General features: G+C 63.1%; 50 protein-coding genes, 4 tRNA genes and 1 pseudogene (2 of these 55 only partly in view). 27 read left to right on the forward strand and 28 right to left on the reverse strand.

Features of this window, described 5'->3' with window-relative positions; genetic code table 11:
* A protein-coding gene (locus ACERI1_RS05260) for a helix-turn-helix domain-containing protein (RefSeq protein ID WP_373617025.1) crosses the window boundary here: on the reverse strand, positions 1–261 show its beginning. It extends 384 nt beyond the left edge of the window; only the first 261 of its 645 coding nucleotides appear in the window; its start codon is at positions 259–261; the stop codon falls past the left edge of the window.
* A 191-nt stretch (positions 262–452) separates the two neighbouring features.
* Here ACERI1_RS05260 and ACERI1_RS05265 point away from each other — a divergent pair, with 191 nt between their 5' ends.
* Positions 453–1118, forward strand: coding sequence for a helix-turn-helix domain-containing protein (locus ACERI1_RS05265; protein WP_373617026.1), 666 nt, complete (start codon positions 453–455; stop codon positions 1116–1118).
* Positions 1119–1176: 58 nt separating this feature from the next.
* Complete coding sequence (locus tag ACERI1_RS05270) at positions 1177–1584, forward strand: hypothetical protein (RefSeq protein WP_373617027.1); 408 nt, start codon at positions 1177–1179, stop codon at positions 1582–1584.
* A gap of 80 nt (positions 1585–1664) precedes the next feature.
* Here ACERI1_RS05270 and ACERI1_RS05275 read toward each other — a convergent pair whose 3' ends face one another.
* On the reverse strand, positions 1665–3305 hold the full coding sequence (locus ACERI1_RS05275; RefSeq protein ID WP_373617028.1) for a DUF255 domain-containing protein: 1641 nt from the start codon (positions 3303–3305) through the stop codon (positions 1665–1667).
* Between the two features lie 155 nt (positions 3306–3460).
* Between ACERI1_RS05275 and ACERI1_RS05280 the strand changes: the two genes are divergently transcribed.
* Complete coding sequence (locus ACERI1_RS05280; protein WP_373617029.1) at positions 3461–4048, forward strand: FxsA family protein; 588 nt, start codon at positions 3461–3463, stop codon at positions 4046–4048.
* A gap of 76 nt (positions 4049–4124) precedes the next feature.
* A tRNA-Ile gene (locus ACERI1_RS05285) sits at positions 4125–4198 on the forward strand.
* Positions 4199–4216: 18 nt separating this feature from the next.
* Here the strand turns inward: ACERI1_RS05285 and ACERI1_RS05290 are convergent.
* Positions 4217–4576, reverse strand: a complete 360-nt coding sequence (locus tag ACERI1_RS05290) for a hypothetical protein (RefSeq protein ID WP_373617030.1) — start codon at positions 4574–4576, stop codon at positions 4217–4219.
* A gap of 87 nt (positions 4577–4663) precedes the next feature.
* Positions 4664–4804 (reverse strand): annotated as a pseudogene (locus ACERI1_RS05295) (acyl-CoA dehydrogenase); the annotation flags it as partial.
* A 417-nt stretch (positions 4805–5221) separates the two neighbouring features.
* Between ACERI1_RS05295 and ACERI1_RS05300 the strand changes: the two are divergent.
* Positions 5222–8305 carry an FAD-binding and (Fe-S)-binding domain-containing protein gene (locus ACERI1_RS05300; protein WP_373617031.1) on the forward strand — a complete coding sequence of 1028 codons (3084 nt, stop codon included), beginning with the start codon at positions 5222–5224 and terminating at the stop codon, positions 8303–8305.
* A gap of 527 nt (positions 8306–8832) precedes the next feature.
* On the opposite strand, the gene ACERI1_RS05305 is transcribed toward ACERI1_RS05300, so the two are convergent.
* Positions 8833–9873, reverse strand: coding sequence for an Lrp/AsnC family transcriptional regulator (locus ACERI1_RS05305; RefSeq protein WP_373617032.1), 1041 nt, complete (start codon positions 9871–9873; stop codon positions 8833–8835).
* Between the two features lie 202 nt (positions 9874–10075).
* On the opposite strand from ACERI1_RS05305, the gene ACERI1_RS05310 reads away from it, so the two are divergent.
* From ACERI1_RS05310 to ACERI1_RS05320, 3 genes are all read left to right on the forward strand, one after another.
* A complete protein-coding gene (locus tag ACERI1_RS05310) occupies positions 10076–11158 on the forward strand; it encodes an anthranilate phosphoribosyltransferase (RefSeq protein ID WP_373617033.1) in 1083 nt (360 codons plus the stop codon).
* Positions 11159–11328: 170 nt separating this feature from the next.
* On the forward strand, positions 11329–12492 hold the full coding sequence (locus ACERI1_RS05315) for a CaiB/BaiF CoA transferase family protein (RefSeq protein WP_373617034.1): 1164 nt from the start codon (positions 11329–11331) through the stop codon (positions 12490–12492).
* A 178-nt stretch (positions 12493–12670) separates the two neighbouring features.
* Positions 12671–13672, forward strand: coding sequence for a MaoC family dehydratase N-terminal domain-containing protein (locus ACERI1_RS05320; RefSeq protein ID WP_373617035.1), 1002 nt, complete (start codon positions 12671–12673; stop codon positions 13670–13672).
* A 92-nt stretch (positions 13673–13764) separates the two neighbouring features.
* Here ACERI1_RS05320 and ACERI1_RS05325 read toward each other — a convergent pair whose 3' ends face one another.
* Positions 13765–14745: a succinylglutamate desuccinylase/aspartoacylase family protein gene (locus ACERI1_RS05325; RefSeq protein WP_373617036.1), complete on the reverse strand. Its 981-nt coding sequence runs from the start codon at positions 14743–14745 to the stop codon at positions 13765–13767.
* 126 nt (positions 14746–14871) lie between these two features.
* On the opposite strand from ACERI1_RS05325, the gene ACERI1_RS05330 reads away from it, so the two are divergent.
* From ACERI1_RS05330 to ACERI1_RS05345, 4 genes are all read left to right on the forward strand, one after another.
* Positions 14872–15390, forward strand: coding sequence for a peptidylprolyl isomerase (locus ACERI1_RS05330; protein WP_373617037.1), 519 nt, complete (start codon positions 14872–14874; stop codon positions 15388–15390).
* Positions 15391–15513: 123 nt separating this feature from the next.
* Entirely contained in the window at positions 15514–16464 is a 951-nt protein-coding gene (locus tag ACERI1_RS05335) for an oxidoreductase (protein ID WP_373617038.1), read from the forward strand.
* Positions 16465–16528: 64 nt separating this feature from the next.
* The gene (locus ACERI1_RS05340) at positions 16529–16867 is read left to right on the forward strand and encodes a ferredoxin (RefSeq protein ID WP_373617039.1); all 339 of its coding nucleotides are present in this window, start codon (positions 16529–16531) and stop codon (positions 16865–16867) included.
* 66 nt (positions 16868–16933) lie between these two features.
* A tRNA-Leu gene (locus ACERI1_RS05345) sits at positions 16934–17017 on the forward strand.
* 305 nt (positions 17018–17322) lie between these two features.
* On the opposite strand, the gene ACERI1_RS05350 is transcribed toward ACERI1_RS05345, so the two are convergent.
* The 3 genes from ACERI1_RS05350 to ACERI1_RS05360 all read right to left on the reverse strand — a co-directional run bounded on the left by ACERI1_RS05350 (position 17323) and on the right by ACERI1_RS05360 (position 19453).
* Positions 17323–18480, reverse strand: a complete 1158-nt coding sequence (locus tag ACERI1_RS05350) for an MFS transporter (RefSeq protein WP_373617040.1) — start codon at positions 18478–18480, stop codon at positions 17323–17325.
* Positions 18481–18612: 132 nt separating this feature from the next.
* Entirely contained in the window at positions 18613–19266 is a 654-nt protein-coding gene (locus tag ACERI1_RS05355) for a DUF5806 family protein (RefSeq protein ID WP_373617041.1), read from the reverse strand.
* A gap of 52 nt (positions 19267–19318) precedes the next feature.
* On the reverse strand, positions 19319–19453 hold the full coding sequence (locus tag ACERI1_RS05360; RefSeq protein WP_373617042.1) for a hypothetical protein: 135 nt from the start codon (positions 19451–19453) through the stop codon (positions 19319–19321).
* On the opposite strand from ACERI1_RS05360, the gene ACERI1_RS05365 reads away from it, so the two are divergent.
* On the forward strand, positions 19452–20588 hold the full coding sequence (locus tag ACERI1_RS05365) for an acetyl-CoA C-acyltransferase (protein WP_373617043.1): 1137 nt from the start codon (positions 19452–19454) through the stop codon (positions 20586–20588). The genes ACERI1_RS05360 and ACERI1_RS05365 overlap by 2 nt on opposite strands.
* Positions 20589–20825: 237 nt before the next feature.
* Positions 20826–21161 carry a hypothetical protein gene (locus tag ACERI1_RS05370; protein WP_373617044.1) on the forward strand — a complete coding sequence of 112 codons (336 nt, stop codon included), beginning with the start codon at positions 20826–20828 and terminating at the stop codon, positions 21159–21161.
* A 33-nt stretch (positions 21162–21194) separates the two neighbouring features.
* Here ACERI1_RS05370 and ACERI1_RS05375 read toward each other — a convergent pair whose 3' ends face one another.
* From ACERI1_RS05375 to ACERI1_RS05395, 5 genes are all read right to left on the reverse strand, one after another.
* On the reverse strand, positions 21195–22880 hold the full coding sequence (locus ACERI1_RS05375) for an aldehyde ferredoxin oxidoreductase family protein (RefSeq protein ID WP_373617045.1): 1686 nt from the start codon (positions 22878–22880) through the stop codon (positions 21195–21197).
* Between the two features lie 79 nt (positions 22881–22959).
* A complete protein-coding gene (locus ACERI1_RS05380) occupies positions 22960–24843 on the reverse strand; it encodes a cation:proton antiporter (RefSeq protein ID WP_373617046.1) in 1884 nt (627 codons plus the stop codon).
* A gap of 171 nt (positions 24844–25014) precedes the next feature.
* The gene (locus tag ACERI1_RS05385; RefSeq protein WP_373617047.1) at positions 25015–26988 is read right to left on the reverse strand and encodes a long-chain fatty acid--CoA ligase; all 1974 of its coding nucleotides are present in this window, start codon (positions 26986–26988) and stop codon (positions 25015–25017) included.
* A 227-nt stretch (positions 26989–27215) separates the two neighbouring features.
* Positions 27216–28136, reverse strand: coding sequence for an MBL fold metallo-hydrolase (locus ACERI1_RS05390; protein WP_373617048.1), 921 nt, complete (start codon positions 28134–28136; stop codon positions 27216–27218).
* 99 nt (positions 28137–28235) lie between these two features.
* Entirely contained in the window at positions 28236–29150 is a 915-nt protein-coding gene (locus ACERI1_RS05395; RefSeq protein WP_373617049.1) for a cation diffusion facilitator family transporter, read from the reverse strand.
* A 223-nt stretch (positions 29151–29373) separates the two neighbouring features.
* Here ACERI1_RS05395 and ACERI1_RS05400 point away from each other — a divergent pair, with 223 nt between their 5' ends.
* The 4 genes from ACERI1_RS05400 to ACERI1_RS05415 all read left to right on the forward strand — a co-directional run bounded on the left by ACERI1_RS05400 (position 29374) and on the right by ACERI1_RS05415 (position 31508).
* Complete coding sequence (locus tag ACERI1_RS05400; protein WP_373617050.1) at positions 29374–29781, forward strand: CrcB family protein; 408 nt, start codon at positions 29374–29376, stop codon at positions 29779–29781.
* Positions 29778–30206, forward strand: a complete 429-nt coding sequence (crcB, locus tag ACERI1_RS05405; protein ID WP_373617051.1) for a fluoride efflux transporter CrcB — start codon at positions 29778–29780, stop codon at positions 30204–30206. Before ACERI1_RS05400 ends, crcB begins: the two co-directional genes overlap by 4 nt.
* A 145-nt stretch (positions 30207–30351) precedes the next feature.
* The gene (locus tag ACERI1_RS05410) at positions 30352–30927 is read left to right on the forward strand and encodes a magnesium transporter (protein WP_373617052.1); all 576 of its coding nucleotides are present in this window, start codon (positions 30352–30354) and stop codon (positions 30925–30927) included.
* Positions 30927–31508 carry a magnesium transporter gene (locus ACERI1_RS05415; protein ID WP_373617054.1) on the forward strand — a complete coding sequence of 194 codons (582 nt, stop codon included), beginning with the start codon at positions 30927–30929 and terminating at the stop codon, positions 31506–31508. The genes ACERI1_RS05410 and ACERI1_RS05415 overlap by 1 nt, the downstream gene beginning before the upstream one ends.
* A gap of 163 nt (positions 31509–31671) precedes the next feature.
* Here ACERI1_RS05415 and ACERI1_RS05420 read toward each other — a convergent pair whose 3' ends face one another.
* Positions 31672–32886, reverse strand: coding sequence for a potassium channel family protein (locus ACERI1_RS05420; protein ID WP_373617055.1), 1215 nt, complete (start codon positions 32884–32886; stop codon positions 31672–31674).
* A 118-nt stretch (positions 32887–33004) separates the two neighbouring features.
* On the opposite strand from ACERI1_RS05420, the gene serS reads away from it, so the two are divergent.
* Positions 33005–34384, forward strand: a complete 1380-nt coding sequence (gene serS / locus ACERI1_RS05425; RefSeq protein ID WP_373617056.1) for a serine--tRNA ligase — start codon at positions 33005–33007, stop codon at positions 34382–34384.
* A 302-nt stretch (positions 34385–34686) separates the two neighbouring features.
* On the opposite strand, the gene ACERI1_RS05430 is transcribed toward serS, so the two are convergent.
* Entirely contained in the window at positions 34687–36873 is a 2187-nt protein-coding gene (locus tag ACERI1_RS05430; protein ID WP_373617057.1) for an elongation factor EF-2, read from the reverse strand.
* A gap of 437 nt (positions 36874–37310) precedes the next feature.
* On the opposite strand from ACERI1_RS05430, the gene ACERI1_RS05435 reads away from it, so the two are divergent.
* Positions 37311–38066 carry a DUF5781 family protein gene (locus ACERI1_RS05435; RefSeq protein ID WP_373617058.1) on the forward strand — a complete coding sequence of 252 codons (756 nt, stop codon included), beginning with the start codon at positions 37311–37313 and terminating at the stop codon, positions 38064–38066.
* A gap of 117 nt (positions 38067–38183) precedes the next feature.
* Complete coding sequence (locus tag ACERI1_RS05440; protein ID WP_373617059.1) at positions 38184–38882, forward strand: hypothetical protein; 699 nt, start codon at positions 38184–38186, stop codon at positions 38880–38882.
* Positions 38883–39057: 175 nt separating this feature from the next.
* On the opposite strand, the gene ACERI1_RS05445 is transcribed toward ACERI1_RS05440, so the two are convergent.
* Together ACERI1_RS05445 and ACERI1_RS05450 are read right to left on the reverse strand one after the other, a co-directional pair.
* The gene (locus tag ACERI1_RS05445) at positions 39058–39666 is read right to left on the reverse strand and encodes a 30S ribosomal protein S7 (protein WP_373617060.1); all 609 of its coding nucleotides are present in this window, start codon (positions 39664–39666) and stop codon (positions 39058–39060) included.
* Positions 39667–39668: 2 nt separating this feature from the next.
* Entirely contained in the window at positions 39669–40097 is a 429-nt protein-coding gene (locus ACERI1_RS05450; RefSeq protein WP_004267302.1) for a 30S ribosomal protein S12, read from the reverse strand.
* 368 nt (positions 40098–40465) lie between these two features.
* On the opposite strand from ACERI1_RS05450, the gene ACERI1_RS05455 reads away from it, so the two are divergent.
* Entirely contained in the window at positions 40466–41089 is a 624-nt protein-coding gene (locus tag ACERI1_RS05455) for a DUF4255 domain-containing protein (protein ID WP_373617061.1), read from the forward strand.
* A 61-nt stretch (positions 41090–41150) separates the two neighbouring features.
* Here ACERI1_RS05455 and ACERI1_RS05460 read toward each other — a convergent pair whose 3' ends face one another.
* The 6 genes from ACERI1_RS05460 to ACERI1_RS05485 are packed head-to-tail and all read right to left on the reverse strand — an operon-like array spanning position 41151 to position 49338.
* Positions 41151–41576, reverse strand: coding sequence for a NusA-like transcription termination signal-binding factor (locus ACERI1_RS05460; protein WP_373617062.1), 426 nt, complete (start codon positions 41574–41576; stop codon positions 41151–41153).
* A 3-nt stretch (positions 41577–41579) separates the two neighbouring features.
* Positions 41580–42773 carry a DNA-directed RNA polymerase subunit A'' gene (gene rpoA2, locus ACERI1_RS05465; protein ID WP_373617063.1) on the reverse strand — a complete coding sequence of 398 codons (1194 nt, stop codon included), beginning with the start codon at positions 42771–42773 and terminating at the stop codon, positions 41580–41582.
* Positions 42766–45693 carry a DNA-directed RNA polymerase subunit A' gene (locus ACERI1_RS05470; RefSeq protein WP_373617064.1) on the reverse strand — a complete coding sequence of 976 codons (2928 nt, stop codon included), beginning with the start codon at positions 45691–45693 and terminating at the stop codon, positions 42766–42768. The genes rpoA2 and ACERI1_RS05470 overlap by 8 nt, the downstream gene beginning before the upstream one ends.
* A 3-nt stretch (positions 45694–45696) precedes the next feature.
* Complete coding sequence (rpoB, locus tag ACERI1_RS05475; protein ID WP_373617065.1) at positions 45697–47526, reverse strand: DNA-directed RNA polymerase subunit B; 1830 nt, start codon at positions 47524–47526, stop codon at positions 45697–45699.
* Between the two features lie 3 nt (positions 47527–47529).
* The gene (locus ACERI1_RS05480) at positions 47530–49110 is read right to left on the reverse strand and encodes a DNA-directed RNA polymerase subunit B'' (RefSeq protein ID WP_092933228.1); all 1581 of its coding nucleotides are present in this window, start codon (positions 49108–49110) and stop codon (positions 47530–47532) included.
* The gene (locus ACERI1_RS05485; protein ID WP_373617066.1) at positions 49111–49338 is read right to left on the reverse strand and encodes a DNA-directed RNA polymerase subunit H; all 228 of its coding nucleotides are present in this window, start codon (positions 49336–49338) and stop codon (positions 49111–49113) included. It lies immediately after the preceding gene.
* Between the two features lie 315 nt (positions 49339–49653).
* On the opposite strand from ACERI1_RS05485, the gene ACERI1_RS05490 reads away from it, so the two are divergent.
* The 4 genes from ACERI1_RS05490 to ACERI1_RS05505 all read left to right on the forward strand — a co-directional run bounded on the left by ACERI1_RS05490 (position 49654) and on the right by ACERI1_RS05505 (position 52973).
* Positions 49654–49726: transfer RNA gene (locus ACERI1_RS05490), tRNA-Asp, on the forward strand.
* 314 nt (positions 49727–50040) lie between these two features.
* Positions 50041–50113 (forward strand) — tRNA-Asp (locus ACERI1_RS05495).
* Between the two features lie 210 nt (positions 50114–50323).
* Positions 50324–50737 (forward strand): group I intron-associated PD-(D/E)XK endonuclease, encoded by a 414-nt coding sequence (locus tag ACERI1_RS05500; protein WP_373617067.1) that lies wholly within the window; start codon positions 50324–50326, stop codon positions 50735–50737.
* 115 nt (positions 50738–50852) lie between these two features.
* Positions 50853–52973: a bacterio-opsin activator domain-containing protein gene (locus ACERI1_RS05505; protein WP_373617068.1), complete on the forward strand. Its 2121-nt coding sequence runs from the start codon at positions 50853–50855 to the stop codon at positions 52971–52973.
* A gap of 715 nt (positions 52974–53688) precedes the next feature.
* On the opposite strand, the gene ACERI1_RS05510 is transcribed toward ACERI1_RS05505, so the two are convergent.
* From ACERI1_RS05510 to ACERI1_RS05525, 4 genes are all read right to left on the reverse strand, one after another.
* Positions 53689–54459 (reverse strand): protein-L-isoaspartate O-methyltransferase, encoded by a 771-nt coding sequence (locus tag ACERI1_RS05510; protein ID WP_373617069.1) that lies wholly within the window; start codon positions 54457–54459, stop codon positions 53689–53691.
* A gap of 138 nt (positions 54460–54597) precedes the next feature.
* A complete protein-coding gene (locus ACERI1_RS05515; protein ID WP_373617070.1) occupies positions 54598–55251 on the reverse strand; it encodes an HVO_0476 family zinc finger protein in 654 nt (217 codons plus the stop codon).
* A gap of 60 nt (positions 55252–55311) precedes the next feature.
* Positions 55312–55536, reverse strand: coding sequence for a hypothetical protein (locus ACERI1_RS05520; protein ID WP_373617071.1), 225 nt, complete (start codon positions 55534–55536; stop codon positions 55312–55314).
* Complete coding sequence (locus tag ACERI1_RS05525) at positions 55526–56482, reverse strand: aminopeptidase (protein WP_373617073.1); 957 nt, start codon at positions 56480–56482, stop codon at positions 55526–55528. The genes ACERI1_RS05520 and ACERI1_RS05525 overlap by 11 nt, the downstream gene beginning before the upstream one ends.
* A 214-nt stretch (positions 56483–56696) precedes the next feature.
* Here ACERI1_RS05525 and ACERI1_RS05530 point away from each other — a divergent pair, with 214 nt between their 5' ends.
* Positions 56697–57019: the 5' portion of a type II glyceraldehyde-3-phosphate dehydrogenase gene (locus tag ACERI1_RS05530; RefSeq protein ID WP_373617074.1), read on the forward strand. It continues 691 nt past the right edge of the window; the window shows 323 of its 1014 coding nt (coding positions 1–323); it begins with the start codon at positions 56697–56699; its stop codon lies beyond the right edge, outside the window.

The following is a 57019-nucleotide window of genomic DNA, read 5'->3' on the forward strand; positions in this document are numbered from 1 at the left end:
GTACTCTTGTTCCCACTCGGCACGCATGAGATGCTCGTCTTCGACGCGATCGACCAGTCGGATGTTGCTCACGCCGGCGTGTTGTTCGAACGCAGCTTCGATGTCCTCCGTTTCTGCACCACGCACCCAGAAATACGGGATAATCAGCGTCTCGTGTGGGATCAGTCGTTCCAGTTCGACGGTCACACCCGGCAAATTCTCGAATACACTCCCCAGTGGAAACTCCGCTACCGGACTCGTAAACTCCATCACAGTCGCCATGCGGGAGCCTTCGTCTAGCAGACGAATAACCGGCATGGGTGGTGTATCATGGCTTCGAGAAGGGGCAACACACAGATGTTGGCCAGTATAGTGTGCGCTGAGAGCGGGGAGTCCGTTTGGCATCCGGGCAGCCATGGTGTACCATGTCATCTCCTTTTGTACGACCGAGCAATCTAGTCTCACAAGCGAGCATGAGTGTGATAACGGAGATTCGCATCCCGTCCGATGATTTTGAACTCGGACAAATCCTCAGTCTAGAGCAAGCATCGGCAATCGAACTCGAAACGCTCGTCCCGAGTGGAGACGCGACCGTACCGCTCTTCTGGGTCTACGAACCGGTCGAAAACGGCTTTCTCGATACCGTCGAACGCTATCCAACTGTCAACAGCGTCACGGAGGTGGACGCGTTCGACGACCGGACGCTGTTCAGGATCAACTGGGATGCGAGCCAAGACCACCTTTTTCAATGTATCTTGGAACACGACGGGCAAATACTGGGTGCTACTGGATCACCGGAAGGGTGGAATCTCGAGATACGATTCTCGAACCGCGAGGCACTGAGTCAGTGCCAGGACTGTTGTGAGGACGCGCACATCTCCCTGAAGATAATCCGTATATACAATCCAACGGACCCCGAGTCTGGTCCGTGGTACGGCTTGAGTGAGCCCCAACGAGAAGCGCTTACGCTTGCCGTTCGAATGGGATACTACGACATACCACGAGGCTGTACGACCGCGGAGTTAGCTGACGAGTTGGGGATTTCCGATCAGGCAGTGACGGAGCGACTGCGTCGTGCCATCGGCACGTTCGGGAGGTACGCACTTCTCACTCCCGAGTCAGCGGCGCAAGTGGACTGACTGTTCCCATTATACACCATGGGACAGGACCAGGCAGTTGGGCCTCCGCTATGTGGGTATGGATGAGAGTCGAGAGCTGGGGACGCGTGATATCCAGTCAATTGATGCGGTTTCCGGTTCTTCGGGGCGTGAGAGACCGATCTCTCCCGATACGGTTCTGTCGGCAGTAGCGAACGAACATCGACGTGCCACCCTCGAGGCGTTGGACAACGCCTCCGAGAAGACACTGGAATACGATGTGCTCGTCGATCGCGTTGCAGACCGGGTTCGGGACGAAGACGCGAAACGGGAGTCAGACGAACACCGACAACGCGTCCGGATCGCACTTCACCATACCCATCTTCCAAAACTGGACGAGGCTCGGATAATCGACTATGAGGCTGAAACGGGGCACGTTCAGTTTGTTGGCGGTGAACTGGAACGAGATCTCCTGACGCTGGTCGAGCCGTACGACGTCCACGAGTGAGACGGTCGGCTGTAACGATGTACCGGTACAACCGCAGGACGGGTCGCGGGCCCGCCGGCACTGACTGACAGGAGTCCTTCTCAGTCGAGAACGGTCTGGACGCGCTCGCTCAACTCTTCGGGCGTTTCGGCAGGATCTGACACACGGTCGCCACGTTCGACCCGCGCTGTTCCCGCCTCGAGGGCATCGGCATCGGGAACGACCACCTTCTCGTGATCCGCGAGCCGAAGTGCCGCTCGGTGCAGGTCCGAGCTGGGTTCGGCAGCGACGCGGAGCACGAGCGGCCCCTCGAGCAGCCGGGAGACTGCGGTCGCGTAGCGGGCAACCTGGACGCCGAAGCGGTCGCTGGCCCCGGCGAAGGCTTCGAGTGTTTCGCGGGCGCGCTCGCGGTAGCGGCCCTCGCCGCTGAGGACGGCCAGCTCGAGCAACCCGTCGGCGAGCGCGACGTTCGCATCGAGCGGGCGCAGGGGGCGCTCGAGCAGGCCGACGCCGTCTGCGGGGCCATCGAGGAACGAATCCCCGTCGTGCAGGCGGTCGATCGTCGCGTCGGCGATCTCTGTCGCGTCCGCGAGGACGGACGAATTGATCGTGCTCGCGGCTGTCGTCAGCGCTGCCAGCGCGCGGGCCTGATTCGTGAGCAGGCAGACGGGGTCGTCGTCGCTCGCCGCGTCCTCGAGCGTGTGTGCGACGACGCCGTCGACGAGCAGGTCCTCGCGGAGGGTCGCGAGTGCGCGTTCGGCGTACCGGCGAGCGCGCTCGTCGTCGGTGTACGCATAATAGGTCAGCAGCCCCTCGATCGCGAGCGCGTTCGAGCCGGCGAAGACGCCGTCGTCGACCGGCGGCTCGTCGGCGGTCGCCCGGTCGGTCGCATCGAGGCTGTGGGCGGCGTCCTCGCCGGGGGCCTGACTGTTCGCGAAGGCGTCGGCGTCGCCGTTCCACAGCGTCGCGGTCAGATAGTCGATCGTACGCTCGGCGGGCTCGCGGTACTCGTCTTTGCCCGTGAGGAGGTAGGCGTTGGCGAAGGCTCGGACGAGTGCGCCGTTCGAATCGAGGAGTTTCTCGTGTTGCAGGCCCGACCAGTCGCGGTCGGTCGCGAAGCGATAGAAGCCGCCCTCGTACTCGTCTAACAGGTTCGCGCTGACGGCGTCGTACGACCGCAGCGCCATCTTGCGATCGCGTTTGAGCGCGAACTCGAGGGCGTCTGGCAGTGGGAACTTCGGCTCCTGGCCCCAGCCGCCGGCAGTCTCGTCGTACGTTTCCGAGAGCTGACCCAGCATGGCCTGTTCGATCGCCGGCGTCAGGTCGCCTGCCGGCGGGTTGTCCTCTCGAAGCTGGCGGGGAACGCGTGCCGCACCGCTGCCTTTCGTCTGCCACATCGTTCGGACACTATCTAAGACCTGGCGCATCCCGTCGGGGCCCAGATAGCCCGCCCCGGTCAGGACCTCGCCGTTGGGTGCGAGAAAGACCGTCGAGGGGAACCCACCCATGTTGTATCGATCGCGGACGCGCGGGTACCGGTCGACATCGACTCGCACGGGCACAAAACTGTCGTTGACGTTGGCCGCGATGCGAGGCTCCGCGTAGGTTTCGGCGTCCATCTCGTGGCAGTGATCGCACCACGTCGCAGTCAGCGAGAGCAACACGGGGATGTCGGCGTCCGTCGCCTCGTCGAAGGCCGCCTGGCCCCACTCGCGCCACTCGACGCGCGTTGGATCGTCCATATCGGAGCGACGTGAGTCGCCGGGGTAAGCCCTTCGTTCGCTTTTACTCCGGCGTATGCTTGAGCCAGGGAATCAGATCGGGGCCTCGAGTCGCGGTGGCACCGCTACTGTGACGAGAGTAAAGGACTTTCACCCTTCGGCGGCTAGGGAGTGGTATGCTTCGGTGGATCTTCGCGCTGTTGCTCATCCCGTTTCTCGACGCCGTGTTACTCGCGGTCGTCGTCAGCCAGACGAGCTACATCGGCTGGGTCGGGATGGTGCTGCTGGTCGTCCTGACTGGACTGGTGGGGATGCTCCTCGTGCGGGCCGAAGGGCGACGAACGCTTCGGAAGATGCAACGGTCGATGGTACGTGGCGAGCCGCCGACCAACGAACTGCTCGACGGTGGCTTGCTGATCGCCGCCGGTGCGTTCTTGCTGACGCCCGGGCTGGTGACTGACGCCATCGGCTTCCTGCTCGCCGTGCCCGTGACGCGGGTCCCGATCCGCGCAGTGCTCAAACGCTACGTGATCGTCCCCTACGCGGACAAAAAGACCGGCGGATTCGCTAGCGGCAACGTCTGGACGTTCGGCTTTCCCAACCAAGAGACGGCTCAAGGCGGGGCCGAGTCGACCGACACCGGAACCTACGACCTCGGTGACGACGACTACACCGTCGACGGCGACGGCAGCGAAGACTCGTATACGATCGACTTCGGCGACGAGAACACCGACGACCGAGACGACGACCCCTTTGCCCGGTAGCGGTTCGCACGGGTCTTCCAGAAAGAAACGTTTAAACGTCCCACCGAGCAACTACCGAGTGCGAAGAAGGCGACGCGGGCCAATAGCTCAATTAGGTTGAGCGCCACTCTGATAAGGTGGAGGCTCTCGGTTCAAATCCGAGTTGGCCCACTACTTTTCCGAGGTCACTTACGGAACGAGCAGCGTCAGTAACGGCTCGCGAGACACGAGCAGGACGACGTTGTGACTCGCGAAAAGGGCATAGAGTCCCACGACAAGGGATACGAACCCGGTATCGAGCGGCGACGAGAGGGCGTGACCGAGCCCGACCACGAGCACAGCGTAGCTGACGGCAGCGATGACGACGCCGACGAGCCCGAAGACATCGTGCAGAAAGACCGTAACGGGGTTCAACTCGTGTGCGTACGGAACAGTGAAAAAGAGGATCGTCGCGACGAGGTCGACGGACCAGACGCCGACGAACGCAGCCCGGAGTCCGGGGGTCCCCGGCGGATCCAGTCGGCTCTCGAGTTCGGTGACGCCGATCATACTGATTCACAGGTGCCGGCAGGAATAGCCGTGCTCCTTGCGGATTATGGCAGTGCCAACTGTTCCCAGGATAGTCGTTGACGGAGGCTACTGGTAAGCTTGCAGCCCAGTTAGATCTTCGCCGAGGATCAGCGTGTGGATATCGTGGGTTCCCTCGTAGGTGTAGACCGTCTCGAGGTTTGCGAGGTGGCGCATCGGCGAGTAGTCGGTCGTGATGCCGTTGCCGCCGAATGTCAACACCCATACATAGACAGGTACCGAACGACGGTGGCGGCGAGCGTGAGCGCCAACAAGCAGTCGAACGCGAAGAGACCCGCACTCAGGTGACGCCGCCGACGTATGGTCCATACTAGTTAGGCATTTTATTTGTTAGACAGGATCGAGTACACGCAACTGCCGTCCGAGCCGTGGACGGCGGCCCCAGGGGGCACACGTGGTAAAACAACGGGGCCACTTTTCGGCTCGAATTCGGTCATCCCCCAGTAACCGAACGAACGTGTGCCAGACGGGCGGTCAGAGATCCACCGCCCGGTTACCCTTCCGTCCCACAGTATCGGCGGTCAGGACGACCGAACAGTCTCCCAGTACCGGTCGTACGATGGGGTAATGCGGGTGCTTTTTGTGACCCCTGCGCAAGGGTGACGTATGTCTTTGGAGCCGAGCGCCGACCCGGCTGCCGACCGGCGAGCGAAGTACGACTATCGGAGCGACGACGTCGACCGCCCGGCACTGGTCGCAGACATCGAACAGCTCGTCGACTGTGAGGTCCGGGCCGACTCCTACTCTCGCGAATTGTATGCAACCGACGCGAGCGCCTACGAAGTGACCCCGATCGCGGTCGCCTTCCCCGAATCGACCGCCGACGTGGCAGGAATCCTCGAGTACTGTGCCGAGCGCGAGATCCCAGTGCTTCCGCGGGGTGGTGGGACGAGTCTCGCCGGCCAGACGGTCAACCGGGCCGTGGTGCTGGATTTTACCCGGCACATGAACGAGATTCTCGCGATCGACCCTGACGGCCACACGGCGACGGTCCAATCCGGGACGATCGTGGGGACGTTGAACGAAGCACTGGCTCCCCACGATCTCAAGTTCGCACCAGATCCCGCGTGGCGCGACAAAAGCGCCGTCGGTGGTGCGATCGGCAACAACTCGACGGGCGCACACTCCCTGAAGTACGGCAAGACCGACGCCTATATCGAGGAAGTCGAGGCCGTCCTCGCCGACGGCACCGTCACCCGCTTCGGCGAAGTGACCAGAGAGGAAATCAGCGATCAGGCTGACCCCGACGGCGACCTCGAGGGACGGATCTACGCCGAAGTCGAGCGGATTCTCGAAGAAGACGCGGACCTGATCGACGAGACGTATCCCGGTCTCAAGCGCAACGTCTCGGGCTACAATCTCGATCGGCTCGTCGCCGAGGCCCGCGGTGATGAGCTGCCCGGTGGTGAGGCGACTGGCGAGTCCGGCACCGTCAACCTCGCGCGCCTGCTGGCCGGCAGTGAAGGGACGCTGGCGATCGTCACCGAGGCGACGGTCTCGCTCGAGCCAATTCCCGAGACGAAGGCCGTTTCCTTGCTGTGTTATCCCGATCTCCACACGGCGATGCGCGATGTCGAGCCGATCCTCGCACACGACCCCGCGGCGGTCGAAGTCCTCGACGACGTATTGATCGACCTCGCGCGTGACACCGCGGAGTTCGGCCCCGTCACGGAGATCCTGCCCGAGGGAACGAACGCCGTCCTCCTCGTCGAGTTCTACGCCGAGGACGACGACCACGGCAGGGAGCAGGTCGCCGGTCTGTTCGCCGACCGCGTCCCCTCGGCGACGCCTGCCGGTGAGCCAGCAGCGGACTCCCCACACAGCGACGCCGAGACGATCGCGATCGAGGGGCTCGAGGCCTACGACGAAGCCGAACGCGCGAAGCTGTGGAAGCTCCGCAAGTCCGGGCTCCCGATCTTGCTCTCGCGGACGACCGACGCGAAGCACATCTCCTTCATCGAGGACACCGCGATCCCGCCGGCGCGGCTGCCCGAGTTCGTCGAGGGGTTCGAAGAGATCCTCGAAAAACACGACACCTACGCTAGCTTCTACGCTCACGCGGGCCCCGGCGTGCTCCACGTGCGACCGCTCGTGAACACGAAGACGGAGGTTGGGCTCGAGCAACTCCACGGGATCGCCGACGACGTGACGGACCTCGTCGTCGAGTTGGGCGGGTCGGTCTCAGGCGAACACGGAGACGGTCGCGCACGCACGCAGTGGAATCACAAACTCTACGGCGACGAACTCTGGGCGACCTTCCAGGACCTCAAGACCGCGTTCGACCCCGACTGGCTGCTCAATCCCGGACAGGTCGTCTTCCGCGAGGACGATCCCACCGATCTGCGCGAACACCTGCGATTCGATCCCGACTACGACTTCGAGACGGGCTTCGAGCCAGCCCTCGAGTGGGACAACGACAACGGCATGCAGGGGATGGTCGAACTCTGTCACGGCTGTGGGGGCTGTCGCGGCGAACAGTCGACCACCGGCGGCGTGATGTGTCCGACCTACCGGGCGAGCCGCGAGGAGATCACGGCGACCCGGGGCCGGGCGAACGCGCTTCGGTCGGCGATGAGCGGCGACGTCGACCAGGACGAGGCGTTTTCCGACGAGTTCGTCGAGGAGGTGATGGACCTCTGTATCGGCTGCAAAGGGTGTTCGATCGACTGCCCGAGCGAGGTCGACATGGCCAAACTCAAAGCCGAGGTCACTCACGAGTACCACCAGCGCAACGGCGCGAGCCTGCGCGATCGGCTCTTCGCCAACGTCGCGACGCTCTCGAAGTGGGGGAGTCGACTCGCGCCCGTCTCCAACACCGCGGCGAAGCTGCCGGGTGCCCGCAAGGTACTCGAGGCCGTCGTCGGAATCGACGCGAGCCGGTCGCTGCCGACGTTCCACGCCGAGACGTTCCGCGACTGGTTCGACGAGCGCGGCGGCGCTCGCGTGAGCGAGGCCGAGGCCACCCGTACGGTCGTCCTCTATCCAGACACCTACACCAACTACAGCCACCCTGAGGCCGGGAAGGCAGCCGTCCGCGTCCTCGAGGCCGCGGGCGTCCACGTCACCGTCCCCGACGACCTGGGCGATACTGGCCGACCGGCGTTCTCGAAAGGCTTTCTCGAGAAAGCGCGGACGGCGGCCCGCGAGAACGTGACCGCACTCGCACCACAGGTCAACGCCGGCTGGGACGTGGTCGTGATCGAACCCTCCGATGCAGTCATGTTCCAGTCCGATTACCTCGATCTGCTCGCCTCCGACGCAGCCGAACGGCTCGCCGACGCAACCTACGGCGTCTGTGAGTACATCGACACGTTCCGGCTGGACGAGGCCATCGATTTCGACCCTGCGGTGGTCCAGCAACACCTCACCTACCACGGCCACTGCCACCAGAAATCGGTCGCGAAGGACCACCACGCCGTCGGCGTGCTTCGACGGGCGGGCTACGCCGTCGATCCCCTCGATTCGGGCTGCTGTGGGATGGCCGGCTCCTTCGGCTACGAGGCCGAACACGCCTCGATGAGCGACGCTATTGCCACGATTCTCTACGAGCAGGTCGCAGACAGCGACGGCGACCGCGTCGTCGCGCCGGGTGCCTCCTGTCGGACCCAACTCGAGAACCGCCCCGGCGCACCCGCGGAGCCGCCGACACCGATCGAGGTCGTCGCGGAGGCACTCGAGCGGCCACAGTAGTCCCGTCGCTGTGACAGCAATCGGAGACTCAGCGCGACGGTGCCCGCATCGCTGACGGGACACGACTCATACGGTCTGCTGTCACGATGTCCTGGTGGGACCGCAGTGCGGGTCGCGGTCCCATCGGCAGTGACTGACAGGGGTCCGTATCAGCTGGGGCAAAACCATTTATTATGGTCGTCAGCTTATGGGGAGACGCTTCCAGAATCGGAAGCCGCTGTGTGGGGGCTCGAATGGTAAGCGGTGGTGGACCCCACACATGGCGCACCTTGCGGTGCAACCCGTCTCTTGGAGCGCGGATTTAAAGAGACTATTCCAAGAATATTTGGTATGTGTCGGAGATAGACATTTTCCAGTCGCTCAACCGGGCGAGCGGCTGTCTGATCACAGACGCCGAGACTATAGTAGCAACTGGACCGAGTGACACACCGATCGCACCGTCCGCGGGTCTCGCTCACGTCGTCGCTCCGACCCGCGCGACCCTCGTGCGATCGGGTGTGCAGTGACGGTCAGTGGCTACGATAGCGTTAGTTGCCGATCAGTTCCTCGTAGCGTGCTCCCGTCTGTTTCAGCGTCTCGGTCGAATAGAGTCGCTCGTGGTCGACGGGGAGATAGTCGGCTGCAAGTTCGTCGATCTTCGCGTCGACGGCCTCGGGCTCGCGACCGTGGACCATCGTAAACAGGTTGTACGGCCACTCCTGGTCGGGTCTTCGAGGACGATGATAACACAGCGTCACAAAGGGCAAGCCGCCAGCGCGCTCGCCCCACTCGTCTAAGTTCTCGTCGGGGACGTCCCAGACGACCATACAGTTGGCGTCGAAGCCCGTCACGACGTGGTTGATGATACAACCGACCCGCTTGATACAGCCGTTTGCGAGCAGCCGGGAAACGGCCTCGAGCACGTCCGCGACATCATGGCCGATGGTGTCGGCGATATCTCGATACGGCGTCGCCGACAGCGGAAAGCCGTCCTGAATCTCGAGCAAGAGATCGGCCTCGAGCGCGGAGAGATCGCCCGTCGCTGACTCACTGATCCGGGTCGCCGACGAGTCGGTGCGATCTTCGAGTGACTCGCGTGCGAACCGATCGCTGTTGACGACGGGGAACTCGAGATCGATGTAGTAGTCGGTCAACATCGGCAGGTTGAGGACCTCACAGCCGGTCTCGGCCTCGATCTCGGCGAGAATGTCGTCGCGTCGCTCCCGTGACCCGGCGGTGACGACGAACCACATGTTCCACTCGTGATCGCGGGCGTAGTTGTGGTTGACCTGCCGGTAGTCGTTGATCGTCGCCGCGATCTCGTCGAAGCGGTCTTCGGGTGCCTGGACGGCAGCGAGCGTCGACGAGCCGATCACCGGCGGATTGAGGACGGCACCGAACCGGCGGACGATCCCCGCCTCTTTGAGCGCCCGAACGCGCTCGACCGCCTCCGATTCGTCGATCTCGAGGTCGGCAGCGAGCCGGCGGAACGGCCGTTGTTCGATCGGGAAGCCGCTCTGGTAGCCGTCGATCAGCGCTGCGTCCACGTCGTCGATGGCCTCACGCCAGTTCCCCGACAGGGTACTCATTGGCCGTCCTAGGGAGACGGCCCCCGTATCGCTTTCGGGACTCCTCGGTCGTCGACATCGCCGGTGGATTCGGGGTGCTATCTCGATGCTGGCCGGTTTAGACACCGCGCACACTCGAGACGTGAGCGGGCGTTCACGGACTGTTTCCCGGCAGGATACAGGAAACGGGGGGTTTTTGCGCCGTCCGTGCCAACGCCCGCACATGGCGAAGGCATCCCAGACGTTCGGCGAATGGCCGTTGAAACGCCTGCTGACGGAGGTTATCGGGTCGGGCCCCAAGTCGGCCGACGACATGAGCCACGACCAGGCTCGCGAGGCGTTCCAGCGGATTCTGGCGGGCGAGCCCGAGGACACAACCCTCGGTGCGTTCTGGCTGGCCAACCGCTGGAAGCGCAACAACCCCGAGGAGCTGTCGGCCTACACCGACGTCATGCGCGAGGAGTCGGTCGTCACCGCAGAGCCCGAATGTGATCCGGTCGACTGCGGTGCGAACTACGACGGGAAGGACACGTCCGCCATCCTTGGCGTCGGTGCCGGCGTCGTCGCCGCCGCCGCGGGCACGCCGGTCGTCGTCCACTCTGGCGACTACGTCCCCTCCCAGAAGGCGACGGCGTACAAACACGTCCTCGACGAACTCGGCGTCCGAACCGAACTCGAGCCCGACGAAAGCGCCGATATGGTCGACGAGACCGGCTTCGGCTTCTACTACCAGCCCGCGTTCAACCCCGGCATCGACGACCTCTTCGAGCGTCGCGACGAGATGGGCGTCCGAACCTTCGTCAACACGATCGAGACCGTCGCCAACCCCGCGAACGCCGACGTCCACCTGGGCTCGTTCTACCACCTCGCGTTCGCGAAGAAGCTGACCGACCTCATCAAGGAGAGCGACCAACTGGACTACTCCCGAGCGATCTTTTTCCAGGGGATGGAAGGCTACGACGACATCCGCCCCGGCTACACGAAGGTGGCCGAGTGGGACGAGAAGGGAGCCGACGGCGACGAATCCTTCGACGACTACGAGATCGAGACCGCCGAGTACGGTATGGAGATGGAACGCGAGGACCTCGCTGTCGACGATATCGCAGCCGACTCCGCGGCGATCACCGAAGCCGTCCTTGCCGGCGAACGCGACGACCACTTCGCCGACGCAATCGCGCTCAACGGCGCGTTCCGGATGTACGCCCGGCAGGACGTCGACAGCCTCGACGAAGGACTCGAGCAGGCCCGCGAGGTCATCGCCGACGGGAGCGCCCAGGCCGTCCTCGAGGAGCTACAGGCGTACTGAGCGGCAGACGGCATCGGTCGGCCACGGATCGGGAGCCATCGAACCAACATAACGATGGCTGTGAGTCATTATTGCCGCAACCGCACGGCGGTCAGCGGTTGCGGCAGTACAGTCACAGCCACCATTATCACTGGCAGTAGGCTTTTGCAATCTGACGGTCACGTGAGACCATGCACCTCGATTCGGTTCAGGTTCTTGATCTGACTCGCCTCCTCCCGGGACCGTACGCGACGCAACTGCTCGCTGACGCAGGTGCCGACGTGGTGAAAGTCGAAGACACCGAGACGGGCGATTACGCCCGACAAATGCCGCCGATGACCGACCGCGACGTCGGCGCGCTGTTCGATAGCGTCAACCGCGGCAAGCGAAGCGTCGCACTCGATCTCAAATCCGAAGCGGGCCGGACCGCGTTCTACCGGCTGGTCGAGACGGCAGACGTCGTCTTCGAGGGGTTCCGACCGGGTGTCGCCGACCGCCTCGAGATCGACTACGAGACGCTCCTCGAGTACAACGAGGACCTGATCTACTGTTCGCTGTCGGGCTACGGCCAGACTGGCCCCTACGCCGACCGCGCGGGCCACGATCTCAACTACGTCGGCGTTGCCGGGTTGCTCGATATGACCCGCGAGGACGAGTCGGCACCGCCACAGATTCCGGGCTATCAGATCAGCGACTTCGGCGGCGGTCTGTTCGCGGCGTTCAGCATCGTCGGTGGCCTGCTCTCGCGCGAACTCGGCAACGGTGGGGAGTACATCGACATCGCCATGACCGACGTGGTCGCCTCCTTCTCGCAGGCGACCGCCTACGAGGCACTCACCGGTGACGAGCCGCGACCGGGCGAAACGGCGTACACTGGACAGTACCCTTGGTACGATATCTATGAAACTGCCGACGGTCGCTACGTGACCTTTGCGGCACTCGAGGAGAAGTTCTGGACTGCCTTCTGCGAGGAGGCCGACCGCGAGGACCTGCTCGAAGTCCACGGCAGCGACGATCCAGCCGAACTGAAAGCCATCCGTGCGGAACTCACCGAGCTGTTCGCGAGCCGCTCGCGAGACGAGTGGCTCGAGACGCTGGGCGACGAGACGGTCGTCGGCCCGGTGTATACGCCGGCGGAAGCCCTCGAGCACCCGCAGTTCGAGGCTCGCGGACTGGTCGAACGACCGGACGATGCACCGCCACGAGTCGGGTTTCCGGCTGCGGGACCGGACGCACCCGAAAGCGACGACGAGTCGCTTCCGGCCCACGGCGAGCACACTGATGAACTGCTCGCGTCGGTGGGCTATGACGAGACACAGCGCGCCGACCTGCGCGATGCGGACATCATTCGCTGAGCCTCTCGAGCGGCCTCAAGTATCGCCGTCAGCCGAGCAACAGCCCTGGAATACTGTTATGTCAGTCGTCCGCAAATCGTGGTGGTGATGAGACGCGGACAGGACGGGCTCGACACGTACTGCGCCACGGCGGCACGACTGCTGGCGACGACCGGGCGAACGGTTGAGGGACGCCACAATGCCGACTAAGCCACTCGCGGAACTCGAGGCGATGGTCGGAGACTCACGGGTCACCACCGAGGAGTTCCGTCTCGAGGCCGGCAAGGTCGCGGAGTTCGCACGCGCGATCACGGCCGACGATCCGGTCTTTCGCGACGCGGCAGTCGCTGCAACGCGAGGCTACGACCGCGTGCCCGCGCCGCTGACCTACAGCCAGGTCAGCCGGTTTCCGCGGCATACACCCGATGGCGTCGATGGCACCGGCTTCGACCTCGGCTTCCGGCCAGCATACGTCCTCCATGGCGAACAGCACTACGAGTACGAGCGTCCGCTGTTCGTCGGCGACGTGCTCGAGGGGACGACCACCCTCACAGATGTCTTCCAGCGCGAGGGAGGGCGCGCGGGGACGATGACCGTCGCTCACCTCGAGACCGCGTACAAAGACCAGCACGACGACCGCGTGCTCACCGAGCGGACCACCATGCTCGAGACCGAGGAGGCAGTCGACGATGAGCGCACAGCGACCGACACGGCTGCGCCAAACGGTGGGACCGTCACGAGCGAGAGAGACGTTCCATCCCCGATCGGCGACGAGTTCGAGCGAGTCCGCGAACTCGACGACGTCGCGGTTGGCGATAGCGGCCCGACAGTCGTCGTCGACGACCTCGAGCGTCGGCACTTCGTCAGGTATGCGGGCGCGAGCGGCGATTTCAATCCGATTCATTACGACGAGCCGTACGCGACGGCTGCGGGCAACGAGCGCGTCTTCGGCCAGGGGATGTTGACCGCCGGCATCGCCTCCCGAGTCGTCACCCGCTGGTTCGACCTGCGGGATATCTCCCGCTTCGGCGTCCGATTTCGATCGCGGGCCTTCCCCGGCGATACCGTCGTCGTGACGGGCGAGGTCATCGGGGTCGATCCCGACGACGGAGCGGTCGAGGCGACACTCGAGGCGCAGACGGCTGCGGGCACGACGCTACTGACCGGTTCGGCGACGATCCAGCTCTCGAGGAGTGACTGAGACGGCCCGCTGTCGGGGTATCTCGGCTCGACTGCAGGGCGGTCGGGGCCCACCGACACCCACTGACAGGCGTCCGTATGATATCACCGCCGTCACGCGGGCAACTGCTCGTCGGTCAGCGCCGCGCTCGCGAGTCGGTCGCCAGCGGTCACCGTCGCTTCTCGAGTGAGCGCATAGAGCAGGCCGTCGCGGTCGACACATGGCTCGGAGAGCGGTTCGTACGTCGTCGGATGGTAGACCGTCCCGATCGACGTTCCCGCCTCGATCACATCGCCCACCTCGAGCGTCGGATTCGGTCGAAACAGTCCGGAGTCGGCAGCAGAGACATGTCCGGCGTGATTCCGGGCGACGGTCTGGTCGCGTGTGGGAACGACGCCGGGAAGGAGATCGAGATGGCGACAGACATCGAGTAAGCCATCGACGCCGTCGGCGACGACTTCCTCGAGGATCTGCTTGTTGTGGGCGAGTTCGGGCGTGATCGCGGGAATCCCCTCGTCAGCGGCGGTGACCCGGAGCTTGCCGGCGTAATCACGCCGGTTCCATTCGTCTGGGTCGTCCTCGTCGGCCCGCTCGGCCAACAGGAGGTCGGTCCCGAAGACTTCGGCGAGGGACCGCGAGCGGTCGTCGTCCGCACAGTAAACCACGTGCGGGAGCATATCGGGGCTCCCCGTATGAAGGTCGACGACGGCATCGGCTGCCGTGACGAACTCCCAGAGGCGGGCAGCCATGCGCTGGTGGAGGCTCCCGTCGGCGTTGCCCGGCCAGACACGGTTCATATTCGGATTGACGCTGTCGAACGACTCCGGCGTCGTGTAGGAGACCCGATCGAACGTCAGCGGGTTCGCGACGGGGACGGCGATTACGGTCCCCGACAGGGACTCGAGTGGCAGTCGCTCGTGAAACCGGCGGAGCAGTTCCGTCCCGTTGATTTCGCGACCATGCTGGGCTGCCTGCACGTACAACGTCGGCCCCGGATCGGCACCCCGATACGTGTGGACCGTCGTCGTCAGTTCCACGCCCGACGGCAGTCGAGCGAGCGTGACCTGGGCTGCCGTGTGCGTGCCGTCACTCATGGCCCGTCGTTCCACGGCCGGCGGTATGTACCTGCGGCCGCGAGCCGACGGCGACCCACACCCACCGCACCGGCGACCGCGACGCGAGACCACTATCGTTTTCAGTCGTCCCGTCGACCCCGACGTATGGGAGACGTTACTGCGACCCTGCACACGAACAAAGGCGATATCGAGGTCGAACTCTACGACGAACGCGCACCGCGCACCGTCGACAACTTCGTCGGTCTCGCGACCGGCGGCAAGACGTGGGAAGACCCCGAGACCGGCGAGGAAGTCGAAGGCGAGCCGCTGTACGACGACGTGGCCTTCCACCGCGTCATCGAGGGCTTCATGATTCAGGGCGGCGACCCGACCGAGACCGGTCGCGGCGGCCCCGGCTACGAGTTCGACGACGAGTTCCACGACGACCTGCGCCACGACGACGAGGGCATCCTGAGCATGGCCAACTCCGGGCCCGACACCAACGGCTCGCAGTTCTTCATCACGCTCGACGCCCAGCCCCACCTCGACGGTCGTCACTCCGTCTTCGGCAAGGTCACCGACGGGATGGATGTCGTCCACGAAATCGGTAGCGTCGACACCGACGCCAACGACCGCCCGCGCGAAGACGTCGTCCTCGAGTCCATCTCAGTCGACTACGAGTAACGCGTCTCACTGACGACCCGCTGTTTTGCTCGCGGACGAACCCGCTCGAGCGCCGCCGACAATGTGAGTCCAGGCAGGGATGGCTGGCACACTCATTTAGGGACAGCGTAGCATACCGCGTGTATGGGCTGGACAGCCGACGACATTCCCAATCAGGACGGCCGCCGGATCGTCGTCACGGGCGCGAACAGTGGCATTGGTCTCGAGGCGACCCGCGAACTCGCACGCAACGGCGCGACGGTGATTATGACCTGCCGAAGCGTCGACCGCGGCGAGGAGGCGGCGAGCAATATTCGTGCTGATATCCCCAACGCCGACCTGCGTGTCGAGGCGTGCGATCTGGGCGATCTCGAGTCGATTCATGCGTTCGCCGACCGACTCGACGACGCAGACCTCGATGTCCTGATCAACAACGCGGGAGTCATGGCGATCCCGCGCTCGGAAACAGCGGACGGCTTCGAGACCCAGTTCGGCGTCAACCACCTCGGACATTTCGCGCTCACCGGGCTGCTGCTCGAGACCCTGGGGCTCGACGAGGAGTCCGACTCGCGGATCATCACCGTCTCGAGTGGCGTCCACGAGCGCGGTGAGATCGACTTCGACGATCTCCAGAGCGAGCAGTCCTACGACCCGTGGGACGCCTACGCCCAGTCGAAACTGGCGAACGTGCTCTTTGCGTACGAACTCGAGCGCCGGCTGCTGACGGCGGATGCGACCGCCAAGAGCATCGCCGTCCATCCGGGCTATGCGAACACGCAGTTGCAGTTCCGCGGCCCCGAACAGCGCGGCAGCCGCCTCCGGAAGGCTGCGATGTGGGTTATGAACACGGTTCTCGCTCAGTCAGCCGCGATGGGCGCACTCCCAGCGCTGTACGCTGCGACCGCGCCCGAGGCCGAAGGCGGGGCGTACTACGGCCCCGGTGGGGTCATGAACATGCGCGGCACGCCCGAACGGCAGGCCTCCTCGGAGCGATCCTACGACGAGGAGACGGCCCGTCGGCTGTGGGCCGCCTCGAGCGATCTGACCGGCGTCACCTACGACCTGCCGGAGCCGAAAGCCGAGGTGTCGGCGTAGGGCCGCGACCTCTCCGCTCGCGCCAACCGTAACGCGAAAGACGGCTCGGTCGAAGTACGACACAATGAGCGACGACGGTATCCAGCGCGCCAGCGACGTGGGCTCGAGCGACGCGCCACCGGTCGAGGAAAAACCCTACAAGATCATCTTCGAGGCCAACAAGTGCTTCGGCGCTGGCAAGTGCGCCGAAGTCAGCGACAACTGGGAGATGTCCATCGCCTCCGGTATGGCCCAGCCGGAGGAATACTTCATCGGCGAGGAGGATCTCGAGCACAACGTCCGCGCCGCGGAGGTCTGTCCGGCGAAGAAAGACGACGGCTGTATCCACGTCGTCGACCGCCGCACCGACGAAGAGATCGCGCCCGATCCCCACGGCGACGGCACGCTGAGCGTTGACTGGTAAATCTCGGCTCGAGCGCACACCGAAACGCACATCCCCACCCCGGGACAACGACTGACTGCCTTCTGTGCGAGGGTAGCCAAGCAGGCCAACGGCGGTGGGCTTAAGACCCGCTCCCGTAGGGGTCCCTGGGTTCAAATCCCAGCCCTCGCATACCGACTCGAACGACAGTGAGAGTCGTGTCTGCGAGACGCGGGATTTGAATCAGACCGAGGTTCTGCGAACGAAGTCGTTCGAAACGGCTCTGCCGTTTCGTGATGACGGGAGAGCTTCGCTCTCTCGAACCATGAGTAGTTCTCGGGCGTGGTTCAAATCTCAGCCCTCGCAGTCGGCCTCGAGACCCCTCATACTGTCCGACAGAACTATTTGAAGATCATTCGCTCAGGGTCAGCTGTCGTCGATGGAGACAGCCGGCTTTCTCGAGCGACTTCTCACTGACTTCTGTCCGACATCTTGTATCAACTCGGCAGTCGTCCGGCCCGCTCGAGCACAGCGAGGACGACGATCGTGGCACCGAGGCAGAGCGCGGCAGTGGCAAACACCGTGTCGTAGGAGTAGTCGTGCTCGAGGAACAACCCGACAATCGAGGAGCCAAGCGACTGGGTCAGCATCCAGACGGAGCTGAACACGGCGTACGCGCTGCCACGCGTCGAATCCGGGAGCGTATCGAGGAGGTACGTGTCCGCGGCAGGGAACAGTGCGTGGACGACGAAGCCGAGAAGGACAGTGACCGCGACCAGCGCGAGCAGGCCGTCGACGAGCGTCAGCGCGAGCAGGCACGCGGCGAACGTCCCGACGATGCCGAGCAGATAGGGGACGTGTGGGAATCGGTCGGCCAGATCGCCGCCGACGTAAAACGCCGGCACGCCGGCGGCGAAGACGAGCGTGAGCATCGTGCCTGCCGTTCGGTCGGAGAGCCCCTTCGATTGCATGTAGAGTTCGTAGAAGTTGAACACGCCCTGCCAGACGAACACCGCCGCGCCGACGAGTGCCAACGCGGTGATGATGATACGCCACTCCGAGAGTGCGCCGGCGACGAACTCCCGATCCGCACGCCCCGCCGTCGGCATCTCGGTCCCCTTCGCGGCGAGCCAGGTGTAGGCCGTCCCGAGCGCCGCGCCGGCGGCGATCACCCACAGCGCGAGTCGCCAGTCGACGAGCAACGAGAGCGCGACGAACGGCGCGGCGATCACCGCGGCGATCTGGCTTGCCGCCCCGTGGATTCCCATGACCCGGCCGATGCGGGACGGATAGAGTTCGCTCAGCAGCGGATTCGCGGAGACGAAGTAGATGCCGGAGGCGACGCCCATGAGGAAGGCTCCGGCCATGAGATGTGGCACCGTCATCGCGGTCGCAGCAAAGGCCGAAGAGGCTGTGAGCACGACACCCGACGCGACGACGACGCGGTGTCGCGGGACCTTCGTGAGCACCCACCCGGTCGGCAGTCGTAAGGACGCGCTCCCGACCCAGACGAGCGTCGCGATGAGTCCGGCGGTCGCTTCCCCGATGGCGAACTCGGTGATGAACACGTCCAGCAGCGGTGCAAAGACGATTCTGGCGAGATTGAGCAGAAAGACGAGACCACAGAGGGACCCAAAGAGGCGAGCGCGGGACACGGACACTGTTGTCGATAGCGGCTCTCAAGCGTTGCGAAACCAACAGGGCGTCACGGACGGTCATCTGCCAGGTGCCGGTCGTCTTCGAGTGAGCCCCCTCGAGTGCGACCGCGTCGGTGGGCGAAACAGCGCCTACTCGTCGGTCCCGGCGACGTCTTCTGCCCTGAGTTCCGCGCTGGCTTCGCGAACCTCGCGCATGACACTCGAGATGCGCTCTTCGGCCTCGAGTTCGTCCTCGACCGAGAGGTCGACGCCTTCGACCTCGAGCAGGAATTTGGCGACCTCAGTGGCTTCGTACATCACGTCGTCGAGTTCCTCGGCGGTGAAGAAGTCACACATCGCGCCGTAGAGGAATGTTGCGCCGGCCATTCGGACTTTCTCCTCGAAGGAGGCGCGGGCCTGGTTGACCGCCTGCGGGGTGTAGGTGTCGGTCATGAAAGGGACGAGATCGGGCAAGTTCTCACCGATCTTGGTCATCTCGACCCCGGTCTCGGTCCGGAAGTCGGAACAGAGGCGGGCGATGGCCCACTCGCGGGCCGTGATGTAGGTCCGCTCGCGCAGGAAGTCGTTGACCCGGTCGTACTGGGCGCCGTCCATCTTCTTGAAGCGGGCGTACTTCTGGACATCATCGGGCACGTCGTTTTCCTGGGGATTGGGGTCCGGGACGCCCGGCATCGATGCCTCGCCGGTTGCCTCGGGGCCGTCCGTGTCGGCGGTGTCTGCGTCGTCGGCTCCCGTTTCCGTGTCGCCATCGACTCGAGCAGCGTTCGCTCCGTCCTCGTCCATGTCCGCGTATTACCAACAACTCGAGATAAGGGTTGTTCTCGAGCGAGTCCGCTCATCGGACGATAGCGATCCGCGACCGATCGCGGTAGAAATCGACCGAGTGAGGGGTATCACTGGTCGTAAACGGCTCGTGCATGAACTCGAGTTCGACCGGATTTAAGGCCGTGTGCGGCATTCGGTAGGACATGACACAGACGCCAGTCGTCGTGAAGGCAGTCCGGACGTCACAGGGGAAAGAAGGCGGCGTGTTCGCAGACGTGCGAAGTGAAGACCTCTCTGTCCCACTGATCGACGAGATTCTCGCGGAAACGGGCCTCTCGGGCGACGAGATCGACGACCTGATGTGGGGATGTGCCCAGCAACGCGGCGAGCAAGGGAACAACGTCGCCCGCGTCATCGCCTTGCTCTCGGAACTGGGCGAAGCGGTGCCGGCGGCGACGATCAACCGATGGTGTGCCTCCTCGATGCAGGCGGTCATCTCCGCGTCCGACGCCATCGCGGCCGGCAACCGCGACGCCATCATCGCCGGCGGCGTCGAGAACATGAGTCGCGTCCCGATGGGCGAAAACATGGGCAACGTCCATCCGCGGATGGCCGACCTCTACAACATCGGCGAACTCCAGATGGGGATGACCGCCGAAAAAGTCGCCGAGGAGTACGACATCAGCCGCGAGCAACAGGACGAGTACGCCGCCCGCAGCCAGCAACGCGCAGTCGACGCCACCGAATCGGGCCGCTTCGACGACGAACTCGTCCCGATCGAAACCGAGGACGGCACTGTCACCGAAGACGAGGGACTCCGTCCCGGCACCACCCCCGAAAAACTCGCCGAGTTGCCGACCGTTTTCAAATCCGATGGCATGGTTACTCCCGGTAACGCCTCCCAGATCTCCGACGGCGCAGCCGCGCTGCTCGTCACGAGCAAGGCCTTCGCCGACGAGCACGACCTCGAGATCATGGCCGAAGTCGGCATGAACAACGTCGCCGGCGTCGACCCCACCGTGATGGGTATCGGTCCGGTTCCAGCGACACGGGGCCTGCTCGAGCGCAACGGTCGCGATATCGACGACTACGACCTCGTGGAACTCAACGAGGCCTTCGCCAGCCAGACGCTGTACTCGCGTGACGAACTGGGTATCGACCCCGAAATCTTCAACGTCAACGGCGGCGCGATCGCGATCGGCCACCCGCTGGGGGCCTCGGGTGCCCGCCTGCCCGTCACGCTGATCAACGAACTCCAGAAACGTGGCGGCGGCCTCGGGTTGGCGACGCTGTGTGTCGGCTTCGGACAAGGGGCTGCGATCGAGTTCGAGGTCAACTAAGCCGATTGGCCTGGGATTTTTGGTCCAGATTTTGCGAGTGAGGGGAGCGCGGTTCGGAACGAGCCACGCGAGTGAGAACCGCAGACTGCGAACGGGGAGCGAAGCGACCCGTGAGCAGCCGTCCGCGAGCGAGACAAAAGGTGGTTGCGCCAGGGTGCGGCGATCGAGTTCGACGTCAACTGAAACGCGCGAGCGGTCAACCGGCGATTTAGGTAGCTCGAGCGCGTCAGCACGCGTATGCAACGGCTGTTGCTGGCGATACTCGTGGGGATTCCGCTCGTCTGGCATCTGGGCCTGACCGCCGTCGCTTACTACGACGCCGGGCGGGTCGGCCTCGAGCCACCGAAAAAGTGGGCTGCACTGACGTTTTTCGTTCCGGTGATCGGCTTTTTTATCTACCTCTTCGAGCGCAGCGAGCTGTCCTACGATCCCGAAAGCGATCCCTACCGGGACAACAATTTCAACATCCATCCCTCGCGGGCCGACGACACCTCGCTGCCGTCTCGCGGCGACAACCGACTCACGGCGGACGACCTCGAGGACGACAGCGACGACGCTGGCCGCGGGAAGTGATAGAACGCAACGACTCGCGTCGGGTCGCTGAGATCAGTCGTCGGCGACGATATCTGTACTCCCCTCGAGTGCCGCGTCGGGGACCGTCCCGTCGTCGTTCCAGCCGCGTTCGTCGTAGTACTCGTCGAGTCCCTGCTGGAAGTCCGGAATCTCGTAGGGCACCGTGTCGTCCTCGCGGTCGAAGCCACGCTGGTTGTTGAAGTGACGCTCGAGCGAGACGATCTCGCCGCCGATCGCGAGCAACTCCTCGTAGTCGGCGTCAAGCAACGTCTCGAAGCGGTCTTCGGTGATGAAGTCCCGCGAGAACTTACAGAGGACGGCGCTGTCTTTGATGACGTTGATGTTCTCGAGTTCGATGACTTTCGGCGGTTTGCCCTCGAGCCCGGCTTTGTCGAAGGCGTCGTCGGCGTCGACCAGCGGGTACTCGTAGGGGTAGAACTCGGCGAACATGTGGTCGGCACCGCGGTTCGAGGTGGCGAAGGCCAGTCCCTGCCCGTTCAGGGTCCGCCCGTCGTGGGCGGGGAACTCCATGCCCTTGACGGTCCAGTTCTCGACACCGAGCTCGTCGTGGACGCGGTCGATGCCTTCGGCGAGCTGGTCGCCGATATCCTCGCGGTAGGCGATTTTCTCGACGAGGTCGTGGATCAACTCGGCGTTGCCGAACTCGTCTTCACTCGCGAGGTAGGCTGCGACGGTGTCGCCACAGGAGATGGTGTCGAGTCCGTACTCGTCACACAGCTTGTTCGATTGCATCACGTCGACGATGTCGTCGACGCCCGAGTTTGGACCGAAGGCCATCAGCGTCTCGTATTCGGGGCCTTCGGTCTCGAGGCCGGACTCCTCGTCTCTGGTCGGCAGTTTGCAGGCAAAGGCACACGACGAGCAGGTGCCTTTCTTGTATTTTTTCTCCTCGACGCGGTCGCCGTTGACACCCTCGATCCCCTCGAACGAGAGTTCGGAGAAGTACCGGGTCGGCAGCGCCTCGACCATGTTCGCGTACTCCGTGACCGACGTGGTCCCCTGATCGCGCATCGGGCTGTCGGAGTTGGCGGCCTCGCCGTGGATCTCCATCTGCAGCGGCGGGAGTTCGACCTCGCGGGTCGAGTCACCGTCGAAGGTGATCGCCTTGACGCCTTTCGCGCCCAGCACCGCGCCGAGCCCGCCACGGCCAAAGGCGCGCTCCTCGGAGGTCATGATCGAGGCGAACCGGACCTCGTTCTCTCCGGCTGGCCCGATAACGACGGTGTGCTCCGACCCGAGGCCATGCTCGTCTTCGATGTACTCGCAGGTCTCGGGAACGGTCGCCTCTGCGAGGTCGGGGACCGGCTCGAACTCCACACCCTCGTCGGTCACGTGGACGATCACGAGGTCGTCGCTCGCGCCGGTAATCTCGACGGCACTGTAGCCCGTCCCGGTGAAGTTCCGCGAGAGGAAGCCGCCGGCGTTCGACGACAGTAGCCCGTCGGTCAGCGGCGAGACGCCGGTCGCCGACATGCGGCCCGTAAAGCTCATTGTCGAGTGTTGAAGCGGCCCCGTCGCGAAATAGAGGCGGTTTTCGGCCCCCAGCGGATCGGCATCGAACGGGATCCGGTCGTGGGCGAGTCGCGTCCCGAGTGCCCGGCCACCGATCGAGGACTCGAGGATGTCGTCGATCGGGACGGACTCGGTCGTCCGTTCGCTGACGTCGATCGAACACAGTGGGCCCCGTGAGTGGTTCATACTACCACACTGGTAGACACGGCCGCAAAACGGTATCGGTTCGACAAGGTGTCATCCCTGTGTTCAGTCTCGAGCGCGGTTAGACGGGTTTGCCACACTGCTCGATGGCCTCGCGGACGGCGTCGGTCCGACCGATGAGCGTGATGTGATCGCCCTGCTGTAGTTCGACATCGGCTGACGGAACCTCGTTGGTCCCGTTCCGACTCACGAGTGCGATGAGGACGCCACTGGGGAGTTGGTCCCCGACATCGACGACCCGTTTGCCGACGAGGTTCTTGTCGGTGACTTCGATCTCTTGGACGTCGCCCGACCGACCGAGTTCGGACATCCAGTTCGAGAGTGCGGGACGTTCGATCACGTTGTCGATCGCCCACGCCGTCGATTCGGCTGCCGAGATCGTCTCGACGTCGAGTTCTTCGAAAGCATCGACGTTCGAGGGGTTGTTCGCCCGGGCAATGACCGTCTCGACATCAAACTTTGACCGGGCGAGCTGTGCCACAAGGAGGTTGACGTCGTCGTCACCGGTCGCCGCGACGACGGTACGGGCGTTCTCCGCACCCGCCCCCTGCAACACGTCGATGTCGGTCCCGTCGCCCTCGCGGGCGGTAAAGCCGTCGTTGCGAAGCCCCTCGAGGGCAGTCCGGTTGTTTTCGATCAGGACCACGTTTTCACCGCGCGCTTCGAGTCGTTCTGCCAGCGAGCGACCGACACGGCCGCCGCCGATGATAAGTACACGCATTGGTATCACGTCGAGTCGTTCTGCGATCTGTCGGGCGAAGCCACCCTCGAGGACGACCGTGACGAGGATGACGAGAAAGACCGTGCCGACGAGCAGATCCGCACCTGCCGGGTTCGTCGGTGGCTCGGCAGTCTGCAGCCGGATCGCAAACAGTGTCGCGACCGAGGCTGGAATAATCCCCCGCGGCCCGACGAAGCTCATAAACAGCGTCTCACGGACCGTAAACCGGTCGCCTCGCGTCGACAGGAAGACCAAAAGCGGTCGCAAGACGAACATCACGGCGACGACGACCGCCACGCCGCCGAGCCCGAGTGCGAACAGCTGGTCGAACTCGAGCAACGCCGCGAGCGTGATGAAGACGAACGACAGGACGAGCAAGGTGATGTCGCCTTTGAACGCCTCGATGTCCTCCTCGTATGGAAGATCGGCATTACCAAGGATCAGTCCTGCCGTGGCTGCGGCCGCAACACCTGCCTCGGAGAAGACGTAATCGGCAGCGCCGAAGGCGACGATTGCTCCTGCGAGCGTGAGCAGGCGAGCGTTCTGTGGCGCATTGTCGGGCGAGAGGTCGACGTACTGCAACAGTGCCCAGACGATCGTCGCGACGATGACGCCGACGAGCAGGCCCGTTCCGAGTCGCTCGGCGAACAACTGGAGGTAGATGTCGGGGGTCAGCTCTCGGACGGTCATCGCTTTGAACAGCACGACCGCCAGGATTGCCGCCGTCACGTCGTTGACGATCCCCTCCGTCTCTAACGTCGCCGCGACCCGATCGCGGACGGGGACGACTTTCAGGATCGGTGTGACGACCGTCGGCCCGGTCGCGACCAGGAGCGCACCGATCAGAAGCGCAATGTCCCAGTCGGCCTCGAGAAACACGCGAACCGCGATGGCGGTCCCGGCCAGCGCGATCGCCGCGCCGGCTGTCGTCAATCGCAACACGGCAGCCGGTGCCTTCCTGATCTTGTCGATCTTGAGGTGGAACGCACCCTCGAAGACGATGATCGCGACGCTCAGTCCGACGATCGTCGAGAGCCCGCTGCCCCCACCGAACGACTCGACCGACAGAACGCCGAGTCCTTCCGGGCCGATGGCGACGCCAGCGACGATGAGAAAGAGGACACTCGGAACCCGAAACTTCGCCGAGAGAAGCTGTGAAACGACGCCAAGTCCGACGATCACGGCGACGAGAACGAGCAGGTTACCGCCACCAGCCGCACTCATGGCTTCAACTGCCGGGCCACAGCCAGTCGAGAGACCGATACGTCAGCGCTATCCATTCGTTTCAATGGAGACACTCGAATAGGATAACTCCTGTGAGACACGGCAAGACACAAACACGGCGAAACGGTCGCCGAGTGCCGGACGACACCCCAGTCGCGCGGTGGCAGCCGATCACGCGCTTGCGTACATTCGGTCGATTCGGTCCTCGAATCGGTCCACGATGACCCGACGTTTCTTTTTCATCGTCGGGGTGAGCATGTCGTTTTCCTCGGTGAACTCCCGGGGGACGAGTTCGAACCGCTTGATCGTCTCGTGTGCCTGAAAGTCCTCGTTGATCCGGTCGACCTCCCGTTGGACGTACGCGCGGACACGCTCGTCGTCACACATCGCCTGCGAGCTTGCCGGGAGCTCAATACCTTCTTCGTCGGCCCACGAACGGATATGTTCCTCGTTCGGAACCAGCAACGCCCCGACGAACTTCTCGCCGTCGCCGACGACCATCGCCTGATCGACAACCTCACTGGCGGCAAACGCGTCCTCGATCGGCCCGGGCGCGACGTTTTTCCCCGTCGAGAGGACGATGAGCTGTTTGAGTCGATCGCGAAACTCGAGGTAGCCGTCGGGACGGATGTGGATGATGTCGCCGGTCCGGAACCATCGACCCGTCGACGCGTCGGCTGGCCCCCCGGGAGCGTCGTCAGTAAAGGCACGCCGTGTCGCCGCGGGATCGTTCCAGTAGCCCCGTGTGACGTTCGGCCCGCGCACGAGGAGTTCGCCGACTGCACCGGGGTCGTCCGTGAAGGCCGCCTGATCGACGACGGTCTCGTCGACTCTCACCTCGACGTTCGACAGCGGCGGCCCGATCGTCCCGATTTTCACGGCGTCCGGTGGGTTCGTCGAGACAACCGGCGCGGTCTCGGTCAATCCGTAGCCCTCGTAGATCGGCAGCCCCATCGCGTGATAGAGCCGGCAGAGCTCCGCCGAGAGGCTGCCGCCGCCGCTGATTAGCAACTCGAGGTTGCCACCGAGTGCGTCCCGAACCGACGAGAAGACCAGTTTGTCGGCGATCGCTCGTTGGGCACGTAACACGGGACCCGGCGAGTCGGCCTGCTGGTACGCGACGCCGACATCCGTGGCCCACTCGAACAGGCGCGCTGTGACGCTCGAGTCGCTCGCCTCCTCGCGAATGGTGTCGTAGATCGTCTCGTAGACGCGGGGGACACTCGTCGCGGTCGTCGGTTCGACGGCGCTGAAATCTTCCTTGAGCGTGTCCGGACTCTCCGCGTAGGCGACACAGGCCCCGGTTGCGAACATGACGAAGTGGCCGGCAGTCCGCTCGAAGACGTGTGCCAGCGGCAGATACGACACCGCCAGCGACTCCTTATCAAGCGTCGGCACGTCATCGCCCCTGTCCGGTCGTGGGCCGAAACGTTTCCGAACGCCGTTGACGTTCGCCCGGAAGTTCCCGTGGGTGAGCTGGACGCCTTTGGGCTGGCCCGTCGTCCCGCTCGTGTAGATCAGACTCGCCAGCTCGTCGAGATCCGTCTCCGCAAGGCGAGTCTCGTAGGCCTCGTGGTCGAAGGCTGCCTCGCCGCGATCGTAGACCTCACCGAGTGTCAGGATGTCGTCGCGGTCGTCGTAGCCCTCGAGTTCGTCGATCGAGACGATGAACTCGAGGTCGTCCTCGACCGCTAAAACGCGCTCGAGCAGGGCTTCGTTCTCGACGACGACGCCGTCGGCGTCGGGATCGTCGAGTAGATAGCGAACCTGCTCGGGCGAGGAACTCGTGTAGACGGTCGTGACGACCGCGCCGGTCGATAGGAGAGCGAAGTCCGTCTGTGCCCACTCCATGCGCGTCTCAGAGAAGAGGGCGACCCGATCGCCGCGCTCGACGCCGAGCGTACGAAAGCCAGCCGAGAGCCGGCGGACGATCGTGCGCATCTCGGCGTAGGAGATCGATCGGAACTCGCCGGGTGGTGCAGCGGGCAGCGCAGACCCAATCAGCGATCGCTCGTAGACACCGCCTTTGTACTGCTGTGCTGGCCGGTTCGCGTTGCGCGCGGCGGCGTCTTCGAACAACTGCCCGAGCGAGGTGTCGCCGATGACCGCGTCCACGTACTCTCGTTCTGCATCCCGCCAGTCCATACCTGTATGAGAATGTCTGCCACCGAGATAAAACGTGATGAAACTGCTATCGGCTGTCGAACCGTTTATTCACGGGTCGAGAACGGTCGACCGAATCTCGTAGTTAAGACTGACACCGGAACCACACCGACACCGCGAAACCAGTCAGACGGATTCCCACCAGTGGGTGTCCACGGGCCCGAGATCCGCCACGTGGGTCTGTCAGGATCCGCTGACAGCAGCCGATCTCACTCCCGGTGCTCGAGATAGCCCAAGACGCCGCGGGTGTTCAGCTTCGCCTCCTCGCTGGCTTTCTCCTCGCCCCAGACGCCGACCATGTCGGTCGTCGTGGCGAAATGCTCGATGACCACCTCGTCGTCCTCGAGTTCTTCTCGTTTCTGTGCGACCGCGTCGACCCACTCCTCGAGGACGGTAGCGTACTCCTCGAGGGCCGTCTCGAGGTCGTCACCGACGAACCGGGGACCGAAGTGAGGATAGCAGAGCACGTCTGGATCGATCGCCTCGAGCGTCTCGAGGTCGGCGAGACACTGCTCGAGGTCGAAGTTCGACGGCGGCGACGTCTCCCGGATTTCCTCGATTTCGGGCACCCAGATCCCGGCGGCGTCGGCGACGAAGACTGCATCGTTGACGGGGTCCTCGAAGACCACCTGATGTGGCGCGTGGCCCGGTGCCGCGTGAACGCGCAGTTCGTGGGTGCCGAGATCGATGCTGTCGCCATCCTCGATTTCGACGATCCGCTCGTCCGGAATGGGTTCCGGGTCCACATAGTATTTCCACTGCTCGCCGACGGCTGCTTTCGTTCCCGCAACCAGCCGCGAGGGGTCGGCCATGTGGTCGGTCCCGATCGGGTGGACGTAGACGTCGGCGTTCGGATAGTCCCGGGCGAGAAAGCCCGCGCCACCGGCATGGTCGAGGTGGATGTGGGTGAGTGCGATGACCTCGAGGTCGTTCTCGCCGATACCGACCTCGGCCAGCGCCTCACGGACTAACTCGTAATTGGTGCCGATGCCGGTGTCGACGACGGCGGGCCGGTCGTCGTCGATGATGTAGACGGCACCGTACTCGTTCGTGTCGTACATCCCCGTATCGAGATAGTAGAGATCCGAACAGTCACCGGTCGTGACTTCGCGGATGTCTCCGACTTCCATACCGGGTAGCCTGTCGTCACATAGCATAAAAGCTCGCGTCGCGGCTAATCGGCGGTCGGATTTCATACGACACCTGTCAGTCAGTGGCTGCAACCGGTCTCAGTCGTCGTCGACCGACTCCTTCCACTCGCCGATGCCGGAGGGATCGAGATGGACGTGTGCATCACCGACGTCGTCGATCCCGCGCAGCCGGGTGACCAGCTCCGATTCGATGTCGTGAGCCTCTCGGAAGGGCATGTCTCCGTCGACTTCGGCGTGGACCTCGACCTCGAGGACGGTCCCATCGTAGAAGACGGTCAGGTCGTGGATACCCTGGACGGATGGGTGACACCGCAGCGCACGGGTGATCTCCGCACGCTTTTCGGGACAGGGGGCAGCACCGATGAGGTACTCGACGTTTTCTTTGCCGATCTCGACGCCCTGATAGACGACCAGCAGACTGACCAGCCCGCCGGCGAGAGGGTCGAGCAGCGGGACACCGACCAGCACGCCCAGCACACCGACGATCGCGGCGATCGACGTATAGATGTCGTTCAGACAGTCCACCGCGAGCGCAGTAAGCGCGGTCGACTCGAGCCGCTCGTTGACCCGGACGGTGTAGCGGTAGACGAGATACATATCCACGATCGAGAGCACGAGCGCCGCGAGCAACAACGGACTGAACTCGACGTTGGTTCCGGAGATGATTCCCTCGAGCGACCGGTAGAGGAGATTGAGACCGAGGAGTGCGATGACGGCACCGACGAACAGCGCGGTCAGCGGTTCGATCCGGTCGTGCCCGTGTGGGTGCGTCTCGTCGGGTTCGTCGAACGCGCTGCGTCCCCAAACGAGCACGACGACGCTAGCGACGAGATCGGCCACCGAGTGGGCCGCGTCCGCCAGCAGGGCAACGCTGCCAAAGGCATAGCCCGCCGCCCCCTCGGCGACGATCTTGGCGACGTTCCCGAGGACGTTGACCCAGGACGCCCGCGCGAACCCGCTTCGCCCGCCGTCGGTGGCACCGTCTTCGGCCATAGGTCGGTTTAGAGCCAGTCTAACCTTGGCTTTTTTCGTTCTGCTTTTCGGACTGGACGGGACCTCCCGACTGGCTTTCGGAATCCTCATTGTGGGACAACGGAGAGTGTCGGGACAACTGGGCGATGGGGCCCGCCTGACCCAACTGCCGACCGCCGCTGCGGGTATATTCCCACGGAGACGCCATGACGGCCGGCTGACGGTCCCTGCCACACACCTCGCTATGGCAGCCGATCATTCCCTCGTTCGACTCGAGACGCTCGCACTGATCGCCGTCGGCGGCTTCGCCGGCTCGAACCTCCGGTTGTTCGTGATGGACCTGCTCGCGGACGTACCGTCGATCGTCTTCGTCAACGCCGTTGGGAGTGCGGTGCTCGGCCTGTTAGTCTACGAAGCCGAGTATACGGGTCACATCGGCTCACAGGCGCGGACAGTCTTCGCAACCGGGTTCCTCTCCTCGCTGACGACCTACAGCACGTTCGCGCTTCAGACCGCGTTCGCGGCGGACCCGCTCGCGATCGGCGGGATCGTCGCCGCCAACTACGGCCTTGGATTAGCCGGCGTCCTCGTGGGTCGTGCACTCGCCCGACAGCTCGATGGATCACGACCAGCCGGCGGTGAGACCACGTGAGCGCAAGCCTGACGGTCGGTGCGGACGCACTCGCTGCCAGACTCGTCACGTTCGACCCCGACCCGGCTCACGTCGTCGGCACCGGCGGCGCGATCGGCGCACTCCTCCGATACTGGGTCGGCCAGCGGATCTCGAGTCGCGTGCCGAGTTCCCAGTTCCCGCTGTCGACGTTCGTCGTCAACGTCGTGGGCAGTTTCGCCCTCGGACTCGTGGTGCTCGCGGGCGCGGGCGAGTCGACGCTGCAACTGGTCGGGACAGGGATCTGTGGCTCGTTTACGACCTTCTCGTCGTTTTCGGTCGAAACCGTTCGGCTGTACGAACGCGGTGACCGCGCCCGGGCAGTGGGCAACGCCGTCGTCAACCTGGTGTGTTCGCTCGCGGCGATCGGGCTTGCGTGGGGGCTCGTCACGGCGAGTCCTATCTGAGGATGGTGTACTGACGCGTCCCATCTCCCCTGTGCCGAAACACGTTCGCGTTCGTTCAGGACTGGTAGCAACCCACAACCCATTGTGCGATTCGCTCGCGTTCGACCCGCGGTAGGTTTATGTTCGGACTACGTCATTCGCCGCTATGGAGGGTCGCCAATCCGCGTGGCGCATCTACCGCGAGTCGCTGCCGATTCTCGTGGTTAGTCTCGTCGGCGGTATCTTCGCGGGCTCGGTCCTCGGTTCCGAAGGGATGACAGCAGGGTTCGAACGGTTTCCCGGCATGCTGTTGTTGCTGCCCGCGTTCCTCGCGACCCGGGGGAACGTCTACGGCGCGCTAGGCGCGCGGATCTCGAGTGGCCTCCATCAGGGGATGATCGACCCCGAATTCTCGTGGGATCGACGGCTGGTCAACGCCGTCGCCGCCTCCTTTATCAACGGGATCGGCGTCTCGGTGTTCATCGCCGTCCTCTCGTGGGGGATCTTGCACGTGCTGGGACGTGAATCGGCACGGCTTATCGAGCTCATTTCTATCATGGTCGTTTCGGGCGTGCTCACGTCGACAACGCTGATTTTCGGCTTGCTAACGCTGGTGTTTGCAAGCTACGAGTACGGCCTCGACCCGGACAACCTGATCGGCCCGATCGTCACCACGCTCGGCGACGTCTTCGGCGTCGTCTTCCTCTTTATTGCACTCACGATCGCTGAGGTGTTGTTCTGATGGGGACCGCCGACACGGACGACGCACTCGATACCTGGACAATCAGCCACATCGTCGGGACGATGTTTCCGATTCTGATCGGCCTCTCGGTCCTTGAGATGGGGTCGGGCTACGTCCTCGAGGAACTCCAGGAAACCTACCTCGGAAACCCGACCCTGCTGGTACTCGTCCCCGTGATGATCGGGATGGGTGGAAATCTCGGTGCGATCCTCTCCTCGCGGCTTTCGACGCGGCTTCACCTGGGGTTGCTCGAGTTCGACGTTCGCGACGAAGTGCTGTGGACGAACGTGCTGGCGATCCTGGGGCTGGCGGCGACGGTCTTTTCGACGCTCGGTATCGCCGCCTGGGTGGTCGGCCAGCTCATCGCCGAGCCGATGACACTCGGCGAGTTGCTGCTGATCTCGGTCAGCAGTGGCATGACGCTGGCAGTGATCGCGATCGGGCTGAGCATCGCCGCGACCTACGTCTCCTACACGCGGGGCCTCGATCCGGACGATACCACGATCCCAGTGGTTACGAATCTCTGTGACATCCTCGGTGTGGTCGTCCTCTCGGGCGTCGCGATCGTCGTGCTGAACTGAGTCACGTGAACCGGGCGAACGTCCTGATCACCCGGGTGCGAGCGTGCGTGCACCGGCAGCTATGGACGCGGTGCTACGAGATGAGAATACTCGAGAACGGACGACCTCCCGTCATAGCTCTGCTTTGTGACCAGAGGTACTTAAATGGCGAATGGAGCCCAAATCAGGGTTCCGCGGTCGCGAGCTCGCGGAAGTCGGCTGCAGCCGTCCGGGTCCCCTTCGAGATGAGCACGTCACCACCGCGTAACTCGGCGTCGGCGTCAGCGACCAGCAGCCACCCCTCGCCGGGCCGGCGGATAGCGATCACCGACATCATCGAATCGGCATCGGGCACGCCGGCAGTCACCGCAGTGCCGTCGAGGTCGCTGCCCGGATCGACCACGACGCGAGTGATAATCTCGTCGCTCTCCTGAACGGCCATCTGCACGACGGGGTGGACGTCGATATCGCGCAGGACACCCTCGCTGATCTCGATCGCGGTGTCGCTGATCCGCTCCGTCGAGTTGCCAAGCTGGATCAACCCGCGTAAAACGACCGGATCGCTCGCGTCAGCGGCCGCCCGAAGCGTCCAGGCCTCGAACCGCGACTGCATCGCGTCGACTTCAACCTCGAGGTTGCGGACCTCCTCGGCGAGTTCCTCGCTGTCGAACAGCACGCTGCTGTAGGCCAAGTCGACGGCCAGCTCGGAGAAGTCCTTCATGTGGATGATCGTATCGACGGCCCGCTCGAGATCGTCGATGTCGGGAGCCTCGACGGTCGGTGCCTCGTAGTCCTCGCCGGTCAGCGCCTCACAAACGTCGCCGATCGACGAGTCGGGGCCGCGCAACAACGCCACGTCGTCGGCCTCGACGCGCGTGTTCGGTCCCGGGTTGAGCAGCCAGTCGGTGCCACGCCGAAGCGCGATCGCGCGCACGCCCGTCTCGGACTCGAGGTCGATTTCCTTGAGCGTCCGGCCCGCATACGGCGAGTCCGGATCGACGACGCCTCGGACCAGCGTGCCCGCGGCCTCCGGCAGCGCCGCCCGCATCGCCTCGGGCAGCCCCATGTCCTCGAGGACGATCTTCGCGATGTCACCGGCAGCGTCGCTGATCCCGTCTGCCGCGCCGACGATCCCCAACACGGGCGCGAGCTGTTCGGCGTCGGCTGGCTTGCGCGCGGCCATCAGGAGGCTCATCCGCGCGCGGAGCTCGAGGACGTCCATGCGCTCCTCAAGCCGGAGGACCTCGGTGGCGAGTTCCTCGCTGCGGTGGAGGACCGCCGAGTACGAGAGGTCGATCAACAGCTCCGCAGTGTCTTTCATCTCCACGAGTACGTCCTTGACGCTGACGGGCTCGTACTCGATCGACGCCGACGTCGTCTCGCCCTCGAGCGGGTCCATGTCTCGAGAGTCGGCCCGCCGACGAAAAAAGCGTTTCCCGCCGCTGTCGCAGACGCTCGTGAGACGCAGCCTTCCGACACGGTTTTGCCCGGGCACACAGAACGCACGGGCAAGACCAATGCTCGACCGGACCTATATCCGCGAGAACACAGAGGAGGTACGCGACGCCCTCGAGAACCGCGGGGCCGACGTCGACATCGACGAGTTTCTCGAGCTCGACGAACGCTGGCGCGAGCTGAAAGCCCGCGGCGACGACCTGCGCCACGAGCGCAACCAGATCACCAAGAAAATCGGCAAGCTCGTCGCGGAGGGCAAAGAAGAGGAGCGCGAGGAGGCCATCAAGCGCTCGCGAGAACTTAAAGCCGAGATCGAAGAGGTCGAGGAAGAAGGCGTCGAACTCGAGGAGGAACTCCGAGAACGCATCCTCGAGATTCCACAGATCCCCGACGAGAGCGTCCCGCTGGGCCTCGACGAGCGCCACAACGTCGAGGACCGGCGCTGGGGATTCGACGACCTGCGTGACCTGCCCGACGAGATCACCCCTCACTACGACCTCGGCGAAGATCTGGATATCATCGACGAGGAACGCGCCGCGAAGACGACGGGCTCGGGCTTTTATTTCCTCAAAGGCGAGGGCGCACAGCTCGAGCACGCCCTGATCCAGTTCATGATGGACATCCACCGAGAGCAGGGCTACGTCGACCTCTTCCCGCCGATTCCAGTCAAGAGCACCTCGATGCGCGGCACGGGCCAACTGCCGAAGTTCGCCGACGACGCCTACCGGCTGGGCGGCAGCAACGAAGAGGAGTACGACGACGAGGACCTCTGGCTCTGTCCGACCGCGGAGGTGCCGGTCACCAACATGTACGCCGGCGAGATTTTACTCGACGACGACCTCCCACTCAAACACCAGGCCTACACGCCCAACTTCCGGCGCGAAGCCGGCGAACACGGCACCGAAACCCGCGGCATCGTCCGCGTCCACCAGTTCAACAAGGTCGAACTCGTCAACTTCGTCGAACCCGAGGAGAGCTACGACCGCCTCGAGAGCCTTCTCGAGGAGGCCGAGGAAGTCCTCAAACGGCTTGGACTTCCCTACCGCATCCTCGAGCTCTGTACCGGCGATCTGACCTTTGCCTCCGCCAAAACCTACGACATCGAGGTCTGGGCTCCCGGCGACGACATGGACGACGGCCCCGACGAAGGCGGCCGCTGGCTCGAGGTCTCCTCGGCATCGAACTTCGAGGACTTCCAGGCCCGTCGCGCCGGCCTGCGCTACCGACCCGAGCGCCACGAATCGGCCGACTACCTCCACACCCTGAATGCCTCCGGACTCGCGATTCCGCGGGTGATGGTGGCGCTCCTCGAGTACTACCAGAACGAGGACGGCACGGTGACGATCCCCGAACCCCTGCAGCCGTACATGGGTGACAAGGAAGTCATCGAGGGCCACGAGAAGGTCGGCGAGTCGGCGCTTGGTGCGGGCGAGCGCGAGTAACCGCTCGATACACCTCGTCAGCGAGCGCTGGCTCCTTGTGGAAGCCGCATTCTCTCGGCGCTGCCAAAACGTTCCGGAATTGATGGAGTTGGTACTCGCAGCGGGAAGAACAGGGAGAGAACGAAACGGTTGAATTCGAGCCGCGCTACGACTGACGACCCATTCTCTCGAACGCCACCGCGTCGTTCACGCGGTCGATGTCGGCTGCTATCGCCTGCAGAGCGCTGTCGCTCGAGGCCCAGCGTCGAAAGAAAACAGCAGGAACAGCAGAGTAACGGGCTGGTGCCCGTCGGAGCAGCCGATTAGATGTAGTCGATGCTTGGCGGCAGTTCGAGCTTCATGCCCTTGCGCTCTCGGATCTCCATGATCTTATCGCGCTGGAGAGAGTCAGACATGAACTCGAAGCCGGCGTTTTCGGTGTTCCAGGAGGCACGACCCTCGGTCGCAGAGCGGATGTCGCTTGCGAAGCCGATCATCTCGTCGACGGGTGCGATACCCTCGACGACCATGAGGTCACCTTCCTGGTACATGTCGTCGACGCGGCCACGGCGACCCTGAATCTCGCCGGAGGCAGCGCCCATGTGGTCGTTTGGCACGTCGATACGGACGTCCTGCATCGGCTCCATCATCTTGATGTGGCCGTCGATGAGCGACTTGTGGACAGCCTCGCGGGTCGCGGGGATGACCTGTGCGGGACCACGGTGGATGGTGTCCTCGTGGAGCTTGGCGTCGTGCAGACGGATGAGCGTTCCCTGGACCGGCTCGTTGGCGAGCGGACCGTTGTCGAGGGCCTCCTCGAGCCCCTCGATGAACAGCTCCATCGTTTCGTTCAGGTGCTGGATCCCTTTCGTCTGGTCGAGCAGGATGTTCGTGCCGTGGATGTGCTCGACGACCTGGGAGTCGTCTTTGTCCATGCCGGCTTCCTGGAGCGCTTCACGGCGCTCGAGTTCGGGCATGTTCATCGACGCCTCGCCCATTCGGATCGTCTCGACGATCTCCTCGCTGAGCGGCTCGGCGGAGATGTAGAAGCGGTTGTGGCGGTTTGGCGAGATGCCTTCGACCTCGTCGCTTGCACGGTCGATAGCCTCGCGGTAGACGACGATCGGCTCACCGGTGTTGACCGGGATGCCCTGGTTCTTCTCGATACGCTGGGTGATGACCTCGAGGTGAAGCTCACCCTGTCCGGAGATCAGGTGTTCGCCGGTGTCTTCGTTGATCGTAATCTGGATCGTCGGGTCCTCTTTCGAGACCTGTCGAAGCGTCTCGATGAGTTTGGGGAGGTCGTCCATCGTCTGGGCCTCCACGCTCTTCGTGATGACCGGCTCCGAGATGTGTTCGATCGACTCGAAGGGCGTCATCTCGACGCTCGAGACGGTCGAACCGGCGATCGCGTCGCGCAGGCCGGTAACGGCTGCGATGTTCCCGGCAGGGACGTGGTCGACTTCCTCGCGTTCGCCACCCATGTAGATACCGACGCTCTGGACGCGGTTCTTGCCCGCAGTGCCCGAGACGTACAGCTCCTGGCCCTTCTCGAGGGAGCCCGAGAAGACACGACCGGAGGCGACTTCGCCAGCGTGTGGGTCCATCGCGATGTCGGTGACCATGAAGACGACATTGCCGTCCTCGTCGACGAGACGCATCTCTTCGGCAAGGTCGCTCTCGGCGTCACCACGCCAGATGCGTGGGATACGGCGGGGCTGAGCGTCGACAGGGTTCGGGAAGTGCTCACAGACCATGTCGAGGACGACGTCCGACAGGGGCGTCCGCTCGTGGAGTTCCTGGCGCTTGTCGGCGCGCTCGAGTTCCATGATCTCGCCGAAGTCCATGCCGGTACGCTGCATCGACGGCATCGAGACACCCCACTTGTACAGTGCGGAGCCGAAACCGACGGTGCCGTCTTCGACGGAGACGGTCCAGTCTTCGATATCGTCCATTTCCTCGGTCATCCCGCGGATGAGTTCGTTGACGTCCTGGATGACGGCGAGGAGTCGCTTTTGCATCTCTTCGGGTCCTTCCTGGAGTTCGGAGATGAGGCGGTCGACCTTGTTGATGAACAGGGTCGGCTTGACACCCTCGCGGAGTGCCTGTCGCAGGACCGTCTCGGTCTGGGGCATTGCCCCTTCGACGGCGTCGACGACGACGAGTGCACCGTCTACAGCACGCATCGCACGCGTGACGTCGCCACCGAAGTCGACGTGGCCCGGCGTGTCGATGAGGTTGATGAGGTGGTTGGTCCCCTCGTACTCGTGGGTCATCGAAACGTTTGCCGCGTCGATAGTGATCCCACGTTCCTGTTCGTCTTCTTCCGTGTCCATCGCGAGCTGTTCGCCGGCAGTCTCGTCGGAGATCATACCGGCACCAGCCAGCAGGTTGTCAGAAAGCGTCGTTTTCCCGTGATCGACGTGAGCGGCGATGGCGATGTTCCGGATGTTCTCCGGTTCGTCCATCAGCCGTTCACACTCTTGGACGATCTTTTTGCGTCGGCCCATATACACCCTGTTACCGCCAGCGGGGTCAAAAGGGTAGTGTTTCGTCGCCGCCGAAATCCGTCGTATTTCACGGTTCGAACGCCGGAATGTCCAATTTGCGTGAGTGAATACCACGCAGTTTGCTCAGCGGGCCCAGTTGATATCGTAGCCACTGATCGTCACTGCACACCTGACCGCACGATCACTGTGTCACTCGTTTCAGTTGGGACTCTAGTGCCAGAGTTGAATGTCACATCATCGCCGGTCGTTCATTCACGATGTAAATTCAGTTCACGAGGAAAGTAGATCGTGCCATAATGGGAGACTGAAGCAGGACGCGTTCGGTGGGCAGGGAGTGGCCTGGATGAAAACTTGACAGATAATATTCGTATTCTCCGGTTCACAACGTGACGCCAGCCGTTACTGTAATAGCGCTGGACGCCTTGGTACGTACAACCATGGATGTACGTGTCCAGGGACCTGGTCCGGTTTCTCCGTTCCTCAGCGCCCGAGATATCTTCGAGACCGAACACGACCTCTCGCTGCCAGTCTCCGTCCACCTCCGGGACGACCCCGACGAACGGACCTGGGCTGCCCACTACGACGACCACCACGTGCTCAACATCTCGCGACAGGCCGCCTCGTCGGCGATGGCTCGCGAACTCGCCCTCCACGAATTCGCCCACATGGCCCGCCACGAACAGCGCCATCCCTCCCACACCCAGTCGACCGAAGAAGTGCTCTACCTCGCACTGGCCGGCAGGCGCGTCGAGCGGCGCAAGCTCTCACACTGTTACCAGATCGCAAACCACATGAAAGATATCTACGCCGACGACATCACACTCTCGGTCAGCCCCGGTGAAAAACTGCTCTCCTTTCTCGAGGCGAGTCTCGCCGCCGCAGTCATCGACCGCCCCGAGACGCCGCCACGACCCGGCCTCGAGCGGCTCTCTGCGAGCGCCGATCCCGAAATTACCGCCGTCAACGCAGCTTTCGCACTGGCACTCGCGGAACGACACGACCTCGTCGACACCGAGCACCGGCTGTACGATCTCGCGCATGCGGCCGCGATGGACGCACCAGGGGTTGCGTTCGAGGAGTTCAACCACCGCTTCCGAGAACTCGCACGTGAGCCCGATACGAGCACGTACCGGCAAGTGCTCGTCGACGCGACGCGATCGTACGTCGGCGGCGAGGGCCTTGCCGCGGACTGACCGATCAAGGGAATCGGCGTCTCCGTAGAGCAGCAGCCCACAATCGGACTCAGACGGCAACTACAGTCGGCCCAAACACTTATTGTTTGATACAATCACCAGTGGAACATACTAGGAATGATTTCGGGAACGGACTGCGCGGGGACGAACGGGGACGGCTTCTCCGACGAGTTAACACGACTGAAACGCCAAGGGGCAAGCGTTCTCGTCGTCGGCTCCGTTCGACCGGCACACCGTCAGGACACCTGTCAGCGACTGCTTGGCTGTCCGACAGACCGTGTCCGACGGCGCGTCCTCGTTTCGACAACCGAAGGTCCCCACCCCGTGTCACATCACGTCGATGCAACCGGTCCCGAAACGCTTTCTGTCATTAGCTACGATGCTCGGGCCCGCAGTGCCACAGCGACGACCCCATCCACCTCGCCGTCGATCGAACCGTCGACCACCGACGTCGACACCCTCTCCGAGCTGGGTATCGCCATCGCAAGTGCGATCGATACCTTCGAAGCCGATACGGACAGCCTCGAGCCAGCCGAACTCAGAGTCGGTATCGACTCACTGCTCCCGCTGCTCGAGGAGTACGGCCAGCAACACGTGTTCAAGTTTCTCCATTTGATCAACGGACGAACCCAAGACGCCACCGGAATGGTGCACTATCATCTCCCTGTCGAGCGAGACGCACGGATCGTCCCGACTCTCCCGCCGCTTTTCGACATCGTCGTCGAGTTGCGCGAACACGACAGCGAGTTCCAGGAACGATGGATTATCCACGATGGAACCGATAGCTCCGGATGGGTATCGGTGAGTCCGGAGTAACGCTGCCACGGGACACCACCCTGTTCGGACCGGTCTCGAGTGTCTAATTATATATTCATTCCGGCAGCTCCAAGGCCGTTTTAGTTCTTGTAAGAAAATCTATAGACTGGTGTCTAAGGAGAAGTCGAGAGATAGAAAGACGAGAATGCCGCCGAAACCGACTTGACGGATCGCGTTAGCGTGCAGCTGCCGCGACGCGCTCTTTTTCTTCTTTCTGACTAACCGCGTAGGTCTGGACGTCGTAGTTGGCCGCGCCAATGAGCTGGCTGGCGATAGCCTCTGCGACGGGCGTTGCCGTCTTGAACGAGTCGTTGTAGACGCCTTCGGCGAGGAACTTCAGTGCTTGGTCGACCCGACGCTGGGGGGCGACGTCGACGGCCTTCGGGACCGAAATCCCACCGTATTTGAGGCGGACGGTCTCCTCTCGCGGGGCCGCGTTCTCGACGGCCGTCACGAGCACCTGAATCGGGTTGTCCTCGGTGCGCTCGTGGATGAGCTCGAACGCATCACGGACGTAGTTGAGCGTCTGCTGTTTCTTGCCCGTGTTCTCCTCGGTCTGCATCAAGCGGTTGATGAAGCGCTCGACGATCGAGATTTCGGACTTCTTGAACTGTTTGCTGGCGTGGCGACCCGCGGTGTGCGCGACGGGCGAGACCGTGATGTAGCGCTCGGTCGAGGGGTCGGCGTACTCGATTTCGCCGATCTCCCACTCACCGAAGAGCTTCGCTGAAACGTCTGCGCCGCCGGCTGGCGCGTCCGGGTCCGGTTGGTCTTCTGCAGCCATGATTATCGCACCGGTTTTTCTGCGTTCCCGCGAACGAGTTCTTTCAGCGCGACGCCATTGACCTTGTCAACCTTGTAGTTGACACCGGAGAGGTCACCCATCGCACGGCCCTTCGCCCCACCGATACCGGCGATGGTGACTTCGTCGTGTTCGTCGATGAACGAGATTGCACCGTCACCGGGACAGAACGCAGTGACCTGCTTCCCGTTTTTGATCAGCTGCACTCGGACGCACTTTCGGATCGCCGAGTTTGGCTGCTTTGCCTCGATGCCGACCTTTTCGAGTACGATACCACGTGCCTGGGGCGCTCCCTCGAGGGGGTCGGACTTCTCGCGAAGTCCACGGGCGCGGCGCGCGTAGTCAGAGTCGGACCACCGCTGGTTCTGGCGGTCCTTCTTGAGCTTGCGCGCGGCATATTTGCCGTTTGCCATAGTACCCGTCGCTATCCGTCGAAGCCACTTAAGCGACCCGTTTCGAATCTACGAGACGGGTCGAGATCGCTTTAGATACATCGCTCGCCGAATCTGCGGGCGTTTCGACGGCTCGAGTTACGGACGGAGCGCGGGTTAGCGGCGTTCGGCGGACGAGAGGTTTCCGAACGTCGGGTGCTCGATCGACGCTCAGTTCCGTGCCACGAGCAGTTGCGGCAGCCAACCGACCGGGGGCGAACGAGCGGTTCGACCAGAAGTACCGCGCTGGATACGAACGGGTCGATCACTGTGTTGATTTGGCGGTTTCGTATGGAAAATTATACAATGGGATTAGTAGATATAAGTATTGGCTCGGTAGTTACGATCCAATGACAGACAGCGCCATTGCAGACGTCAGTAACGTATTGCTCGAGCTGATAAAAGCGAACGCTGGCGAGCGGAGTCCCATCGGTTCGCATCGGGTCGAAGTGGCCTCTCCCGCCGATGTCGACTCCCTCTCGAGCGTCGATATCACACTCTATCCGTATCGGATCGAAACGGACACCGCGATGGGATCGGGGAGCCGAACGATATCCGGGACGGCGCGACAGGATCGACCGCTAGTGCTTTCGATACGCTATCTCGTGACTGCATACGCCGTCGGCGACGGTGGTGAAAGCGACGATGAGGGGCGGACGAATCCTTTCAAACGCCAACAGCGTCTCGGTGCAGTCCTCCAACTGTTCCACGACAACAGTCGGATCGAGCCGACCGATGCTCCTGCCCTGCTCGGTCAGGAGCAACCGCTTTCGATTTCGATCGTCGACGAACCAGTCGAAGAGCTACTGTCGCTATGGTCGCAGTTTTCCGGCGTACCCCACCAACCGTCGGCGACGATCGAGGTGAGTCCGGTGGTAGTCCAGTCGCTGAACGAATCAGAATTCACGCGCGTCGAAGACCACGAGATGAGAGTCGACCGGCGCTCGAGCGAGTCTGACCGGGACGCAGAATGAGCGATGTCTGTATATCGAGCGACGAATAGCGACCAGAGATCGAACGAATCCCGACGCGTGCCTACAGCAACTGCACGTCGTCGATGTCGAAGTGGCGCTTCGCGAGGGTGCGGGCGGAGTCGATCGTCCGCCCGTTGGTTCCGATCGCGACCCCGCGATCGGATTCGGCGACTTCGACGTAGGCGACGGTGTCGTTGTTCTCGCTGATCGTGACGTTGTAGACGGCTGCCGGCGCGAGTGCGTTCGCGACGAACGTCTCGGGGTCGGCTGCGTCTTCGATCAGTCGAGCCTGCGCGTCGACGCGATCCTCGAACCGCTGGACAGTCCGCCCGTCAGGGCCGATCGCCTCGCCCATCTTGCCGCGTTCGACGACGATCAGGAGACTGTCACCGCCGTCGGTGACGAGACAGTCGCGTCCGGCGACACCGGTGACATCCTCGAAGGCGGCAAGATACTGGCGAGCGTCGTCGGCGAGGGTAACCCCCATCGATCAGTCGGCCTGACTGCTTCCGGACGTGGTCGACCCCATCCGAAGGTCGACGTCGCCGGTCCCGAGCTTGATCGGTTTGCCAACGATGACGTTCTCCGTGACACCGTCGAGATCGTCGATCTCGCCGTGGATTGCGGCGTTGAGAAGGTGGTTGACCGTCACCTCGAACGCCGCACGAGCAAGCACGGACTCCTTCGAACCCGAGATGCCGTGGCGACCGATCGACTCGATCTCGCCGCGGTTGGTCATGATGTCCGAGACGAGCATCAGGTGCCGGACGTTCACGTCGTCAAGCCCCTGCTCGGCTAGCGTGTTGTTCGTCTCCTCGATGATCGCTTCGCGGGCCGCCTCGATACCGAGGTTGCGACGGATCTCGTGAATGTTGTTACACGTCGTCCGTGAGGCGTCGACGCCTTCGATCTCTAAGACGTCGCCGAAGGCCGATCCCTCGGTGTAGAGGACGAACTCCTCGCCGTCTTCGAGTTCCTCACGGCGGATAACGACCCGGGAGATGTCCTCGATGCCCTTGAAGGTGATATCACGCAGCTCTTCGACGAGCTGGAGGAGGTCGCGGTAAGACGGCTCTTCGGGACCGAACTCGATCTGAGTGCCCTGCTGGACCGTCTTGACACCCAGCGAGTCCTCGATGATCTCGGCGACTTCCTCGGGCGTGATCATCCGCTCTTTCAGGGTGTCTTCGTTGAGCGAGATCTGGACGCGCATGTCCGCGACGTTCGTCGAGACGTCACCCAGCGCGAGGATTTTGGTGGCTTCGATCTTCCAGACGACCTCGTGGGCGCGTTCGCGTTCCGTGGCGTACTCGCCCTCGAGGTAGACAGTCATCATCGGCGTGTCCGGGGTCTTCCGGGCGTCGACAAGCTCGATGAGACGGGGCAGCCCCTGGGTCACGTCGATCTCTGCGACCCCCGCATAGTGGAACGTGTTCATCGTCAGCTGGGTCCCGGGTTCACCGATCGACTGTGCGCTGACGGTGCCGACGGGGTCGAGCGGGTCGACACGCGTGTCGAGATAGCGAGTCTCGACGGCCTTCGCGAGTTCGTCGGCGTCTTCGACCGTCGCGCCTTCGCGGGCCTCGAGCGTCTCGTAGACTTCGTCTTTGAGTCGCCGTGGCAGGTCGGTGTCCTCGACGACCGCGATCGTGTCGTCGGAGACGTCGTACTCGACGTTAGTCATCGGAGGTCACCTCCGTACCCTCGGCAAGGCGATCGTCTGCGTGTTCCGAGAGGTTCGTTGGCCGCGGTCGCGAGCCGAGGAACTCCTGTTTTTCGTCTTCGGACTCGAACTCGGAGTCGAGCACCTGGCTGGCGATGTTCTCGACGTCGATGTTGTTCTCGTCGCCGGAGGAGACCTTGACCGGAGAGGTTCCGTCCTCGCCGAACTCGAACTGGACGATCGTGTCCGAGGTGTCCCGGACCGTGCCGTCGTACTGCGTCTCGAGTTCGGAGAGCGCGTTGATCAACCGGCGCTGCAGGTAGCCGGACTTGGAGGTCCGGACTGCCGTGTCGACCAGCCCCTCGCGGCCACCCATCGCGTGGAAGAAGAACTCCCGCGGGGTCAGGCCGCTGGTGTAGGAGTTCTCGACGAAGCCGTGAGCCTCCGCCGAGAGGTCGTTGGGCTCGTAGTGGCTGAGGGTCCGGTCCTCGTAGCCGCGGTTGATCCGCTCGCCACGAACTGCCTGCTGGCCGACGGCGCCGGCCATCTGGGTCAGGTTGAGCATCGACCCACGCGCACCGGAGTTGGCCATGACGACGGCCGGGTTGTCGTCCTGGAAGTGCTCGTCGGCGATGTTCCCGGCGTTGTCACGCGCACGGGAGAGCGTCTGCATGATCTTCATCTCGAGGGTCTCGTCGATCGTCCGACCGGGGAGACTCTCGAGTTCGTTGCGCTCGTAGGCTTCGATCAGTTCCTCGACGCGATCGTTGGCGTCCTCGATGGTCTCGTCGATGCGTTCCTGGGCTTCCCCGGGAATCGTCTCGTCGTCGATCCCGATCGAGAACCCGAAGTGCATGATCGCACGCATCGCCAGCGTCGAGACCTCGTTGATGAAGATTCGTGCGCGAGTGTTGCCGTAGATCTTCGTGATCGTGTCGACGATCTCGCCGCCGAACTCGCCGACCTCGTCCTCTGCGATGGTCCCCTGGAGCAACTGGCCGTCTTCGATGACGACCTCGTCGCCGACAGTACCGGTAAACTCGAGGTTCAGGTCGTCGGGCAGCAGTTCGGAGAAGACGTCGTACCCGGTCCAGAACGGCTTGCCCTCGTCGTCGACGCCGCTGGGTTCGGGTAGTTCGTCGATCCGGGTCGCACGCAGCAGGTCGAGCGCCTGCGTCTCGTTGAACCGGGGATTGTCGTTCGTCAGGAGGTACATCCCACTGATGTGGTCCTGGATCGCCCCGATGATGTTCTCACCGAAGCGGGGACTCAGGATCTGCTCTTGTACGCGCATGAGGACGCGCGCTTCGGCGCGGGCCTCCTCGTTTTGCAGCGCGTGCATGTTCATCTCGTCGCCGTCGAAGTCGGCGTTATACGGCGGACAGACGACGGTGTTCAGCCGGAACGTCTTGTACGGCATGACCACGACCTCGTGGGCCATGATCGACATCCGGTGGAGCGACGGCTGGCGGTTGAAGATGACGATGTCGCCGTCGATGAGGTGGCGATTCACTTCCCAGCCAGCTTCGACTTTCTCGGCGAGTTGCTCGCAGTTCTTCTCGGTTACCTTCAGCCGGCGACCGTCCGGTCGACGGACGTAGTTCGCACCGGGGTGGCCCTCGGGACCGTTCGAGACGAACCGGCGGGCGTCCTCGAGGTTGCGCTCGGTGACGTTCATCGTCTGGGTCATCTCCTTGGCAACCCGATCTGGGACACCGACCTCGTTGAGCGAGAGGGTCGGGTCCGGCGAGATCACGGTACGCGCAGAGAAGTTCACACGCTTCCCGGACAGCGAGCCACGGAACCGACCTTCTTTGCCTTTCAGGCGCTGGGAGAGTGTCTTGAGCGGTCGCCCAGAGCGGTGTCGCGCCGGCGGCGTCCCCGAGATCTCGTTGTCCATAAACGTCGTGACGTGGTACTGCAGGAGTTCCCAGAGGTCCTCGATGATCAGCTGGGGCGCACCCGCCTCGCGGTTCTCCATGAACCGCTGGTTGATGCGGATGATGTCGACCAGCTTGTGGGTCAGGTCGTCCTCGGAGCGCTGGCCGTTGTCGAGCGTAATCGACGGGCGTGCGGTCACCGGCGGGACGGGAAGGACGGTGAGGATCATCCACTCCGGACGGGAGCGTTCGGGGTTGATGCCGAGTACCTCGATGTCCTCGTCCGGAATGTTCTCGAACCAGTCCCGGATGTCGCTTGGCATCAGCTTGTTCGTGTCCTCCTCGGTGAGGTCGATATCAAGGGCCTTCTCGATGGCCTTGCGCTGACTCTCACGCGGGCGGAACGACCCCGAGAGGATCTCGTTGACTCGAGTGAGCTCGATCTCGGTCTTCTCGGCGAGCTCGTCCGGCGTCGTTCGCTCGACGCCAGCCTCCTCGTCGCCCTGCATTGCGCCGGCGATGCGCTGGGAGTACTCGCTGGTCAGCACCTGCTGAACCTCGTAGTAGGTGGTCGGCTTCTCGTGGTCGATGTCGTACTGGATCTCGCCACAGAACGGACACCGATCCTTCTTGCGCGCCTGCCGAATCGCGGCTTTCGTCACGTCGTTGAGATCGCGGCTCAGCTTTCGGGACTCCTCGATCTGATCGCGGAACTCGTCGCGCTCGTCTTCGGTCAACAGCAGCCGGGAACACTCTCGACAGGTCCCCCGCAGGAGCCGCCGAATGAGCTTCGTAAAGCCGACGTGGATGACCGGCGCAGCCAGTTCGATGTGGCCGAAGTGGCCGTTACACGAACCCGAGTGCTTGCCGCAGGTCTTACACTCGAGGCCGGGGTCGATGACGCCGAGTCGTGGGTCCATCAGCCCCATGTCGATGGGGAACCCGTCGTCGTCGTAGGTGTCCGCCGTGATGATCTTCGTCGCGCTCATCTCCCGATACTCCTCGGGCTCCATGAGCCCGAAGGAGATCTGCCCGATGTCTTTGGGTGTCGTATCTTGCATGGTTTAGACGGCGTCCTCCAGTTCGAGTCGCGGTGCGATACCCAGCGCCTTCATCTCGTCTAAGAGGAGCTTGAACGCGTAGCTCATCTCGATCTCGTGGATATCGGTCTCCTCGTCGCAGTTCGGACAGTAGACACGCCGTTGTTCGACGTTTTCGACCGCGCTCATGCCACAGTTCGCACAGATGTGGATGAACTCGCGGTCGGACTCGTCGAGCAGTCGTTCTTTCAGCGTCATGGCGGCTCCGTGGCCGATGAACACGTCGCGTTCCATCTCCCCGATACGGAGGCCACCCTCGCGGGCACGACCCTCCGTGGGCTGGCGGGTCAGCACCTGCACCGGCCCGCGCGAGCGGGCGTGCAGCTTGTTCGAGACCATGTGGTAGAGCTTCTGGTAGAAAATGACGCCGACGAAGATCTCGGCCTCGATCTTCTCGCCAGTGACGCCGGAGTACATGGTCTCCTTGCCGGCAGAATCGAAGCCAGCGTCCTCGAGTCCGCCACGAAGCTCGTCTTTGTCCTCGCCGAGGAACGGCGTCCCGTCGACACGCCGGCCCTCCATTGCGCCGAGTTTGCCGCCGATCATCTCGAGAATGTGACCGACAGTCATCCGCGATGGTAGCGCGTGGGGGTTGACGACGAGGTCAGGCACCACGCCCTCCTCGGTGAACGGCATGTCCTCCTGTGGTGCGAGGTGGCCGACGACCCCCTTCTGGCCGTGTCGCGACGCGAACTTGTCCCCGAGTTCGGGGATCCGCTCGTCACGCACGGAAACCTTCGAGAGCTTCGAGCCGTCCTCGCCCTCCATGAGCGTGACGGTGTCGACGATGCCCGATTCGCCGGAGCGCATCGTGACGGAAGTCTCACGCCGTTTCTGAGGCGAGAGCCCGCCCATATCGTCGGGTTCCTCGAGGAATCGCGGCGGCGAGGTCTTCCCGAGCAGCACGGAGTTCTCGTCGACTTTCGTCTCGGGGTTGACGAGGCCGTCGTCGTCGAGGTGGTTGTAGGCTTCCTCGCCGCGGGCACCGCGGACGTCTTGGCTCGGAATCTCGAATCGGTCTTCCTGTCCACCAGGATAGCGCCGTTCCTCCCCCTCGTAGGTCCGGAAGAAGTGCGAGCGCGCGAGTGCGCGTTCAACACTGGCTTTGTTCATTACCAGCGCGTCCTCGATGTTGAACCCTTCGTAGCTCATCACGGCGACGACGAAGTTCTGTGCGGCCGGCCGTTCGTCGTAGCCGATCTGTTCGGTGGTCTGGGTCTTGACCATCGAGAGCTGCGGGTAGTGCAGCAGGTGCTGGCGCGTATCCGGTCGAATTCGGTAGTTCGCGCTCGGCAGTCCGAGCGACTGCTTGATCATCCCTGCCCCCATCGTAATACGCGGCGAGGCGTTGTGCTCGGGATAGGGGATCATCCCCGCACCGATCGAGAAGATCAGCGACGGGTCGATCTCGAGGTGGGTGTGTTTCTCGGTGAGGTCGTCCTCGTCGACGGCGACCAAGATGTCCTCTTCTTCCTCGGCGTCGATGAACTCGATGTAGCCGTGATCGACGAGATCCTCGAACTCGAGGTCACCGTCTTTGAGCGCCTCGATCTCCTGTTCGGAGATGCGGGGTTCACCGTCCTCGACGACCAACAGCGGTCGTCGTGCGCGACCGGCGTCGGCGTTGACGATCACTTCGCGGGTGCGATCTTTGACCGAGACGTTGACCATCTCGGACACGTCGCCGATGCGTCGCGCTTCGCGGATCTGTTCTGCGAGTTCGTGTGGATCGGGGTGGGTCCCCACCAGCGACCCGTTGACGTAGACTTTCGCCTCTCGTTGTTGGCTGCTCATGATTTAATCGTCCCCAGCTGCGGTCGTCCGTTCGATACCCTCGAGGCCGGGAATGCCCTCGACCCCCATCGATGCCAGCTCCCGCTTGAGCTCCTGTTCGTCCTCGACGTTCTGAGAGAGCTCCATGGACTGTGCGAAGTTCTTCACCAGCCCACAGTTCGGTCCCTCCGGCGTCTCGGAGGGACCAATGCGACCCCACTGGGTCGCGTGCAGGTCCCGTGCTTCGAAGTGGGGCTGGGAGCGCGACAGCGGGCTGCGCAGTCGGCGCAGGTGGCTGAGCACACCCATGAAGTCCGTTCGGTCCACGAGCTGCGAGACGCCCGAGCGACCGCCGACCCAGTTACCCGTCGCGATCGGGTGCTCGAGTCGCTCGGTCAGCACGTCCGATCGGACGACCGTGTTCACCGAGAGCTGTCGGTTACGCATGTTTGCGCGCTCGAGCTGGTATTTGACGTCCCGTGCCAGCTTGTTCAGCGCGGTTCGGAACAGGTCTTTCATGAGGTCGCCGGAGACCTTCAGACGCTTGTTCGCGTAGTGGTCCTTGTCGTCGGATTCGCGCCGCCCGAGTGCGAGTTCGAAACAGGCTTCGGCCATCCGACAGAGGTAGTGAGCCTTGTTGATCCGGACGTCTTCTTCCTCGACACCGTCCTCGTGGAGGTGCGGCAGGAGATACCGGTCGATGACGTAGTTCGCCCGCTTGAGCTGGTAGTTTTTGCCCTGCCCGGAGGCGACGCGTTTGCCCAGTGCCTCGATGGCCTCTTCCTCGGTCTGGACCTCCGCTTCCTCCAAGTTCTCGAGCATGTACTTGACGACCTCGGGGTCGTTCGAGACCTTGTGGACGATCTCCTCGTCCGATTCCAGCCCGAGGGCGCGCACGAGCGTGACGAAGTTGATCGAGCCCGAGACCGAAGGGAACGAGACCTCGAGCAAGCCGTCACGCGTCCGCTCACAGAGCACGAGCGCGCGGTAGCCACGGCGCTGTGAGAACGTCTTGGCGACCTGGATCTCGTCGCCGTACTTGGTGTCGTACTCGGCGAGGATCTTGTTGGGTGCGAGGTCCTCGCTGGTCATCAGTACCCGCTCGGAGCCGTTGACGATGAAGTAGCCGCCGGGGTCGGCGGGGTCCTCGCCGATCTCGATGAGTTCCTCGTCGGAGAAGCCGGCGATGTTACACTTCTCGGAGCCGACCATGATCGGCATCCGGCCGATCTTCGTCTCCGTCGAGTCGACGACCCGCTGGTCGCCCTCCTCGCCTTTGACGATGGACATCTCCATGAAGACCGGCGCGGAGTAGGTGATGTTTCGAAGGCGGGCCTCCTGTGGATAGAGCAGTTCCTCGGAGCCGTCGGCCTCGCGAACGCGCGGCGTGACGACGCGGACGTCGCCCAGTTCGACGTGGACCGGCTCCTCGCCTTCCTTGTCACCGATGTCCGTGTCGATCGTCGCCTTCTCGTCGACGACCTCCTGCATGCCCCGGTTGAGGAAGGCGTTAAACGAGCGATAGTGGTGTTCGGCGATCCGTTCCTTCGAGAAGTATTCGCGCGAGATCTCTCGACGTTCGTCGCGATCTAGTTCCATTGCCATTTATTCTACCACAAGTCGGTATACCACTGCCTGATCGGTTGTTCGTGAATCCCGAACGATCTTGATCACGTTGCCGACCTCGGCCTCGTCCGGAAGGGCAGGGTCGTTACGCTTGATCTTCGGTAAGTCTGTACGGTCGATGTTGTATTCGGAGAGCACCTCCTCGAGTGTGTCCTCCTCGAGGACGGTGTGCTCCGGAACCAGTTCGTGTTGGCTTACGTCTACCATGTGTGGGTGTGCGTGTCGGCTATCGGGAGAGAAGCGGCTGTCACGAGATACTACAGGCAAGTAGCGTCGGGAGGCATTTAACCGTTACTAAGTCGACCCACAAGCAAAGCTACCCGGCCGGGCGAGCCAGACCGGAACCGTCGATCACGTTCGAACGTAGCCGGTTCTCGGTTATATTCCTTGTGGGTCATGTGTGCTGATAACACAGTTGCAGTGAGAGGGAGCTCGAGACGGCGATCATGGCCCGGCTGGCCGTACCACACGGCGTTCGATTGAAAAGCCTTAATACTATCACCGGGAAAGAAAGCATTGCAAGCCCGGGTGGTGTAGTGGCCTATCATACAACCCTGTCACGGTTGTGACGCGGGTTCAAATCCCGCCTCGGGCGCTTCTTCGACTTCTAACTCCAGAGCACTTGGTTTCGTTCTCTCGTAATTAGCCGGGCTCGAATACTATTCGAATCGATAGTCGTTCGAGGGCCGCATGAAGTGAGCTCGTTTTCGAGCATGAGTCACGACCTATCACGTTTGTATCCGCTCACAAACAATTTCTAGTAGTCATTTTGACACAGGTATTCTCAGCATAGTTGAACAATGGTCGGCGATCGAACCCAAGGCTGGACGTGAATTTATGTTAACAGAGCAGAATAACGAGTCGAGAACACAACCCTTAATACTATCACCGGGAAAGAAAGCATTGCAAGCCCGGGTGGTGTAGTGGCCTATCATACAACCCTGTCACGGTTGTGACGCGGGTTCAAATCCCGCCTCGGGCGCTTCTTCGACTTCTAACTCCAGAGCACTTGATTTCGTTCCCTCGTAATCAGCTAGGCTCGAATACTATTCGAATTGGCAACTGATCGAGGTGCTGCACCTAGTGTGTTTCTCAATGGTTCAAAACTCGCCGGAGGCGCGTTCTATTGAGAAATCTTTGATACCGTGACACCCACCGATTGTTTTTATTCAAACAGGTGGACAAATACACTATGTGCAACTCGAAAGCGGTGGGAGATGAAACGGAAGCGAGAGCTATCTCTAAACTCATTAGCTGTGGCTACAGTGTCTCAATTCCGTTCGGAGACAACGATAAGTACGATCTCGTCGTCGACACGGGAGCCGACCTCTATCATATCCAGTGTAAGACTGGCTGGTCGAACAAAGCAGACACGTTTCGATTCAATACCCATTCGCAAACGACGAAAGATGGCGTTTACCATGAAGATACATATCAGGGTGCTATCGACGCCTTTCTCGTCTATTATCCCGAAAACGATCAGTTTTATTGGATCGACGCGGCTGACGCAACTGAACAGAAAATGGAACTCCGGTTCGAGTCCGAAATCGACCATCCATCGATCAGCTGGGCAGCAGCGTACCGGTTTGATGGCACGATCTCGTAATCTCATACAGCCGCCCAGCGGCACTAGACAGTTTGAATACCGGATTTCTAAATGCTAATTGTTTAGTTGCCGCTCAGGAATCCATCAGTACTCGAGAAGGTGGGTCACTAGATAAATGACGAAGCCGATTACCGTACTTGTCGTCGACAATGAACCCGGCTTTGCGGCGCTGGCCGGAGAGATGCTCGAGCGCGAGCGCGACTCGATCGTCGCACTCGAGGCGACGGATGGCACGGAGGCGCTATCGATGCTCGAGGGCCGCGGAGTCGACTGTATCGTCAGCGATTACGAACTGCCAGCGATGACCGGGCTCGAGTTGGTAGCGCGTGTTCGCGAGGACGATTCCGAACTCCCCTTTATTCTCTTTACGGGCCGAAGCTCAGCAGAGATCGCGAGCGAGGCGATCGCAGCGGGGGTGACCCAATATCTCCAGAAGGATTCCGGTCGGGAGCAGTACGCGCTGTTGGCAAACCAGATCTCCAACGCCGTTTCCCAGTATCGGACGGAAACGGAGCTTCGCGAAAGCGAGCGCCGCTACGAGCGAACACTGACGGCGTTGCACGAGACGACACGAGAGTTGATGCGCGCCGAAACCAAAGCCGAGATCTACCGGGTCGCGATCGAAACGGCTGGCGAGATCCTCGATGTGGCAGTCGCTGCGGCCTACACGTTCGAGCCGACGGCGGGGGCACTCGAACGCGTGGCATCGACGCGCCACTCGCCCGAGCTGGGTGAGCCAGCGTCGACGTTCGAGCGGGGGAAGGGACTGGTCTGGGAGGCGTTTTCGGAGGGCGAAAGCACCTACTACGAGGACGTGACGCGCGAGAACGTCGGCTCCGCGGGAACGGTAAGCCGGTGTGAGCTGATCGTCCCGCTTGGAACCCACGGCGTGGTGGTCGCAGGCTGTGAGGACGTCGACGGGTTCGACGAGACGATGACTGAACTGCTGTACATTCTGGCGGCCAACACCGAGGCTGCACTGGATCGGGCCGAGCGAGAGCAGTTACTGCGCGATCACGACCGGACGCTCACCCAGCAAAACGAGGAACTGACGCGACTCAATCACACGAACGAGATCGTCCGCGAGATCAACCACGGCGTCGCACAGGCGTCGACACGCGCGGAGATCGAGGGGACGGTGTGTGACCGCCTCGCCGAGACGGACCGGTATCGGTTCGCCTGGATCGCCGCGAGCGACGACGATCCGCCCGTCCCGTCGGCCTGGGCGGGGATCGACGCGGCCTACGTGGACCGGCTTCGCGACGACGGCGAGTGCGCGCCCGAGACCGAACTCGTCCGGGACGTCCTCGAGTCGGGTACCGTCCAGACGATGCGTGACGTCCTCGAAGACGACCGGTGGGCGATGCGGCGCAAGGAGGCGCTGACGTATGGCTTTCAGACGGTACTGGGTGTCCCACTCGTTGCAGACGATCGACGGTATGGCGTCTTGATGGTCCACGTTGCGGGCGCTGATGCGGTCGGTGAGCGCGAGCGTGAGGTGCTCGTCGAGCTCGGCGAGACGATCGGCCATGCGATCCAGTCGGTCGAGCGAACGCGGGCGATGGTAACTGACAGCCGTCTCGAGCTCGAGCTCGCCGTCGAGGGCTCACGACTGTTGCTCAATCGGCTCTCGACGCACGTCTCCGGAGCGGAACCGATCACACTCGAAGGCGTCATCGATCGCGGCGAGAACGGGATCGTCCTGTTCATCACTGCGCCAGCGACGGCGGAACTCGCGTCGCTGGAAACAGCGTGGGCGTCGATCGAAACGCTCTCGATCGTCTCGGAGAGTGACGACGAGACGCTGTTCGAGGTGACGATGGCTTCGACGCCGTTTCTCGACCTGTTGCGCAGCTACGACGTAGTGATCCGGATGGCAACGGCAGAAGACGGCACGTCGACGGTCGTTCTCGAGGTCCCCCAGCGAGTCGAGACGCGATCGCTAGTCGAGGCGATCCGCGAGGAATACCCCGAGACGGAACTGGTGGCCAAACGGGAGACGACGACCATGCAGTCGGCACGACGACTTGACACACACCTCGCGGAACGGCTCACCGACAAGCAGTTCGAAGCGCTGCAGGCGGCCCATTACAGCGGCTTCTTCGAGTGGCCCCGGGAGAGTACCGGCGAGGATCTCGCCGCGGCGCTTGACGTCTCGCCGCCGACGTACCACTATCACCTGCGCGCAGCCGAACGGAAGCTCGTCACGATGGTGTTCGACGGCGACTCTAATTGATTAGTGGCGTTTTCGAGAATATCCCAATAATTAGGAAGTAGTCTTAATCACTACCGGTTCCTATCCATAGATGGCGATCTGAGATAAACTGTCGCCACCCCCCAATCCCCCCATCCCCCTTTCGTCGAACGGAAGTCCGTCAGCGACGGGGTTGACCGTTCAGGCCGGCACTTGGAACTCTCGCGGAGCGATACAACCAGGTCTCGATCGACCGGTCTACGAATCGCAGCAGTGTTCATCAGAGAGGCGAGATTGAAACGGTGCCAGTGTCAACAATAGCGGACGGCATCGATAGACGGACCGGCTTGGTTGTGATACGAAGTGCAGTAGCTATCGTAGCCACTGACCGTCACTGCACACCTGACCGAACAAGGGGAGCGCGGGTCGGAGCGACGACGTGAGCGAGACCCGCGGACGGTGCGATCGGTGTGTCACTCGGTTCAGTTGTGACTATAATTGATTAGTGGCTAGTCTGGAAAGACAGTACATAATTAGAAAGTATAGTTAACCCATCCCGGTTCGTATCCATATCCGGCGATCAGAGACAGACTGTCGCTATCCCCTTTTCCACCCTCTTTTGACTCGCATCCGAGGTTCCATCGCTGTTCAGATCGGCCCGTCTGCCATGGTGGACGAGACGAATTGTCACTCGAACTCGATGAAAACGGCGCGTGAGGAAGGTGACCCGCCACCCTGATCAGGCACCAGACACCTGCTATCGGGGTCGGCGTCGCCGTGACTGCGGCCTGAGCGTCTCGTCCCACTCGATCCAGTCCTGCTCCCAGCCGCGACGTGATTCGGCGCGTCGCTGCGCTCGTTCACGGTCTTCGCGGGCCATCCGGTTTCGCTCGACGGCCCCCGACTGCTCACCCTCGACGAGCAGCGGATCGAAAATAATAGGGTCGAGTTGCTCGAGGTCACCATCGGTCGAGACGACCGTAAGTCGCTGTCGCTGGGTCCCACGCGGGAAGACCAGTCGTCCGCCGTCGGCAAGCTGTTCGAGGAGTGCGCGAGGAGGGTCGACGACAGCCGCCTCGAGGAGAATCCGATCGAACGGCGCGTACTCGGGGAGCCCGTTCGCGCCGTCGCGACAGTCGACAAGGACGCCGTCGTAACCGGCTTCCGAAAGGTTTCGGCGCGCTTCGACGACCAGTGGGCGCGAGATGTCGACGGCGTGAACGTTGGTCTCGCCGACGATTTCGGCTGCGACAGCGGCCGTATAGCCGACGCCGACGCCGACGATCAGCACCGACTCGTCGTCCTCGAGTGCCAGCGCCTGAAGCAATCGAGCAGCCGTGCTGGGGGCGAGAATGCGGGTCCCAAGCGCGTCGTGCTCGCGGTCCGCGTAGGCCGTCCGTTCGTCATCGAGAAACGCGTGGCGAGGCACGTCACGCATCGCGACGGCGACGGTGTCGTCCGTGAGGACGTTCTTGGGCGCGGCCTCGAGGCCGTCGACCATGTCCTCCCGCAGTACCGCGAGGTCCATATACCAGCTATCGTACCGTCGATAATCAATGGCGCGCTTGCGGGAGCGAGAGCCGTTCGGATCTGGACCGAGCCGACGGACCGCCGGAAAAACGGAGTGACGAGAGACGGAGTCAGGACGGGCAGAGTGCTGGCTGCCTTACCAGGCCGACCAGGCGCTGCTCTGCTCGTCGTAGGCGTAGACGCGTTTGATGTCCTTCGCGAAGGCAGTATCGCCCGGCTCCTCGAAGCGGTCGCGCCGGTAGCCCGACGCGTCGTCACGGACGACGAAGGCGTCGATCTCGAACTCGTCGTCGCCGAAGCTCTCGACGTCGCCGACCTCGAACTCGTAATCACCAGGGACGTGGACCGTGATACTGTGGCTGTCGTCGCGCGAGCCGTCCTGTGGGTGGACGGTGACGTTGACCGCCACGTTGTCGACCTCGCGCGTCCAGACGGTCTCGATCTCGTCGGCGGGTGACTCCTCGACGCGCTTCTGGCCGTCGAGTTCGACACTCGTGACCCGAACCGTCGAGAGCACTTCCTCGGTCTCGAGAATGAACTCGTCGCCGACTTCGACGGTCTCGTCTTCGGGGGCGGTGACGTTCGCCGTGAACGACTCGCCACCCTGGGAGACGACCACGTCGAGGGTGACCTCGCGTTCGGTGTCGGGCTGGATCTTGTGGACGTGACTACACTCGCTACAGCGAACGGTCAGGGTACCGCCGCCCGTCGTGAGTACCTCGTGGACCGTCTCGAGGTCCGGCGAGCAGGAAGGACAGGGGGTCGGAACCCGATCCGGTATATCGCTCATAGCCCGTCTTAGAGGCTACGCACCTAAAAGGCGATTGAAGCCGTCGTCGTCGCCGTGTCACTAGTTGTCCTGAATTGTGTCGATGACCATCGCAGCGGCCACGACGGGCTCTTTCGGGATGGGATGGCGTTTCCGATGGTGATCTCGTAGCGGTCCCGCACCGAGAGGGGCTTCCTCAATGGTCCCGACGTGAGCCCGTTGCCTGCGATCAGTCAGTTTCGGCGAACCCGCGAACGGATCGCGGTTCGCCGGGAACTCGTGACAGCAAACCGTCTCAGGCGTCATCCGCGACCGGCAGGTCGACGGGCTCGCCGTCGGCGAGGACGGTCGGCTCGCGAATGATGCCATCGAGGTGGATCGGCGCGTCCGTCTCGCCACCGATGCCTGCGTCGTCGCCGATCGCGATATGGATCGTGCCGCCAGCTTTCTCGTCTAGGAGGACCGAGCCGACCAGCTCCGTGACGGCGACGTTGGTCCCGATGCCCAGTTCCGCGAGGTTGTAGGCGGCGTCGCCGACCTCGTCTGCCGCGTTCGCGACCGTCTCGCGGATCTCGTCGTCCGAGATGTGGGTGACGAGGCCGTCCTCGACCTCGAAGGTGAGCCGGTGGCCCGCCTCGAGCAACCCGTGTGGTCGCATCGTTCCGTCGACAACGAACGTCCCGTCCGCCGTTTCGGGGCTGATGAACACCTCGCCGGCTGGCAGGTTCGACATCGTGCCGGGGTCGTGGACGATGCCGGTGTCGGCGAGCCACTCGCGGTCGCCGACGCCGAACGTAATGTCGGTGCCGGCGTCGGTCGTGACCCTGATTTCCTCGGCCTCGGCGACCTGCTCGCGGACCGCCTCGCAGTGAGTCGCGATCGACTCGTAGTCGGCGTCGAGCCCGGTCGTGAAGACATCCTCGGTGATGCCAGGGAGCGTCGCGACGCGTGCGCCGGCCTCGTTGGCGTCGGTCCGGGCGCGGGTGTGGCTCAAGCTCTTTGTCGTCGGCGCGAGCACGACGTCAGCGCCGGCCATGGCCGCCGCCACCGGTTCGGGCGGTTCGCTGCCGTGGGTCTCGCCCGGCGGATAGCGGACGATCACGGCGTCGTCGGTGATCTCGCGTGCGACCTCGTAGAGTGCCTCCCCGATCGGAACCCGTTCGTCGTCGGTGACGATCGCACACGACTCACCCGCCTCGAGACCCAGACACTGGCGGACGGCGGTCTCCGCCGCGGTTCGAAGTGCTGTCATACGGGAGTGTGTGGCGAGCGGGCCGATAGGTCTTGCCCTCATGCGGTCTGCTGTCCCGATGTCCCGGGAGGGCCACAGAGCGCTCGCGGCGTCTCGAGCAGTGTGAACAGCTACCGAGATCGGCCTCGAGAGCGATCGAGAACTCCGATTCGAGTAAGAATCGACCGCGAGTCCTCGAAACGATTATCCCGTTCGGTGGTCCACTCCCGGGTATATGCTACAGGTCGCGATCAACGGCTACGGTACGATCGGCAAACGCGTCGCGGACGCCGTCCGCGAGCAACCCGACATGGAGGTACTCGGCGTCGCGAAGACGCGTCCGAACTTCGAGGCCGAGACAGCGATCGACAAGGGATTCGCGCTCTACGCGGCCGTCGAGGAGCGCGAACACCTGTTCGACGAAGCCGGCCTCGAGATCGCAGGCTCGGTCGACGAACTCGTCGACGAAGCCGACGTCGTCGTCGACGCCACACCGTCTGGGATCGGCGCTCAGAACAAGGGGCTGTACGAGGAGTACGACACGCCGGCACTCTACCA

Source organism: Natrinema sp. HArc-T2, from assembly GCF_041821085.1.
Lineage (GTDB): Archaea > Halobacteriota > Halobacteria > Halobacteriales > Natrialbaceae > Natrinema.

Bases quoted from the DNA above. Each gene is read 5' to 3' on its own strand.
- ACERI1_RS05265 (WP_373617026.1), top strand. From the start codon at position 453: ATGAGTGTGATAACGGAGATTCGCATCCCGTCCGATGATTTTGAACTC.
- ACERI1_RS05270 (WP_373617027.1), top strand. From the start codon at position 1,177: ATGGATGAGAGTCGAGAGCTGGGGACGCGTGATATCCAGTCAATTGAT.
- ACERI1_RS05275 (WP_373617028.1), bottom strand. From the start codon at position 3,305: ATGGACGATCCAACGCGCGTCGAGTGGCGCGAGTGGGGCCAGGCGGCC.
- ACERI1_RS05280 (WP_373617029.1), top strand. From the start codon at position 3,461: ATGCTTCGGTGGATCTTCGCGCTGTTGCTCATCCCGTTTCTCGACGCC.
- ACERI1_RS05290 (WP_373617030.1), bottom strand. From the start codon at position 4,576: ATGATCGGCGTCACCGAACTCGAGAGCCGACTGGATCCGCCGGGGACC.
- ACERI1_RS05300 (WP_373617031.1), top strand. From the start codon at position 5,222: ATGTCTTTGGAGCCGAGCGCCGACCCGGCTGCCGACCGGCGAGCGAAG.
- ACERI1_RS05305 (WP_373617032.1), bottom strand. From the start codon at position 9,873: ATGAGTACCCTGTCGGGGAACTGGCGTGAGGCCATCGACGACGTGGAC.
- ACERI1_RS05310 (WP_373617033.1), top strand. From the start codon at position 10,076: ATGGCGAAGGCATCCCAGACGTTCGGCGAATGGCCGTTGAAACGCCTG.
- ACERI1_RS05315 (WP_373617034.1), top strand. From the start codon at position 11,329: ATGCACCTCGATTCGGTTCAGGTTCTTGATCTGACTCGCCTCCTCCCG.
- ACERI1_RS05320 (WP_373617035.1), top strand. From the start codon at position 12,671: ATGCCGACTAAGCCACTCGCGGAACTCGAGGCGATGGTCGGAGACTCA.
- ACERI1_RS05325 (WP_373617036.1), bottom strand. From the start codon at position 14,745: ATGAGTGACGGCACGCACACGGCAGCCCAGGTCACGCTCGCTCGACTG.
- ACERI1_RS05330 (WP_373617037.1), top strand. From the start codon at position 14,872: ATGGGAGACGTTACTGCGACCCTGCACACGAACAAAGGCGATATCGAG.
- ACERI1_RS05335 (WP_373617038.1), top strand. From the start codon at position 15,514: ATGGGCTGGACAGCCGACGACATTCCCAATCAGGACGGCCGCCGGATC.
- ACERI1_RS05340 (WP_373617039.1), top strand. From the start codon at position 16,529: ATGAGCGACGACGGTATCCAGCGCGCCAGCGACGTGGGCTCGAGCGAC.
- ACERI1_RS05355 (WP_373617041.1), bottom strand. From the start codon at position 19,266: ATGGACGAGGACGGAGCGAACGCTGCTCGAGTCGATGGCGACACGGAA.
- ACERI1_RS05365 (WP_373617043.1), top strand. From the start codon at position 19,452: ATGACACAGACGCCAGTCGTCGTGAAGGCAGTCCGGACGTCACAGGGG.
- ACERI1_RS05360 (WP_373617042.1), bottom strand. From the start codon at position 19,453: ATGTCCTACCGAATGCCGCACACGGCCTTAAATCCGGTCGAACTCGAG.
- ACERI1_RS05370 (WP_373617044.1), top strand. From the start codon at position 20,826: ATGCAACGGCTGTTGCTGGCGATACTCGTGGGGATTCCGCTCGTCTGG.
- ACERI1_RS05375 (WP_373617045.1), bottom strand. From the start codon at position 22,880: ATGAACCACTCACGGGGCCCACTGTGTTCGATCGACGTCAGCGAACGG.
- ACERI1_RS05380 (WP_373617046.1), bottom strand. From the start codon at position 24,843: ATGAGTGCGGCTGGTGGCGGTAACCTGCTCGTTCTCGTCGCCGTGATC.
- ACERI1_RS05385 (WP_373617047.1), bottom strand. From the start codon at position 26,988: ATGGACTGGCGGGATGCAGAACGAGAGTACGTGGACGCGGTCATCGGC.
- ACERI1_RS05390 (WP_373617048.1), bottom strand. From the start codon at position 28,136: ATGGAAGTCGGAGACATCCGCGAAGTCACGACCGGTGACTGTTCGGAT.
- ACERI1_RS05395 (WP_373617049.1), bottom strand. From the start codon at position 29,150: ATGGCCGAAGACGGTGCCACCGACGGCGGGCGAAGCGGGTTCGCGCGG.
- ACERI1_RS05400 (WP_373617050.1), top strand. From the start codon at position 29,374: ATGGCAGCCGATCATTCCCTCGTTCGACTCGAGACGCTCGCACTGATC.
- ACERI1_RS05410 (WP_373617052.1), top strand. From the start codon at position 30,352: ATGGAGGGTCGCCAATCCGCGTGGCGCATCTACCGCGAGTCGCTGCCG.
- ACERI1_RS05415 (WP_373617054.1), top strand. From the start codon at position 30,927: ATGGGGACCGCCGACACGGACGACGCACTCGATACCTGGACAATCAGC.
- ACERI1_RS05420 (WP_373617055.1), bottom strand. From the start codon at position 32,886: ATGGACCCGCTCGAGGGCGAGACGACGTCGGCGTCGATCGAGTACGAG.
- serS (WP_373617056.1), top strand. From the start codon at position 33,005: ATGCTCGACCGGACCTATATCCGCGAGAACACAGAGGAGGTACGCGAC.
- ACERI1_RS05430 (WP_373617057.1), bottom strand. From the start codon at position 36,873: ATGGGCCGACGCAAAAAGATCGTCCAAGAGTGTGAACGGCTGATGGAC.
- ACERI1_RS05435 (WP_373617058.1), top strand. From the start codon at position 37,311: ATGGATGTACGTGTCCAGGGACCTGGTCCGGTTTCTCCGTTCCTCAGC.
- ACERI1_RS05440 (WP_373617059.1), top strand. From the start codon at position 38,184: ATGATTTCGGGAACGGACTGCGCGGGGACGAACGGGGACGGCTTCTCC.
- ACERI1_RS05445 (WP_373617060.1), bottom strand. From the start codon at position 39,666: ATGGCTGCAGAAGACCAACCGGACCCGGACGCGCCAGCCGGCGGCGCA.
- ACERI1_RS05450 (WP_004267302.1), bottom strand. From the start codon at position 40,097: ATGGCAAACGGCAAATATGCCGCGCGCAAGCTCAAGAAGGACCGCCAG.
- ACERI1_RS05455 (WP_373617061.1), top strand. From the start codon at position 40,466: ATGACAGACAGCGCCATTGCAGACGTCAGTAACGTATTGCTCGAGCTG.
- ACERI1_RS05460 (WP_373617062.1), bottom strand. From the start codon at position 41,576: ATGGGGGTTACCCTCGCCGACGACGCTCGCCAGTATCTTGCCGCCTTC.
- rpoA2 (WP_373617063.1), bottom strand. From the start codon at position 42,773: ATGACTAACGTCGAGTACGACGTCTCCGACGACACGATCGCGGTCGTC.
- ACERI1_RS05470 (WP_373617064.1), bottom strand. From the start codon at position 45,693: ATGCAAGATACGACACCCAAAGACATCGGGCAGATCTCCTTCGGGCTC.
- rpoB (WP_373617065.1), bottom strand. From the start codon at position 47,526: ATGAGCAGCCAACAACGAGAGGCGAAAGTCTACGTCAACGGGTCGCTG.
- ACERI1_RS05480 (WP_092933228.1), bottom strand. From the start codon at position 49,110: ATGGCAATGGAACTAGATCGCGACGAACGTCGAGAGATCTCGCGCGAA.
- ACERI1_RS05485 (WP_373617066.1), bottom strand. From the start codon at position 49,338: ATGGTAGACGTAAGCCAACACGAACTGGTTCCGGAGCACACCGTCCTC.
- ACERI1_RS05500 (WP_373617067.1), top strand. From the start codon at position 50,324: ATGTGCAACTCGAAAGCGGTGGGAGATGAAACGGAAGCGAGAGCTATC.
- ACERI1_RS05505 (WP_373617068.1), top strand. From the start codon at position 50,853: ATGACGAAGCCGATTACCGTACTTGTCGTCGACAATGAACCCGGCTTT.
- ACERI1_RS05510 (WP_373617069.1), bottom strand. From the start codon at position 54,459: ATGGACCTCGCGGTACTGCGGGAGGACATGGTCGACGGCCTCGAGGCC.
- ACERI1_RS05515 (WP_373617070.1), bottom strand. From the start codon at position 55,251: ATGAGCGATATACCGGATCGGGTTCCGACCCCCTGTCCTTCCTGCTCG.
- ACERI1_RS05520 (WP_373617071.1), bottom strand. From the start codon at position 55,536: ATGACGCCTGAGACGGTTTGCTGTCACGAGTTCCCGGCGAACCGCGAT.
- ACERI1_RS05525 (WP_373617073.1), bottom strand. From the start codon at position 56,482: ATGACAGCACTTCGAACCGCGGCGGAGACCGCCGTCCGCCAGTGTCTG.